Genomic DNA, 57,671 nt, shown 5'->3' on the forward strand with positions numbered 1-57,671 from the left:
CCGGCGCCGACCCCAACCTGGGATCGCACAGGGGCCGTGAGACGCCGCTGATGCGCGCGGCCAAGGCGGGCAACACCGAACTGGTGCAAGTGCTGCTGGCCGGTGGCGCCGAGCCGCGCCTACGAGATGCGGGCGGCCGCGATGCCGAAACGCTGGCGCGCGACGCCGGCCAAGAGCCTGTCGCGGCGCTGCTGGCCGAGACACGCCGCACCCACCCGTCCAGCGCCCTGGTGACGGCCGGCAAGGACAGCGAGGGCATGTCCCTGACCGGATTCCGCTATCGCCTGCTGCAGGATTACGGGCAACAGCCGTTCGGCGCGCGCAAGGGCGGCGAAGCAACGTTCAGCGGTATCGCCGACGGCAATGGCCCCGGCCGCATAACGCTGGTATTCGAACTGGGTTTCGCCCGCTCGATGAACTTCGAGCAGGCGTTCGAGGCAAATGAGCGGACCCGGGTATTCGCCATTATCGAAGACTCCTGAAGCGCTGCGCGACCGTGGACGCCCGGGCTTGCAGGTATACTTGCCGGTCGCCTGCCCCGTCCTGGGCGCAGGGCCGCATCTCAAGCCGCCATCATGTCCGAGCACCTCACCGAAACGCGGCGCCGCCGCACCTTCGCCATCATTTCGCATCCCGACGCGGGCAAGACCACGCTGACGGAAAAGCTGCTGTTGTTCGGCGGTGCCATCCAGATGGCCGGCAGCGTCAAGGGACGCAAGGCGGCACGGCATGCAACCTCGGACTGGATGGCGCTGGAAAAAGAGCGCGGCATATCGGTCACCTCGTCGGTGATGCAGTTCCCGTACGAAGGCTGCATCGTCAACCTGCTCGATACGCCAGGCCATGCGGATTTCGGCGAAGACACCTACCGCGTGCTGACCGCGGTCGACTCGGCCCTGATGGTGATCGACTGCGCCAAGGGCGTGGAAGAACGAACGATCAAGCTGATGGAAGTCTGCCGCCTGCGCGACACGCCGATCATGAGCTTCATCAACAAGCTCGACCGCGAAGGCCGCTCGCCAATCGAGCTGCTGGACGAAGTGGAATCGGTGCTGAAGATCCAGTGCGCGCCGATCACCTGGCCCATCGGCATGGGTTCGCGCCTCAAGGGCGTCTATCACCTGGTCAGCGGAGAAGTGCACCTGTACGAACCCGGACGCAATTTCACGCGCCAGGACTCGACCATCTTCGCCTCGCTGGACGACCCGCAACTGGAAGCACGCATCGGCAGCAACATGCTGCAGGAGCTGCGCGACGAGCTGGAACTGGTCGAAGGTGCCTCGCACCCGTTCGACCTGGACGAATACCTGGCCGGCCGGCTGGCGCCGGTGTTCTTCGGTTCGGCAGTGAACAATTTCGGTGTGCAGCCGCTGCTGGATTTCTTCATCGAGCACGCGCCCAGTCCCCGGCCGCGCGCGACCACGACGCGGGAAGTCGAGCCGGCGGAAGAGAAAATGTCGGGCTTCGTGTTCAAGATCCAGGCCAACATGGATCCCATGCACCGCGACCGCGTGGCCTTCATGCGTATCTGCTCGGGCCGCTTCGAGGCCGGCATGAAGTCGTTCCATGTGCGCAGCGGCAAGGAGATGAAGCTGGCCAATGCGCTGACCTTCATGGCGTCGGATCGCGAGATCGTGGCCGAGGCATATCCGGGCGACGTGATCGGCATCCACAACCACGGCACCATTTCCATCGGCGACACCTTCAGCGAAGGCGAAGCGCTGAGTTTCACCGGCATACCGAATTTCGCCCCGGAACTGTTCCGCCGCGCGCGCCTGAAAGATCCACTGAAAATGAAGCAGCTGCAGAAAGGTCTGGCGCAGCTGTCCGAAGAAGGCGCCACGCAGTTCTTCAAGCCGCTGATGTCCAACGACCTGATTCTTGGCGCCGTCGGCATATTGCAGTTCGACGTAGTCGCCTACCGACTCAAGGACGAGTACGGCGTGGAATGCGTGTTCGAGCCGATCACCGTCAGCACGGCGCGCTGGGTGCAGGTCAAGGACGCGAAGAAGCTGGAAGAGTTTCGCGACAAGGCAGCCACCCATCTGGCCATCGATGCGGCCGGGGAACTGGTCTACCTGGCGCCCAGCCGGGTCAATCTGCAGCTGACCCAGGAACGCTGGCCCGACGTGCGCTTTGCCGCCACGCGCGAGCACGCCAGCGCCGTCACCACCTGAAAAACAAAAAACCCCGCCAGAAGGCGGGGCTTTGCAGATCCGGAATCCGGTTGAGTGCGGCTCAACCGCCCGCCTGGGCACTGAACAGGCGGTCTTCCATGTCATCGTCGCTGAAGATCGCGTCGCCTGCAGACTGGTGCGCCACGCGCCGTTCCAGGCTGCCGTCGAAGATCAGGTCGCCCGCAGCCGCCGGCTGATGCGCCATCATGGCTTCGCCGACGATGGCGGGATTGTCGTGGCGCGCGATAAACAGCGCGGCGGCGGCGATGAAACTGGCAGCAACGGCACCCCATTGCCAGCCCTTTTCGCGCGTACGACGGCCGTGTGCGCCGCGGCCGGAACGTTCGCGCCCTTCGTGTACGGCAGCGCCATGGGCGAGGCCATGTGCCAGTTCGGCCGAGGCCGGCTCCAGCGCACGCAGGAAGCGGACCAGATCGGCGTGGGCGGAAGAGCCTTCCAATGCCGCCACCACTTCATTGCGCTCGTGCGGCACGATGCGGCCGTTGGCGGCGCGAAGCGCGGTATCCGCATCGACCAGGGCCCGCGCGCTTAGCGTCTGCGCCGCGGTAGCCGACTGAAAAAGCTGGGAAAGACTGGGTCTATTCATCGAATTCTCCGGCTCCAAGCTCGCGCAGACGGTCTTTCAGTTCGTCCATCCCACGCGATACCAATTTCCGCGCTGCCTCGGCCGAGGTACCGATCAGGTCGGCAATTTCCTGCAGGGCAAAGCCTTGCAGATGCAGACTGATCGGCTGGCGCCGGCGCTCCGGCAGCGCGGCGAGGCAGGCCTTAAGCTGCTCGACATGCTGACGATTCCTGGCGCGGTCCTCAGGCCCTTGGTTTCCGTCGGGAAAGGGATTGAACCCGTCCTCGGAATCCTCTGGCAGCGGCTCGGTTGCCCGGACCTGTGCCCGTCTCAGGGCGTCGATCACGGTGCTGGCAACCACTCGCTGGATATAAGACGCATGAAAGGCCGCAGACCGGTCACGCTCGATCGCACGCCATAGCCGGATGCGCACTTCCTGCTCTACATCGTCCGCATCGATGCCGTGCCGGGCCAGGCCATGGGCGGCCACCAGCGCACGCAACTTGCTGCCGTAGTCGGCCAGAAGTCGTTCCAGGCGCTCATGATTCGGGTCGTTGATGCGGCCCACGACTGTCCGGCGAAGCAGGGAAAGGGGCGCATCCTCCGCGAAAGCGCCGAGGCTGGCAATTGCTACCTCATGGCCGGACCGAATCTAACCGGCGATATAGCGCTGCAGCTGCGCCAACTCCTCGGCCTGTTCGCCGATCACGGCCTTGACCAGGTCGCCGATGGAGACTACGCCGACCACCCGCCGCTGCTCGTCGACCACGGGCAGATGACGGATGCGCCGCTGCGTGCAAAGACGCATGCAGTCTTCGATGCGATGCTCTGGGGTGACGGTCTCGACCGGCGTCGACATGATCTGCCATACCGGTGTTTCCGCCGAAGAACGGCCGAGCAGGATGACTTTGCGCGCGTAATCGCGTTCGGAAACGATGCCGACAAGCTCGCTGCCGCGCATGACCAGCAATGCACCGACATGATGGTCGGCCATGGCCTGGATCGCCTGCAGCACGGGCTGTTCGGGCTCGACCGCAAACACCTGGTCGCCCTTGCCTTGCAATAGATGTTTGACCTGACGCATGCGACCTCCGCTAGCGACCAGCCTGCGCGGCAGTCTAGCAGGCTGGCAGTGCAAGGGCTGCTGTCGTTTTTCGTTGCCGCGCCATGGCGCCTGTCGCGCCCTGTTTGCGGGTCGCGACAGGCAGCATCTGTGGGGCTACGGCGTTTCGAAGCCGTTGCCGAAGATGCGGTCGCTGATCGGGCCATGCGGCAGCGGCCAGGCCCAGGCGCCGCGTGAACGGGTGAATGCCGCCAGGGTGGTCAGACCGCGATCGACCACGAGATCCCAGATCATCGAGCGCGGCAGCCCGGCGAAATACTGCCAGTCCGGGCTGGCCGCGTTGATGTTGTCGGTGAAGTACAGGCCCCAGTCGGTGCCGACGAATACCTGGCCCGGCACATGCGGGCTGACCATGATGGCATTGGCCGGGATATTCGGCAGATTGCCGGTCTTGTCTTCCCAGGTGAACGTCGCGCAGTTCGCCGTACAGGTGACGCGGAAGACATGGCCAGGTGTAGCCGGCGTGTTTTCATTGAAGCCGGCGATGGCCGCATAGCCGACCAGCGGATTGAGCGCGTCGATCACTACGTCCTGCACCGGCCGGTTCGGCAACACGGCGTTGGCGCCGGTGACGTTCACGGCGGTGGCGTTGTTGGTGCCTGCCACGCCGAGGTTGAACAGGTACTGCACGTTGCCGTCATTGGTGCCCACGATGGCGACAGTCGGATCGGTGAAAGCGTAGGTGAGCTGGTTGATGTACGAGCGGTTGTCGGTGCCGAAGATCAGGTTGTTCTTGGTCAGGTCGCCTGTCTTGGCCTGCCAGCTCGACGTCGGCACCGCGCCGGTCAGGGTTTCCCAGACGCGCTGCGTGCCGGCCAGCATGCGGCCGCAACCGTTCACGCCGGTGGCGCAGCCGGAATTGGGTACTGCGGGATCGCCGTGCTTGTACACCTCGATCGGCATCAGGAAGCTTTTGCGATCGCTGGCCCAGCCGCTGCTGGTGGCGTTGACCGTAGTGCCGAACGGCCCGGTTGTGGAAACGCGGATATTTCCATTTTGCGACTGGTAGTACCAGCGCTGTCCGTTGAGCGGCTCGATGCGGGTATAGGTGCCGTCGCCGCTGTTGGTCGTGCGCCACATCATCACGCCGGGATTGGCGCCGAACTGCGCTGCAGAACTGCCATTGTCCTGCGCGCCGCCGCTGGCGCCGGGACTGGCCGAGGTGGCGAAGTTGGCGGTGATGTCGCCGGAGTAGAACTCGATCGTGTTCAGACTGTCGTTGATCGGCGTGATGGTCGGCGTGGTCGCCGTGGCATTGCCGCTGAAATAGATGCCGCCGTCGGAACCGATCAGCAGCTGGTCGGGATTGTTGCCGACATAGGCGCGGGCGTGATGATCGACATGGGTAGTGCCGCCGGCATAGCCGCAGCTGAGGTTATTGAACGAGGTACCACCGTCAGTGGAGCGGAACAGGTCCACGGCACTGGCGAACACCACGTTGGGGTCGGTCGGCGAAACGGTGAGCCCGGCGTCGTACCACATCTGTGTGCCGGCGTTGCCGCAACCGGCAAAACCGGAGGGGCCCGTGGTCTGGGTCCAGCTGGCGCCTGCGTCGCTGCTGCGCCAGACCGAATTGACGTTGCGCGTGGTCACGTCGGCGACCATGGCGTAGATGATCTGGCTGTTGCTCGGCGCAACAGCGAGTTCGATGCGTCCCAGCGTGGTGGTCGGCGTGCCATTGCCGGTGCCGGCAGGCCAACCGCTGTTGAGCAGGCTCCAGTCCGAATCGGCCGGACAGCCTGCGGCCGGCATGGTCGCCTTGTACACGCCATTGGCGCCGTTCTTGCCCAGGTCAGGCTGGACCGGCGTGGGATTGCCGCGCGTGCCGACGGCGGCGTACAGCGCCGTGGTCGTGCCCAGGTCGACGGCAATCAGCCCGGTCATATCCTGGCGCTGGGCCGTGGCGCCGCTGGTGAAGGCATTGGTGAAGCAGGGGCCGCTCCAGCTGCTGCCGGCGTTGTAGGAAAAATACAGGCCGGTCTTGGTGCCTACCGCCAGTGTATTGGAGTTGTTGGGATCGACAACTACCTTGCCGATCGCCTGGTACTGCGGAAAGCCGCCGGCCGAGGGCGCGTACAGCGGACCGAATTCGGTTTCGCCCAGCACGTTCCAGCTGGCGCCGGCATCGGTACTCTTGAGCAGTCCGGCCGAGCCGAACGAAAACGAGCCGTAGCGCAGATCGCCGGTACCGGCATAGACGGTGTTGTGGTTGTTCGGGTCAATGACAATGTCGCCGATCGCCGCATTCACTATGTTCGGCAGATCGGTGGTCAGGCTCCAGGTGGTGCCGGCCGAACAGCAATTGGTGGTCTTCCATACGCCGCCGCCGTCGGAACCGAGATAGGCGATGGTGGTATCGACCGGATCGACGGCGATCACGTTGACGCGGCCCGATACATGGCCGAAGCCGAACTGGCGTTCGTCCAGCGGCTGCGGGCCCAGCGAGGTGAACTGGTTCGGATCCAGCGCCAGCGGCGATTGCGACGATCGCTGGTAGGACTTGGCACCGGCAGGAACGCCGGCCTTGAGTTTCTTTTCCTGCTTGGCCGCTTCCACCAGCCACTGCTGGCGGAATTCGCCGGTCGGGTAGGCGGCGCGCTGCGCCCAGTAGTCGCCCTTGGGCGGTGTGGCGGCCTCGTGGGCTTCGTCTTCGCGCTCGCCGGGTTCGGCTGCAAGCTGGCGGGTGGATACTGTCTGACAAGCGCTGGTAGACAAGGCCGCAAGACTCAGGGCCAACCAAAGCCGGTGACGCGACAGGGACAGGACGAGCATGCGCAAACTCCGCAAATGCCGGTGGACGCACGCATCCTGCATGCCGGTCGAAGACCGCCGCCGACGAATCTTATGACCGGTCGCCACTCCCCTGCGCCGGTGCCGGGCCGCCGCGGAGACTCCGTCGACGACAACCGCGCCAGCATGCCTCAGCCCGAAGACCTGCGTCTACAGACTGATCAAATGCAGAGGCCATGCATTGCTACGGACTGAAAGATTTATCCAGCATCCGGACCGGAAGGCGGATTGATCCGGTCGACGAAGTACAGCGGCCGCTGCTTGGATTCCATGTAGATACGGCCCAGGTACTCGCCGATCATGCCCAGCGCCATGAGCTGGGCACCGCCGAGAAACAGCACCACCACCATCAGCGACGGATAGCCACGCACCGGATCGCCGTAGAACAGCGCCTTGACGAATACGGTGAGGCCGAACACGAAGGCGATCAGCGCAGCGACGAACCCGACGTAGGTCGCCAGGCGCAGCGGGAAGGTGGAGAACGAGGTGATGCCTTCCAGCGCAAAATTCCACAACTTCCAATAGTTCCACTTACTGTCGCCGGCAAAGCGCGCATCGCGGTCATAGACGATGGCGGTCTGGCGGAAGCCGACGAAGGTGAAAAGCCCCTTCATGAAGCGCTGGCGCTCGCGCAGGCCGCGCAGCGCGTCGACCACGCGCCGGCTCATCAGTCGGAAATCGCCGGTGTCGCGCGGCAGCGGCAGATCGGTCATTTTCTCCATCACGCGGTAGAACGCGGCCGAGGTCAATTTCTTCACTGCCGTCTCGCCGGCGCGGTTGGAACGCGTGCCGTAGACGACGTCAAAGCCTTCGCGCCAGCGCGCGACGAATTCGGGGATCAATTCGGGCTGATCCTGCAGGTCGGCATCGATGACTACGACGGCATCTGCATCGGCATGATCCAGGCCGGCGGTCAGTGCTGTTTCCTTGCCGAAATTGCGGCTGAGCTTGAGAGTGGCTACACGCGCATCGGCGGCGCGCAGGGATTCCATCACCTGCCAGGTATCGTCGCGGCTGCCATCGTCGATATAGAGCACGCTGCAGCGCAGGTCGAGGCCGTCGAATACCAGGCCGAGACGGCGCTGGAATTCGCGCAGTCCTTCGCTTTCGTTATAGGCAGGTACGACAACGGCAAGAGTTTGCATGGCGGTGACAGGCGGAGGAAACCGACCGATGCTAGCCGAGGATTGTTACACGGGGAATGAAGGTGCCGCTTGGCCGCGCGATACCGCCGGCTTCAAGGTTGTTCCAGATAGGCCGCTCCGCCCAGCTGGCGCGCCTGCCGCTCTATCCAGGCCGCACGGCGCTGTACATAGGCCGAGGGCTTGTCCACGCGCAAACGGCGCGGATTGGGCAGCACGGCGGCAAGCAGCGCGGATTCGCGCGCCGTCAATGCACCGGGCGTCTTGTGGAAATACACCTCGCTGGCGGCTGCCGCGCCGTAGATGCCATTGCCGAACTCAGCCACGTTCAGATACACCTCGAGGATGCGCTGCTTGGACCAGCACAGCTCGATCAGCACGGTGAAATAGGCTTCCAGCCCTTTGCGCACGAAGCTACGACCGTTCCACAGGAACAGGTTTTTCGCCGTCTGCTGGCTGATGGTGCTGGCACCGCGCAGGCGCTCGCCGTCTTCAGCGTCCTCGATCGCTTCACGGATGGCGGCAACGTCGAAGCCGTGATGCAGCGGAAATTTCTGGTCCTCCGCCGCGACCAGGGCGATGGGCAGCTCGCGCGAGACCTGGGCATACGGCAGCCAGCGCTGGCGCAGGCGAAAATCGCGCTCGCCGTCGGTCCAGGCCGAAAGCTGGCGCTGCAGCATGAACCCCGAATACGGCACCGGTACGAAGCGCAGCAACAGTACCAGTGCGATGGAACCGACCAGCCAGGCCAGCGCCAGGCGCCAGCTCCAGCGCCAGACGAAAGTAATCAGGCGGCGCTGTTTCGCTCGTGTGGCCACGCGGTCGCAAACCTCCGCAAGTCGTAACCCAGCTTGTGCATTTCGGAAGCCCCACGGGCCAAGGGCCAAACGCGGCATGTGCGTGGCAGAACGGCGGGACGAGCAACCGGCACAGGCAGCATGCTGCGGATCGCTGCCCGTACTTTTGCAGCAGCGAACCTTGCCTGGCCCTGACGCAGGGTCGCAGAAAAACAACGGGCGCGGCAAGCCGCGCCCGTCATGGAATAGCTGTACCGGCTAGCGCTCGACAGGCCGCCTGCGCCGCGACCCGGAAAGGGCCGCCGCAAGCCGGTCGCGAGCGACCGGCTTGCGTTTACGCACTTAGTTGCTGCAATTGAACTGACTGTTGGACTCGAAGCTGTCGATGAACAGCGCGTCGAGGGCGTTGCCATTCAGATCGATCTCGTCGACGAACGCGCCGCTGAACTCCGCGCCACCGTCGGTGCTGAGCCGCCAGCGGAGGCGCACGTTCTGGCCCGCGTAGGCCGACAGATCGCGAGTGAACGGCTTGAACACTGCCGCTGCCGAGCCGTTGTTCGGATCGGCATTGGAGGCGGCCGTCGTGACACCGGTGAACGCGCCGTGCGTTGCGGGATAGCCGCAGCCGTTGCCCTGCGTGGCGGCCAGCGTGTTCGGGTAACCGCCGTCCGGCGGCAGGTCGGACCAGGTCAAGCCGTCGTCGGTGGAGATTTCCGTCACCATGCCGTCCCACTGGTACTCGATGTCGTACTTGGCCTTGAAGCGCAGCGTCGCACCCGCCTGAACCAGCAGCTTGGGGGTAGTCAGCGAAGCGCAGACATTGGCCGGGTAGGTGACATTGTCGTAACCCGAGTGGTAGCTGAGCGTGCCAGCGCTGGCGGCGGTGTTGGTCACGCGCCACGGCGCATCCATCGCGACGAAGATGTTGTTGTCGCCGTCGTCGCGGTAGGTGGCGCCACGCACGCCGGACGGACCGATCGCCGTGCCATTGGCGATGATGCTGGGCGGTGCGGAATTGCCGAGCGAGTCGGTCGCCGTAACACGGTAGAAGTAGGGTTTGGCGAACAGCGCGGAGAAATCGTCGTAGCTGTTGCTTGCGTGGGCGGGAGCCAGCGTGCTCGGCGCGGTGAAATACGGCGTGCTGTCGCGTTCAACCTTGTAGGTCACGCCGGTTGCCGTGGCGCAGTTGGCCGGTGCCGCAGCCCAGCCCATGCCGATCTTGCAGGTCGTGCCCTGGGTGGAATTCACCGCCAGGCTCTCGTGCTGGAATTCCGGCTGCAGCGTGCAGGCGGCGCTGGCGGTGACTTCGACGCAGTTGGACGCGTCGCCTTCGATGTCGCCGGAAACACCGCGCACCTTGTAGGCATACGTCTGACCGTTGCGCGGCGTGGTGTCGCTGAGCGGGCTGGCCGCGCCGGTGCCGACCAGGCGGAAGTCGCCCGCAGCGGCCGCTGCGCAGGTGCCGTTGGCGCGATAGAGCTGGAAGCCCTGGGCGCCGCCGGCTGCCGTGAAGGCCACATCGACGTTGTTGCCGTTGTTGGCCGCCGTCGTCGCCACCGGAGCGGCGAAAGCCGCGCCCGCCGGAAGTCCGAAGGCACCGGACACTGCCAGCGCGTAGCCCTGGCGATTGCTGTTCGGCCGCGAACCGCCCGGAACGCTGGTGCCCTTGACGCGGAAGGTGTAGCTGCCCGCAGTCGGCGCCGTCAGACGGAACTGCTCCACCGAGTTGCGCGAATCGGCGGTGCCGCCGGTGGTCGATACGCCGCTGGTGAACACATTGCCCAGGTAAGTGCCGCCCGGGCCGACCACTTCGAGGTCGAGATTGTTGACGATGGACAGCACGCTGCCCTGCTGCGCTTCCACGTCATACCAGGTCAAGGTGGCACGCAGATCCTGCCCCGCAGCCACGTTGGCGATGGTGTACTCGTGCTGCTGTCCGGTCGCCAGACCGGAAGCCTGGGTGCGTTCGAACAGGCGCAGGCGGCGGCTGTCGTCACCGCCGGTCAGCGTATTGGCGAACCACAGGTTGGAATCCAGCCACATGCGGCCCCAGCCAAAGTTGTTGGAATTGAAGGCCGTGGCGCTGATCGGGTTGGTGCCGTTGAGGATCACCGCCTTCATCGCCATGCCGCTGGGGTTGTACTTGTCGGCAGCGGTGGCGGTACCGCGCGGATAGAAGCCGTCGGCGAAGTATTGGCGCAGCAGTGCCGCGTTGCCGGCGATGGTGGGCGCCGACATCGAGGTGCCGCTCAGCGCCTTGGAAACCGGCGCTTCCGGCGTGGCATTGGTAGTGGCGTCGCCGGACGCGGATACGGTGCTGGTACCCGGCGCCATCACGTCAGGCTTGCGGCGGCCGTCGGCGGTCGGGCCACGGCTGGAGAAGCTGATGATGGCGGTGCTGCCGGCATGATTGAGTGCGCCGACGGTGATCGCGTTCTTGGCATTGCCCGGCGAACCGGTGGTCGTCGCGCCCGGGCCTTCGTTGCCGGCCGAGACCACGAAGATCATGTCCTCGGCCGAGCTGTTGAGCACGTAGTCAGCTTCGAAGTCGTTGCCCGAATAGACGCCGGCGCTGGGAGCGCCCCAGCTGGCACTGTGGATGCGCGCGCCGCCGGCGAAGCCCTGCTTCAAGGTGCCGGTCAGGTCGGTGATGGACAGGCAGCCCGAAGTGTCGTTGCCGATATCCAGGAACAGCAGCTGGGCGTTCGGCGCCATGCCGTCAGCCAGTTCATGGTTTGCGGCAGTCGGCGTGGACGCCAGATACGTGGTGGCGCCGAAGGTGCCGGCAGCGTCGCCGGCAACGGTACCGGTGGTATGCGTGCCGTGGAAACTGGTCGGCGAACCGCCCGGGCAGGTGGCGTTGTTGTCGTAGGACGTGGCGCCCGGCTGCACCCAGTAACCGATGACTTTCTGCGTCGGAGCCAGCGTGCCGGCAGTCGGCGGAGCCGGCGACTGCGGCGTGGCCACGGCGGTGACGGGGCCGCTGCCCTTGTCCAGCGTCGTGAACCAGGCTTCGTTGGCGTCCATGCCCGAGTCGGACACGGCGACGATCTGGTTGCTGCCGAAGATGCCGTGATCCCATAGCGGCGTGCGATTGGCTTCAACCGGGCCGCTGCCGGCGGTGCCGGTGGCGACGCTGTTGCCCTGGATCACGCCGATTGCCGCAGCGTTGTCGAACTTGGGCTGGCGATACCAGGATACCCAGGCCACGCCTTCCTGCGCCGTGGCGGCACGGACCAGTGCATCGAGGCTGGACACATTCACATTGACGCGCACATACGGATTTTCATCGCGTGCATTGATCACGCTGACGTCGACGCCGGACACCTTGAGCAGCGCCTCGGCCAGCTGGTTGGCCGACTCGCCCGAGAAAGCGAACACTTCGATGTCATAGCCGCCGTGCACGGGCGATGCGATCAGGCCGCCACGATTGGCCGAATACAGCAGCGGATCGAGCTTCATGCCCGGCTGGTACAGACCAGACCAGCGCACCTTGCCGTCACGGTTGAGGCTGGCGAGCGAATTGCTGTCGTCCAGGCGCACGATATAGGCGTTGTTCGGCACATAGCCGAGAATGCGCACGCCCTGTTTTTCCAGGCGCGCACGCGCCGTGGTATCGCCTTCGACAAACTGGACCACGCCGTAGCGCGCAATCGCCGTCGCCGGCGCCGCGCCGGTGGCAGAGTAGTCCACCGCTTCCTGGGTGGGATCGAACATGCCTGCGCGGGTAAGCAGCAGGCGGCTATCGGCAATGCGCGCATCGGTCAGTTGTTCCGGCGAAACGCCCTGCGGAGCAACCAGACGGGAACCTTGCGCGGATACCGCGCCGGCGACAATAAGCAACGAAATTGCCGCAGCGAGGCGGTGACGTTTCATAGGAACGATCTCCCTGGAAAGACGTAGACGTGGGACACACGGGTGCAACAGCCGCCGAGTATGCGAGGGCTGAATTTGGCGTGAATCATTCCCAGGGACTAGCGTATGGGTCATCCTGAAGACGGACCCGTCTGTAAGTCCGCATTACCAATACATACGGAGCCGAATTCGTGTCCGGACAAGCACGCAGAAGTTGCGATTGATTGCCAAACTGAAGGCAGAAACTGCGCCGGACGCATGACTTTCGTCAGGGTAAAAGCGCTGGCCGAACGCTTGTTTGCGCTTGCAATATGGACCGGCCGGCCCTACCTGCTCCCGCTTTCCCGAGGATTCCATTCGTGCATAGCCCTAGCGACCAGCTGCATCGTTTTCTGCTTGAACGCGCCGGCGTCAGCGGCGTGCTGGTGCAGTTGCAGGACGCCTGGCAGGAAGTCGCCAGCCGCAGCGACTATCCCGCCACGGTAGCCAGCCTGCTCGGCCAGGCCCTGGCCGCGACCGCGGCGCTGGCCGGCACCATCAAGCTCAGCGGCGCCCTGTCGCTGCAACTGCGCAGCAACGACGCATTGAGCCTGCTGTATACCGAATGCAACGACGGCGGCCGCCTGCGTGGCCTGGCCCAGTGGCGCGAGGACATCGCCGAGCGCATCGATCTGGCCGACCTGGACCAGCCGCTGCTGGCCATCACCATCGACAACTCCGCCACCGGCCAGCGCCACCAAGGCCTGGTCCCGGTGGAGCACGGCTCGCTGTCACATTTGCTCGAAAGCTATTTCGAGCGCTCCGAGCAATTGCCCAGCCGCATTCAGCTGGCCTGCGCCGGCGGCCGCGCCGCGGCATTGATCCTGCAGCCACTGGCCCAGGCCGGCGGCAACGGCGAAACCGATCCGGACGGCTGGAATCGCGTGCGCCACCTGGCCGCCACGCTGAGCGAAGCCGAGCTGCTGCAGCTGACACCGGAACAGGTGCTGCTGCGCCTGTTCCACGAAGAGAACGTGCAAATCACCGGCCAGCGCGAACTGCACTTCGGCTGCCAATGCAGCCGGGAACGCGTGGCTGCCGTGCTGCGCAATCTCGGCCGGGTCGAAAGCGAGGCGGCGGTGCAGCCCGACGGACGCATCGAAGTCACCTGCGAGTTCTGCAATACGCGCTACCACTTCGACCGCATCGACCTGGAACAGGTATTGCGCGATCTACCCGAAGCGCCAGGGTCGGAAAGTACGCATTGAGCTGGCCCGCGCCGGCATCGAACGTGAGGGCTGCAGCGCCGGCAACGACGGGTCTCAGTCGAGCGTGCTGCCCAGCCAATGTTCGGCAGGCTGCGGCCGGCCAAACAGGAAACCCTGGCCGAACTCGCAGCCCAGTGCTTCCAACGCCTGCTGCTGTTCTTCGGTTTCTATGCCTTCGGCAATGACCTGCATGCCGAGCGATCCGGCCATGGCCAGGATCGCCCGGACAACGGCGCTGGAGCTGCCGTCGTCGTAGGGCCGCATCTGAGCGACGAAGGAACGGTCGATCTTCAAGGCCTGCAACGGATACTGGTGCAGATAACTCAGGCTGGAATAACCGGTACCGAAATCGTCCAGCGCCACGCTGATGCCGCGGCGACGCAGGCCGTCGAGGATCTGCATCACCTGGGCCGGGTTTTCCAGCAGCGCACGCTCGGTCACCTCGATGCGGATGCGGCTGGGCATCACGCCGTTGTTGTCGAGGATGGCGAACAGTTCGCGATCCAGCTCGTTCATGCGGAAATGCCGCGCGGTCAGATTGATGCTGATGAATCCGCCCTGGGCAGTGAGCGCCGGCGCGATGGCGCAGACGCGCTCGAACATCTGCCAGTCGATCTGCTCGGCAGAACCGCTGTCTTCGGCCACCGGCAGGAACTCGCTGGGCAGCAATACGCCGCGTTCCGGATGACGCCAGCGCACCAGGGCTTCGTAGCCGACCAGGCTGCGGTCGGACAAACGCACGATGGGCTGGAAGTACGGCTCGAGCTCACCGCGCGCAATGGCTCGGCGCAGGTCGTTTTCCACTTCCAGCAGGCGTAGCGCCTCCTGGTGCAGGCGTTCGTCGAACAGTGCGTAGCGATGCCGCCCTTCGGCCTTGGCCCGGTACATGGCGACGTCGGCGTCGCGCAGCAGTTCCTCCGCCTTGGAGTAGCGCGGCGATGCCTGTGCGATGCCGATCGAGGTCGAGGTGAACACTTCCTTGGCGCCAAGGCGAATCGGCGCATTCAACGAATCGATGATGCGCGCGGCGAAATGGATAGCGCGCTCGGGTTCGGACACGTCCTGCAACAGGATGGCGAACTCGTCGCCGCCGAGGCGCGCGGCGACATCACCGGTTTCCAGACAGCCGGCGATGCGGCCGCCCACTTCGTACAACAGGTCGTCGCCGACCAGATGACCGACCGAATCGTTGATCACCTTGAAACGGTCCAGGTCGAGGAACAGGACGGCGAAAGGTTGTCGCGGATCGCGCCGGTAGCGATCCAGCGCCAGCTCCAGCCGTTCCAGGAACAAGGTGCGATTGGGCAGTCCAGTCAGCGAATCGTGCAGGGTTTCGTGCTTGAGCTGGCGCTCTATGCTCTCGCGATAGGCCATCTGCTCGCGCAGATCGCGATTGGCCGCTGCCAACTCGGCGGTGCGCTCCGTCACACGCTGCTCCAGCTCGGCATAGGCCGACTTGAGCGACTCGGCATTGCGCTTTCGCTCCAGCGCATTGGCGATGTGATAGGACACGAAGGTCAGCAGTTCCTGGTCACGCAGCGTATAGCCGTAGTCCTCGGAATAGCTCTGTACGGCAAGTACACCGACGGCCTTGTCGGCACAGATCAGTGGCACGCCCAGCCAGCAGGTGGAATGCGTGCCGATGCTGGTGACATCACCGCTCGTGGTCAGCCGCTCGATTCCGCTGCGATCAACCAGCAAGGCAGTACCGCGATTGAGTACGAACTCGGTCAGTCCACGGCCCGGCGTGCGTGTGCGCCGCTCGTGGTCGAATTCGTCGACCGAATACGGGAAACGCAGCTCGCCCAGGTCGTCGGAAGCCAGCGCAATATAGAAGTTGCGCGCGTTGAGCAGGCCGCCGATGACCCGGTGCAGCGCCGCATAGAACTCTTCAAGGCTGTCGGTCGCGTTGGCCAGCTCGGCGATGCGGAACAAGGCCGCCTGCAGGCGCTCGCCACGCTGCCGTTCCAGCACCTGCTGCTGCAGTACCCGATTGGCTTCCCGCAACGCGTCGGTGCGTTCAGCTACGCGCTGTTCCAGCTCCTCGTGAGCGCGCCGGCGCTCCAGCGCAGTCAGTATGTGCTGCGCGACGTAGGTGAGCAGAGCCTGATCCTGTTCGGTCAGGCGCTCGGATTCGCGATAACTCTGCACCACGATGCCGCCGACCACCTGGTTGCCGCGCAGCAACGGAACGCCGAGCCAGTCGACGCAATCAGGCCCCATTTCGACGATAGGCCCTTCGACCTGTTTGCCGATGATCTCGGCCGAGCCGCGCAATGCCTTGCCGCCGGTGATCAGGTGCCAGGTCATGCTGCGGTAAAGCTCCTGCAGCGAGAACTCGCGTGCCGGATCGGGCACGTCGGCATCGGCGACGTCGACAAAATACGGAAAACGCACGATCTGTCGCGAGGGCTCGTACAGCGCGATATAGAAATTCTCCGCATACATCAGGCTGCCGACGATGCGATGCAGAGTCGCCATTACCTCCGACATGTCCCGGTCGGTATTGGCCTGGTCGGCAATGGCGAACAGGGCGCGCTGAAGGCGTTCGGCACGTTCCAGCCGGATTACCGCCTGCTGCAGGCTGTCGGCGGCACGCACACTGACCAGCTTGGCATCCAGCAGAGCCAGTGCCCGCGACCAGTTATCCTGCCAGTCGGCACTGGACCAGGCCTCAGCCGATACGTAGGCATCGAGCAGGCCGGTAGTTGCCTCCGGCACACCCAGCGGTTGCAATACCCGCACCTGGCGTGCGTCGGCATCGACCAGCACGATAGGCGGAACCCGCAGACCCACGCCAACACGATCGCCGCGCACGCCCAGGTGCCGGGCCAGCAAAACGCCGGCAGCAGCGCTATCGACGAGGCGAAACTGCCCGGCGCCAAGCAACGCCGTACAGAATGCGACGCCTGCCAGCCCTACGTCGTCCCACCCCACGGCCTGCAGCAGGCGCTGCAGCGCGGAATCGATCGCATCGGAGCCGCCGGCCTTGGCCGCTGCTCCATTGCCGATGGAAAGGGGACTGGACATGCGCGATACGACCTCGATACTGCCTCGGCTGGGCTGCCGCAGTTTAACGATATTGCCGGGATGCGCGGAATTCACGCCGATCAGTGACGCAAGACAAGCATTCGACGTTACTTTTTTGTAAACTCGGCGTGTATCCATGCTCGCTGAACGCGGAACTTCCGTTTCGCCGCCCAGTCCGATTGCAACCCGGCCCGAAGCTCACATGCTCAAGTTCCTTTCCGCCATTGCGTTCACTGCCCTGATGCCGCTTGCGGCTTCGGCGCAGTACGTCGTCGCGGATACGGCACAAGCCGACCAGAAAGCCGTACTCGATCGCCTGCTGGCGCTGGGCTCGGCCAACGATGCCAGTCGCCTGGTGCCCATGTGGAGTACGCCCGACGGCCGGTTGCTGGTTGCTGTCGCCCAGTCCAGCCCGCCGCTGTCTCCGATCGCACCGGCTTCGCCACAAGTAGGCAGCGCGCTCGACTGGCGCCTTATCGATGCAACGTCAATGCTCGATGGCCGTATCGGCGTACGCCTGAGCGACCATGTCGGCCTGCGTGGCGGCCTCTCCCTGGCGCCACTGGCATTGGCGGAACCGACCCTGGCGCTGGACTGCCTGGCCAATAGCTATCTCGATATCGCCAATCCTGACTGCAGCGCATCGCATAGAAACGCCCGCCGCGACAGCTGGTTCGGCGGCAATCTCGGCGCGAGCTGGAGCGGCTCGAATTTCGGCATTGACCTCGGCCTGGCCCTGAGCTGGCTGGAACCAGCCTTGCCACGCAGCCTGGTACCCGCATTGAACTCTGCTTTGCCGGCCGTGGCCGCACCTGGCACCATCAGCTTGCCGCAGCTGGTAATTCCCAGCCACAGCCTCGGCCGTTTCAGCGACTCCACCCAATTGGGCGCTCGTGGTAGCTGGTATTTCAGCCCCAACCAAAGCCTGGATCTCGGTGCCAGCATAGGCCGCATCCGCCTCAATCCGGACCCGATCGGCACGCGCCCCCTGTGGCAGCAAACCGCCCTCAGCCTCGGCGTCGGCGGCAACGTGCTTAGCGCCAACATCACTGGCCGCTATCACAATCCGCTGCGCGGGCTTGGCAACGACGCGCAGAGCTGGACCGGTATCGACCTCGGCGTCACTTGGCACACGCCCTGGCGAGCAGAACTCAGTATCGGTGCACAGAACCTGCTGAGCAGCCCCCCGCTTAGTGGCAGCGAAGCCAATAGCCAGGCGCGTACGCCGTACGTGCAGTACCAGCAGGATCTCTGACGCGTCGTTGCGTGAGCTTTAGCGTTAGCCCCCGTCCGAATCCGTCAGCCGGCACAGCACCGGACAAACCCCGCGACGACTGACAGACGCAAAGTTGCTGTCTTGGGCCCTGACAACTAAAGACGCAGCCATTTCGCCAAACCTGTCGCGGACAATTCCACCGAAGGCAAGCAGGCGTCCCTGCCATAGGCAGTGACCGCGTACATACGGCCACGCCCGAGGGGCCAACCCTGCAGCCCATTCGTGCACTGCGTACATCGAAAGCCGCCGGTCTCCGCCACCACCAAGGCGAGCGCACTTCAGCCGCCGCGCCTGGAAGCCCGCTACGCAAGTTCGCGCTTCCTACACCGCACTTTTGTCGACAAGCGAAGCCCTCGTCCCGGCAATTCACAATATCGACAAATAATCAAGATACCGCCCGTAAGCTCGGCCAGCCCATGCGGACCGACAGAGTGAAACGCCCCATCAAAGAACAATAGAGACATAAAAGACCCTATCCATTCGTGGCGAAGTTAAGAAAAACGGACGGTACCGTCCTGTTATCGCCCCGGCTCGTGATATTCCCGTTAACCCCGAATTTAACGTTTTCGTCCAGACAATCTGCATCGGCGCAACGCGCGCGCGCAATTTCCGCATTCGAAAAGTCGCTTTCAACCCCCTCAAAAGGATACTTTGAAACCACTTTTTCTTTTTTAATATCAGCTAGATAAGCAGAGGCTGCAACACCCCCACCACAGCAATGTTGCAAATAAGCTACAGGGATTCCCACTCGTTGCGAATGTTGTTAGTATCGGCCGCTGCCGAGGCTTAGGCAGGTTATTCCTTGGCCTTTTCCAGGAAGGAAAGTACTAGTCCCGATCTGTGTCACAACTCTGACGTTGGAGAGTGTAATGAGACAAAACCGCAACGAGCTTCTGCGCGCCGTGCGCTACGCCCTTTATGTGGGCACCGCGGCCGCTGTAGGCCTCACCGCCGCCCCGGCCTTCGCTCAGGATGAAGGTGGCGACAAGGGCGAAACGCTGGAGACGATCGTCGTCACCGGTTCGCGCATTCGCCGCGTCGACCTCGAAACCTCGAGCCCGGTCTTCGTCATTGACAAGTCCGCCATCGAAAAGACCGGCAAGCTCACCATTGGTGACCTGCTGCAGGAAGCTCCGTCGATTGCCGGCGCAGCAACCAACCCGTCCGTGAACAACGGCGGCGGCAGCGGCGCTTCCACCGTTTCTCTGCGTGGCCTGGGCTCTGCCCGCACGCTGCTGCTGGTCAATGGCCAGCGCGTGTTCTACAACGACGTCAACTCGATCCCCATCAACATGGTCGAGCGCATCGAAATCCTGAAGGACGGCGCTTCGGCTGTGTACGGTTCCGACGCCATCGGTGGCGTGGTGAACTTCATCACCCGTCGCGACTTCCAGGGTATGGAAGCGACGTTCGACTACGGCGTGTCCGATCGTGACGACGGCGAGCGCAAGGGTGGTTCGCTCACCATCGGTCATTCCAGCGACCGTGGCAGCCTCGTTGTCGGCGTGACCTACAACCGTCAGGATGCCGTCAGCGCCGGTGACCGTGATTTCTCGAATCCGGCCCTGGCCAACAACGGCGAATCGATCTACGCCCTCGGCTCGGGAACGATCCCGAACGGTCGTTTCGTGGTGGGTCGCGCAGCCCTGCTCGCTGCCGGCATTGACTGCGGCGGCACCGGCGCTGGCCAGATCACGCGTATTGCCGGTCGTCCGGGCAACAGTGCCAGCGATTTCCGCTGCTACGTGCCGTCCGGCCCGGGCAACGACACTTACGACTACTCGCCGTTCAACCTCGAACTGACTCCGTCGGAACGCGCCGGCATGTTCGCTGCGGGCAACTACCGCATCTCGGACAACGTCGAAGCCTACTTCGAAGCGTTCACCAACAAGACCCGTTCGAACTACCAGCTCGCTCCGCTGCCGCTGATCCTCGGCGCTTCGCAGTCGGGCGTGGTCATTGCAGCGAACAGCATCTACAACCCGTTCGGCGTTGCAATCAACTCCGGCGGTATCCGCATGTCGGTCGCGGGCAACCGCATCGGCAACTTCAGCACCCAGGCCGACCAGCTCAACACCGGTCTGCGTGGCAACTTCGGCGACACCTGGAACTGGGACGCCGGCATCAGCTGGGCGCGCACCAACCAGAAGTCGAGCCTGACCGGCTACTACCGCAAGCGCGAAGTGGCTGACGCTTCGGGCCCGTCCTTCATCGACGCCGACGGCATCGCCCGTTGCGGTACCCAGGGCGCCATCATCGCCGGTTGTACGCCGATCAACTTCCTCGGCCTCGACGCCAGCACCCCGGCTGGCCGCGCCAACCTGGCGGCTCTGCAGGCTCTGGCTGTGAATCCGTCCAACCAGGACTATTCGAACGAAAAGATCGCCCGTTTCAACCTGACTGGCGAAATCGTCGAACTGCCGGCCGGCGCCCTCAGCGTCGCGTTCGGTGGCGAATACCGCAAGGACTACCAGTACTCGCAGCCGGACGCGTCCTCGCTGATTACCGACGATATCGGTAACTGCCTGACCGCCCGTGACGCCTGCGCCGCCGCCAGCTCGGGCGAGCTGAGCGTTCGCGAGTTCTACGTCGAATTCTTCATCCCGGTCCTGAAGGACGTGTTCCTGGCGAAGTCGCTGAACTTCACCCTGGGTTCGCGTTACTCCGACTATTCGGCGTTCGGTGATACCACCAACTCGAAGATCGGTATTGAATGGCGTCCGCTCGACGACCTGCTGGTACGCGGCACCGTCGCCGAAGTGTTCCGTTCGCCGACCATCTCGGATCTGTTCTCGGGCGTTGCGCCGAATGCGGCGACCTACAACGATCCTTGCGATGGCCTGACTCCGAACGACCCGCGTCGCTCCAATCCGGCTTGCGCCGGCATCCCGGGCGGCACGTTCGTACAGACCACGCAGCAGACCAGCGCGCTGTCCGGCTCCAACGACAAGCTGCTTCCGGAAGAAGGCAAGTCCTTCACCTGGGGCGTTGTGTATGACCCGAGCTGGCTGGAAGGATTCTCGACCTCCGTCGACGTATGGCGCATCTACCTGAAGAACACCATCGGTGCTCTGGGTACGCAGACCATCCTGAACCAGTGCTTCAACACCGGCCGCTTCTGCGACCTGTTCTCCCGCGACACCCTGACCGGTGGCCTGGGCGACGTAGAGTTCGTCAACGACCGTCTGGCCAACATCGGTCGTGTCGACACCTCCGGCATCGACGTCAGCTTCAAGTACCGTCTGCCGGAAACGGCGTACGGCAACTTCCGCGCGGCGTTGGACTTCACCTACCTGCAGAAGTACAACACCACGCGCGTTGAAGGCGTGCCCAGCACCGGCTTCACCGGCGCCGGTTCGTACTACAGCTCGGCTTCGGGCGGCGACGGTAACTACGCTCGCCTCCGCGGTATCGCTACCCTGGCGTGGAACATGGGTAACTTCGATGCTTCGTGGCGCGCTCGCTACATCGGCCCGACCCGCTTCGGCGAAGAAGTGGCGACCAGCGACTCCCCGGATGCGGGCACCACCATTGCCCCGACCGCGGCGCTGGGTGGCTACCGTACGGGTGCCTACACGTACCACAACCTGCAGTTCGGCTATAACATCGAGCCGATCCACACGACTCTCGAAGTCGGCGTCGACAACGTGTTCGACAAGCAGGCTCCGGTGCTGTGGCAGTACGGCTTCAACGGCAACACCGACGAGCGCACCTATGACACCATGGGTCGCTACTACTGGATGCGTGCTGGTGTGAAGTTCTAATCGGCGCAAGCTGATGCAAAACAAAAGCCGCGCGGCGCAAGCCGCGCGGCTTTTTTTGTGCCTGCGATAAGAGGGAATTGCGGCGTATCGCCACGCCTCTAACGGGCGCATCGCCACCGCAGCCATTCGGGCAGATGCGCGAGCACAATCCACTACCAGCCGCGGCAGGCGCTACGACAAGCTCTCCCCCTAGTCCGCAAACCGGACTTACTGTCCCGCCACAGCGTGTATCGGCATGGACCGCGTGACCGCGCACCTAGTGATCTTCGCCCTGGGCAGCGAACCAGTGATGCTCCCCGTCCACATGCCTGCCCCGCCAGCATTCGCGACGCGATACGGCAGCCGCAAAGAAAAAGACCGCCCTGAGGCGGCCTTTTGTATACAAAAACAGTTATCGGATCTTGCAACCCACTGAACGTTGGGATTCAGCTTCTATCTCACCCGTTCTGTACGAAAGGACTGCCTGCCCTTGCCGGCCAATAGCCCGTCCGCTTAGGGAAGCAAGCAGTCGAGTACAAGGAGCTAAGCACTCCCCTTAGTGACCACCACCCGAATCGATGGCCTTCAGCTCCGCAATCAGGCGATTGGCGGCTTCCTGCCCATCGGCATACAGCATGCGGCAGTTTTCCGCGTAGAACAGCGCATTCTCGATACCGGCAAAGCCTGCTCCCTTGCCGCGCTTGATCACAATCACCTGTCGCGCATTGATCACGTCGAGAATCGGCATACCGTAGATCGGCGACGATTTGTCGGTCTTTGCCACCGGATTCACCACATCGTTCGCGCCAATCACGATGGCCACGTCGCAGGTGGAAAACTCTGGATTGATGTCTTCCATATCGGCAATCAGGTCATAGGGCACGCCCGCTTCGGCCAGCAACACATTCATATGGCCGGGCATGCGGCCCGCTACCGGATGGATGGCAAACTTGACCTGCTTGTCGCGTTTGATCAGCTGCTGCGACAGTTCCCAGATCTTGTGCTGCGCCTGGGCCACGGCCATGCCGTAGCCCGGCACGATGATGACCTTCTCCGCCATGTACAGCATCGATGCCGCATCGGATGCTTCCACCGCTTTCTGCGAACCGGCGATCTCCGTACTGCCGCCACCGCCTCCGCCGAAATTGGAGAACAGCACATTGCTGATCGAGCGGTTCATGGCCTTGGCCATCAGGCGCGTAAGCAGGGTGCCCGCCGCACCGACTACCGTACCGGCGATGATCAGCGCCACATTGCCCTGTACATAACCTTCGAAAGCGACAGCCAGGCCGGTAAAAGCGTTGTAGAGCGAAATGACCACGGGCATGTCGGCGCCGCCGATCGGCAACGTCATCAGCACACCGAACAACAGCGACACGGCGAAAAAGCCGATCACGACGCTGGTATTGAGCTGGAATACCAGCGACAGCCCCAAGCCCAGCGCGCTGAGGAAGAACAGGCCGTTGACCAGCTGTTGCCCGCTGAAGCGGAAGGTCTTGTCCATCCAGCCCTGCAGCTTGGCGAAAGCGATCAGCGAGCCGGTAAACGAGATGGAACCGATCAGCGCTCCGATCACGGCCAGCGCGATCTGCGCCTTGCTCAGTACGTGCAGGCCCGTGCCGGTGGAGGCACCGATCAGCGCCGCGGCACCGATCGCCGCCGCCGAGCCACCACCCATGCCGTTGTACAGCGCCACCATCTGCGGCATGTCGGTCATCGCGACCTTCTTGCCGGAAACCCAGGCGAATACCGTGCTGATGCCGATCGCCAGCACCATCAGCAGCACATTGGCAATGTTGCCGTGGAAGAACGTCGCCACCGTCGCCACCAGCATGCCGATGCCGGCCCACTGGATGCCGCTTCGCGCCGTCACCGGCGACGACATGCGCTTGATGCCGAGGATGAACAGCACCGCCGCGGCGAAATAGCTTGCCTGGACCAGGTAATGCAGGAGCGTAGCCTTGTCCATTATTTCGCCCCTTCCTTCTTGCTCGATTTGAACATTTCCAGCATGCGCTCGGTCACGACATAGCCGCCTGCGGCATTGCCGGCGCCGAGGAACACGCCGATGAAGCCGATCACCTGCTGTACCGGCGTGGTCGCCTCCCCCAGCGCGATCATCGCGCCGACCAGCACGATGCCGTGGACGAAGTTGGAGCCGGACATCAGCGGCGTATGCAGAATCACCGGCACGCGGCTGATGATCTCGTGCCCGGTGAAGGCGGCGAGCATGAAGAGATAGAGGGCGATTTCACCGCTGATCATGTCCATTCCCCAGATACGCGTTGCAGGTGTTTCCGGACCAGGCCGGGAAGCGTCATTGCGAGGGCGCCGCAGCGCCTTGGCCGCTGCTTCATGAACCGTCCACCAGGGTGCGGGTCGGTTCGTGGCGGATCTCGCCCGCATGAGTGAGGCACGTCTTGGCAATCAGCTCGTCGTCCCAGTCCAGGTTCAGCGCGCCGTCCTTGAGGCTCAGCTCAAGGAAGTTGAACAGGTTGCGCGAATACATTTCGCTGGCGTGGATGGGCGCGCTCGACGCCAGATTCACCGGACCGATGACGCTGACGCCGTTTTTCGACACGACGGTCCTGCCCGCTTCGGACAATTCCACATTGCCGCCCGTTTCCGCGGCAATGTCGACGATGACGGCGCCGGGCTTCATGCCTTCGACCATCGCGGTGGAGATGATGCGCGGCGCCTTTCGCCCCGGCACGGCCGCCGTGGTGACGATGACGTCGATGCCTTTGAGGTGCTCGGCCAGGGCACGCTGCTGCTGTTCGCGCTCCTCGGCGGTCAGCTCGCGGGCGTAGCCGCCGCTGCCGGCGGCACTGACCCCCAGATCGAGGAATTTCGCGCCCAGCGACTCGATCTGTTCCTTGGTTTCCGGACGTACGTCGAAGCCTTCCACCTGGGCGCCAAGACGGCGCGCCGTCGCGATGGCCTGCAGGCCGGCCACGCCGGCACCGACGATCAGCACCTTGGAGGGACGTATCGTGCCCGCCGCCGTTGTGAGCATGGGAAAGAACTTGGGCGAGGCCTCGGCTGCGATCAGCACCGCCTTGTAGCCGGCTACGCCGGCCTGGGACGACAGCACGTCCATGGCCTGCGCGCGCGTGGTGCGCGGCAGCAGCTCCATGGCGAACGCGGTGATCTTGCGGTCGCGCAGCGCGCGGATGCGTTCGGGCGCCAGATGCGGCTGCAGCAGGCCGATCACCACGCTGCCTTCGCGCAATTGCGCAATTTCTTCCAGGCTGGGCGGCTGCACCTTGAGCAATACATCGGCGCGGCCCAGCGTGGCCGCGGCATCGCCGGCGACTTCGGCATCTTTGTAGGCCGCATCGGGAAAGCTGGCAGGATCGCCGGCGCCCTGCTCGATCAGCACGCTCGCGCCCTTGCCTTTGAGCTTTTTCGCTACTTCCGGCGTCAGGGCTACCCGGCGCTCGTTGGAACTCGTCTCGCGAACTACCGCGACGTTCACTGCCATGTGCCACTCCCCAGTACCAAGCCCCCTGATCCTAGCCCATGCCGGTAGCGGAGGTAAGTCGGCACTTATGCCATGAGCGCGAATGCGCCGCCGCCCTGCCCCGAGGGCGCCGCCATCGGCCGCCGCCATTTGCCACAAATCCGCGGGAACGCGTCCGATTCGCCGCATCCCGGCGCCGCGGCAGCGGCGAAGGCGCGCGTAGCGGCCTGCTAAACTGCCGCATTCTTATGGCGAATCCCCCTATGTCACTGCTCAAACTGCTCAACGAACGACGTTCGGTGCCTTCGCGCCAGCTGGGCGAACCTGGCCCTACGCCGGTCGAGCTGGACGCCCTGCTCGAAGCCGCCGTGCGCGTGCCTGACCACGGCAAGCTGGTGCCGTTCCGCTTCATCCTGATTCGCGGCGAGGCGCGCCTGCACCTGGGCAACCTGCTTGCCCGCACCACGCTGGCGCGCAACCCGGATACGGCACCGGCCCTGGTGGAGAAGGACCGCGACCGTTTCAGCTTCGCCCCACTGATCGTCGCCGTGGTGTTCAGTCCCGACGACCAGCAATCCAAAGTGCCGGCGCAGGAGCAGTTGCTCACTGCCGGCTGCGTCGCCTACAACCTGCTGCTAGCCGCCCAGGGCCTGGGCTATAGCGCGCAATGGCTGACCGGCTGGGCCGCCTACGACGCGGAAATCCTCACGGCGCTGGGCCTGAAGAACAACGAACGCCTGGCTGCATTCGTGCATATCGGCAGCGCCAAGGAAGCGGCGCCGGAGCGCCTGCGACCGGATCACCGCAGCCTCATCAGCGAATGGCAGGGCTAGATGAGCCAGGCCACCATCCACCTGGTCGATGCCAGCCTATACGTTTTCCGCGCCTGGCACTCAGTGCCGCCGGAATTCTTCGACGTCGATGGCCGGCCGGTGAACGCGGTCTACGGCTTCACCCGCTTCCTGCTCGAGTTCATCGAAAAGACGCGGCCCTCGCACGTGGCGGTCGCGTTCGACGAATCGCTGACCAGTTCCTTCCGCAACGCGATCTACCCCGAATACAAGGCCAATCGCGAACTGCCGCCGGAAGAACTGAAATTCCAGTTCGCTTATTGCAAACGCATCGCTGCCGCGCTGGGCATGTGCGTGCTCAGCGACGTGTTCTACGAAGCCGACGATCTGATCGGCAGCGTAGTCCATGCCCTGCGTCCGCAGCAGTTTCGCGCCGTCATCGTGTCGGCCGACAAGGATTTCGGCCAGCTCATCGCAGACAACGACGAACTTTGGGATTTTTCCAAGAACATACGTTGGAACATGCAGGGTGTAAAAGAGCGCCTGGGCGTGCATCCGCACCAGGTTGCCGACTACCTCGCCCTGACCGGCGATGCGGTCGACAACATTCCCGGCGTTGCCGGCATCGGCGCCAAGACCGCCGCCACCCTGCTCGCGCATTTCGGCAGCCTTGACGCAATCTACGCGCGCATCGAGGAAATTCCGTTTCTGCGTTTCCGCGGTGCGGCGGCAGCCCATGCGAAGCTCAAAGCCGGCGCAGCGGCCGCGCACCTCAGCCGCAGCCTTACCGGCATCGCCTGCGACTGTCCGGTCCCGGCCAAAGCGGACAGCTTCGCCCGCAACGCCCCCGACCTGGCCGATGCGGAACACCTGCTGGAACAGCTGCGCTTCGGCCCGCTGACGCGCTCGCGCATCCGCCAGCTGGCCTGATCCGCAAACAGGAACGGCCGCCTGAAGGCGGCCGTTCTGCGTAGCGATCGGGCGGTTCCGGTTTATTTGTCCGTCGGCTTCTTGTCGCTTTCAACCTTCTTGTCCGCGCCCGGGGCCTGGTAAATCATCTTCGAATCGGGACCGGTCGGAATCGGTTTCGCGCCGGCCGAAATGCCGGGCATGTCCCAGGCAAAGCGCAGGCTGGTCTTGTAGACCTTGGTCGGCTGCAACATCTTTTCGTCGGCCAGCACGCCGTGGCTGTCGTACAGATCGCGCTGGCTGTTGGTAACGAAATAGAAATCGTCACCGGCCACGGCACCGTTGCCGAGCAGGTCGAAATCCGGCTTGGCGGCTTCCAGCGGCATTGCCGCGGTCACATTGCGGCCGTCCTTGTCCAGCTTCAGTCGCATCACGCGCTGCGGCATCATGTTGTCCTGCACCAGTATCAGGCAGCCGTCATACCAGAACAGCGAAGACACGCCGCCGACGACCAGCGTTTCCGGCGAATGGTTGACACCGAAAGGCTTGCCGGTGGACAGGTCGATGCCGAACAGACCCAGGGCCGGATCGGCGAAATACAGATTGCGGCCATCGCCGGATACGGCCAGGCCGCTGATGCCGGTAAGGCTGGGGTTGCTCGTGACCAGGGCAAGCTTGTCGCCGTCGAGCTTGTAGATTTCGCGCCGCGCCGGATCGGCCACATAGACGCGGCCGTCGCCGGCTACGCTGACGTAGGCAAACAGATGTCCGGCCTTGTCGCCGATCGCGTACTTGCCCAGCTGCTTGCCGCTGGAAAGGCTGTACTTGAGCAGGTAGGACTTGTCGACCATGTCGGCGGTATACGACTTGTAGACCGGCGCGCCGTAGCTGGCGACCCAGAGCACGTCGTTGGCGGCATCGACCTTGAGGTCGAGCACGCTGTAAAGACCGTTGGCCACATCGGGCTTGATGAACTCGCTGAGCTTGCCGTCGCTGCCGGCACGGTAGATCGCACCGTCACGGGCGCTACCGACCAGCAGCTGCTTGCGCTTGGCATCCCAGGCGAGGGCTTCGAGCAAGGTATCGCCCTTGGGCAGCTGCATCGCGACCTTGCCTTCGCCGAAGGGCTTGGCGTTGGCATCGAGGTTGGCGACCACGTAGTCCCATACCTTGGTGCCGTGCACCTTGGCAAATACCGGGTCGTTGCCCACCGGATAGGCAAAGCCGAGGTTCTGCATTTTCAGCAAGGCGTCGTAGGTGCGGCTCTTGTCGCCCTGGCCGGCATAGACCTGGGCCAGTTGCAGGCGCAAGGCGCCGGAATTCGGGTAAAGCTCGACCAGGCGTTCCATAGCCCAGATGAAGCGCGGCAGGTCGCGGCCGTTGTAGAACTGGGCCAGCTTGGTCAGCGCTTCGCGGTTACTGGTGGATTTGATCTGCTGTTCACTGAGATTCTCCGCAGCGCGCTGGCGCGCCGCATCCGGCGATTCGGCTGCCGCCGGCGCCTTGTTCGCGGCGGTGGGCTTGGCGGCAGGCTGCTGCGCCTGGGCGGCGGCGGCCGCGCACAGGCTCAGCACGGCATAGGCAAGGGCTTGAAGTTTCATGCGGAAAGTCCGGAAGATCGAAGAAAGGCGGGCCACAGACCGCAGGTGCCGGGAATAGGTTCCGGGCCGGCAGGACGCGCAGGAACAGGCAACGATGGACGAAACCGAGGTACTTTTCAACGGACGCTGGCTAAGGCTGTGCAAGCGCGGCAAGTGGGAATACGCCGAGCGCACCAATCCGGGCGGCGCGGTCATCCTTATCGCCTGCACGCCGGAAGACAAGGTCATCTTCGTCGAGCAATGGCGAGAGCCGCTGCGCCAGCTGGCGATTGAACTGCCCGCCGGCCTGGTCGGCGACGAGCCTGGCAATGGCGAAGAGCACCTGCTGGAAGCCGCGCGGCGCGAACTGCTGGAGGAAACCGGCTACCGCTGCGGCCGCCTCGAACACTATTTCACTGGTCCCAGTTCGTCGGGCATGAGTACCGAGACGGTCGCCGTGGTACATGCCTTCGATCTGGTGCGCGAACACGCCGGTGGCGGCGTGGCGGGCGAAAACATTACCGTGCACGAAATTCCGCGCCACGAGGCAGCACGCTGGCTGCTCGACAAGGCAGCCAGCGGCTATGCGGTAGACCCGAAAGTATTTGCCGGCCTGTATTTCCTCGAACACCCGGGCGGCTGAGTCCGCCAGTATTCGAACGCTGCCGGCGGCGCTTCAGCCACCGGCAATCCATACCGAGCTTGCGTCGATCTGCAATTCCTGCGGCTTCGGCTTGCTGCCTTCGCTGGCAAGGTGCTGCATTTCCTTTTCGTCCAGCTTCTTAACGCTGAGCTTGCCGTAGACCACAGCTGTGCTGCGCGCATCCTTGGGGACGCTGAAACTGTGTCCGCTCATGAACACGCGGGCGAAGGATCCGCCGTCTTCCAGCACCATCCAGCAGCCCTGTTTCTGGCACACCTCGGTGATGCGGCCCTGGAAAGCCTGGGGCGCGGCACTGTGCTGTTCCGGCTGCGCTGCCGCCTTGGAAATCATCACCGGCTCGCCGGTTGGCATGATGGTGCCGTAGTAGGCGCCGCCCTTGCCCGTGGCGACCGGAGTCGGCCTCTGTGCGGGTGCCTGTGCATGCCCGCCGTGGGCACCTTCGTGCGCCTGCACCGCGCCGGCCGCAAGCGCAATCGCCAAACCACAAATCCACTTGTTCATGACTACTGCCTCGATTGGAATGGACCACAGCGAAAACTAGTTCACGCCGCCAGCGCGGTCAATTCGGCCAGTTCGTCAGCGGTGCCGAATTTTCCCTTGTCGTCGCGCACCACACGCGCCAGCGCGCATTCCGCATCGTGGGTGAAGAACAGACGCACGCCACGCGCCAGCTTGTCTTCGAGAAAGCGGCGCTTCTCGTCGATCAGCATTTCCGGATAGCGGTCATAGCCCATGGTCACCGGCAGATGTACCCAGGGCCGGCCCGGAATCAGGTCGGCACAGAACACCACGCCGCCGTCGCCACCGATCTGCGCCAGCATCAGGCCCGGAGTATGGCCGTCGCTGTATTCGAAGCGTACCGAGCGGCCCAGCGCCTGCGAATACTCGCCATCGACGATTTCCAGCCGGCCGGACGCTTCCAGCAAGGGCTGCAACTCTGCAATGAACGAAGCGCGGTCGCGCGGGTGCGGCGATCGTGCACGCTCCCAGCATTCGCGGCTGACCAGGTAGGTCGCGTCAGGAAACAGCAGCCGCGGCGGCTGGCCCGGCTCATGTGCGGCAAGCAGGCCACCGGCATGGTCGAAATGCAGATGCGACAGCACGACGACATCGATGTCGGCATCGCCGAAACCCGCGGCCTGCAGCGAATCCAGCAGCACATGGCGCGACTCGACCACGCCAAAGCGCTCGCGCAGTCTGGGTTCGAAAAACGCGCCTATGCCGGTTTCGAACAACACGCGCTTGCCGTCCAGCCCATCCACCAGCAGGCAGCGGCAGGCCAGCGGGATGCGGTTGTCGGCATCGGGCTTTATCCACTTTTCCCACATGGGACGCGGCACGTTGCCAAACATGGCGCCGCCGTCGAGTTTCTGCGAATTGCCCAGCAGGGACCACAGTTTCATTGCCTGACTCCGAATGCTGGGCGCGCCGCGGCAGCGCCTGGCTTATTTGACCAGCGCCGTACCCGATACGCCGCGCGAGTCGCTGCCGCCGCGCAGTTCGCCGCTCTGCCGGTTCCAGTCGACCGCATTCATGAAGCCCCAGGGACGCTCGCCTTCGCTCAAGGTATGGCCCATCTGCTGCAGCTGCTTGCGCTCGTCCAGGCTGAAGGTGTCTTTCTCGATGGAAATGACGTCGGGCAGGAACTGGTGGTGATAGCGCTTGTTGTCCACCAGCTTCTGCGGCGCATCGCCGTCGAACCAGGCCAGGATGCCTTCCAGCACCATGGTGATGATGCGGCTGCCGCCGGGCGTGCCGATGACCAGCGTTCGCTCTGGACCCACGACAAAAGTCGGCGTCATCGACGACAGCGGCCGCCGGTACGGCCTGGGCGCATTCGCGTCGCCGCCGACCAGGCCGTAGGCGTTGGGCACGCCGGCCTTGAGCGCGAAATCGTCCATCTCGTTGTTGAGCAGGAAACCCGTGCCCGGCACCACCACAGCGGCGCCGTAGGGCAGATTCACCGTCTGCGTCGCGGCAACCAGATTGCCATCCGCATCAATGATGGAGAAATGCGTGGTGTCGGTGCCCTGCGCCGGTGCCATGAAGCCGGGCAGGCTGTCGCTGGGCGTGGCTTTCTTCGGATGGATCGAAGCTCGCAGGCCGGCGGCATACAGCGGACTGATCAGCTCAGCCACGGGCATTTTCACGAAATCCGGATCGCCCAGGTATTCGGCGCGGTCGCGATAGGCACGGCGCATGGCCTCGACCACCAGATGCGTGCGTTCCACGCCGCGTATTTTGGAAAGATCGTAGCCTTGCAGAATGTTCAACATTTCCGCCAGCGCAATGCCGCCCGACGACGGCGGCGGCGCAGTAACCACCTGGTGGCCGCGGTACTGGAACACGATGGGCTCGCGCTCCTTGACCTGGTAGCGGGCCAGATCGTCCAGGCTCCAGTTGCCGCCGATTTTCTTTACGCCGTCGACCAGCTTCGTCGCGTACTCGCCGCTGTAGAAACCTGCATGGCCCTTGTCGGCGATAATCTCCAGAGTCTTGGCCAGGTCCGGATTCTTCAGCACCCAGCCCTGCACCGGCACCGTCCCCTTGGGCAGGAACAGCGCGCTCGCGCCCGGATCGCGCGCAATGACGTCCTTGCGCAGCCCGAGAAACATCAGGCTGCGGGCATCCGGCGCGAAACCGTTCCGGGCCAGGCGTATCGCCGGCGCCAGCGATTTCTTCAGCGGCAGCTTGCCGTAGTGTTCAGCCATCCAGACCAGCGCCGCGGGTTCGCCCGGAATACCGGCCGCCAGCGGGCCGTTCACCGATTTGTCCCGGTCCAGCTCGCCCTTGGCGTCGAGGTATTGTCTGGCGTCGGTTGCACCCGGCGCCATCTCGCGCGCATCCAGCATCACCTGCCGTCCGTCGGACACGCGATGCAGCAGGAAGAACGCACCGCCGCCTATGCCCGAGCTCTGCGGCTCGACCACCGACAGCGCAGCACTGACGGCAACTGCCGCGTCGAAGGCGTTGCCGCCCATGCCCAGCACTTCGAAACCGGCCTCGGTGGCGAGCTTGTGCGCGCTGGCGATGGCCGCCTTGCCCGGCTTCTCGGCCGCGTGGACGGGCAGGGCCAGAACCAGCACACAGGCCAGGAAATAGCGGCGCAATTGCATCATGCGGTCTTCTCCGGTTGAGTCAGCTCCGCATATTTGTGCAGAAGTTCATCGCGCGACTCGGTATGCGCGGGATCTACCAGGATGCACTCCACCGGGCAGACTTCTATGCATTGCGGTACTTCGTAGTGGCCGACGCATTCGGTGCAGCGCGACGGCGCGATCTCGTAGATCTCCGGCCCCATCGCGATCGCCTTGTTCGGGCAGACCGGTTCGCAGACGTCGCAGTTGACGCAGAGTTCGGTAATTTTAAGGGCCATTCGGCAACAAGTGGCGCCGGGCAGGCGGCTATCAAGCTGCCCGCCCGGCGCCCGCTTGCTCGCTTATTTCATTTCAACGAAGCGGAAGGTTGCGCCCGACGCCGCAACGGCTTCCTGCACCCGGGGCTGGTCGGCGGCGGCGCCGATGAACAGCACGATCACGTCCTTGAACGCGCCGGCCTTGGCATCCTTGAACGCGTCGATGATCAGGTCGCCGGTCAGCTTCGAATCCGGACCGCCGAACGCCATCATGTTGCCCGGCAGCACGGTGCGCGCCACAACGGTGCGCACGTTTTCCAGCTGGTTGATGCGCTCGTCCTGCAGCGCCTGCTCTTCGCCGCCCGGCACGAAGTACATGTACGGACGGCCCGAGGTCACACCGCTCATGTTGCGCTTGACCACGTCGACCAGATACGCCTTCCAGGCCGGGCGATCGGTGCTGGTGGTGGGCATTTTCACTTCGACCGCGACCGGCGCCGGCGCTTCGGCTTCCTTCTTGTCGCAGGCGGCCAGGGCGAGGGTGGAAACGATGCCGATCAGGGCAGCTTGCAGAAACTTGCGCATGGGAATCACCTGCATGGGAAGGGGAAAAACCTGGAACGTCAATTGCTGCGCCAACGCTGGCGCAATGCCTGCTGCACGGCCGGATGCACGAACCCGGAAACGTCGCCGCCCAGGCGGGCGATTTCGCGTACCAGCGAAGAAGAAATGAAGCTGTACTGCTCCGCAGGAGTAAGGAACAAGGTTTCCGCCTCGGGAATCAGATGCCGGTTCATGCTGGCGAGCTGAAATTCATACTCGAAATCCGACACCGCCCGGAGTCCGCGCAGAATCACACCGGCACCGATCTCGCGCACGAAATCGGCCAGCAGCACGGAGAATCCGCGGACTTCCACATTCGGCATGCCGGCCAGGGCGAGGCGCGCCAGGGCTATGCGCTCGTCCAGGGTGAAGCACGGCCCCTTGCTGGTGCTGTCGGCGACGCCGACGACGACGCGTTCGAACAGTGGCGCCGCCCGACTGACCAGGTCGATATGACCATTCGTGATCGGATCGAATGTGCCGGGATAAACCGCGATACGGGCCATTGGCAATAACAACCGTGGGCTGGGAACTTAACCGTCCAAGCTTAAGCCAAGGCCGCGCCGCGGCGATAGAGCACATGCCTGACCTCGCCGCTGCGTCCCTGCCGGTGCAACAGCCAGTCGGCCGGCAACGGCGGCTCGATGTCGGCCGGAGATTCCACATAGATCAGCGCCGCCGGCGCGAGCAAGCCGCGCTGCTGCAACAGATTCGCAGCCTCGGCCCATAGCCCGGCCGCAAATGGCGGATCGAGGAAGACCAGGTCGAAGGTAGACGTTTCACGCCGCAGCCAGCCCAGCGCATCGTCGTTGGCCACGCGGCCGCGCGCCTGCTTCAGCCGCAGCAGGTTGTCGCGCAGTGCCGCAGCCGCGCCGGCATCGCGCTCGACGAAAACCACTTCGGCCGCGCCGCGGGACAGCGCTTCCATGCCCAGTGCGCCGGTGCCGGCGAACAGATCCAGGCAACGCGCACCGCCCACATAGGCATTCAGCCAATTGAACAAGGTCTCGCGCACGCGCTCGGGCGTCGGCCGCAGCCCGGGCAGATCGGGCACGGCCAGGCGCGAATTGCGCAAATGGCCGCCGATGATGCGGATCTTGCCGGGCGCTGCGGCAGCTTTGGCTGGCGCGCGTGCAGGCCGGACGGAGGTGCGGCGGGTCGGTGGTAGCATGGCGCGATATTCTCGATGAATTTCCCGCCTAATGTTCAAGTTCTGGAAGAAGAAGCCCAAGCCGGAAGAGACGCCGGTGCCGGCTACGCTCGCCACGCAAACCAGTCTGGCCGAAGCGTTATCCGCAGCTGCCGACAACGCCCAACTGAGCGAAATTGCAACATTGCCCGAAGCCGGTGCCGTCGCCAGTGCACCGGCCGAATTCGCCGCCGTGGAGCCGGCAGCGCCGGCCGCCGTCGAACCGGTGCCCGCCGCCGTCACGCCGCCGCCGTTGCCGCCGCTGGAAGAAGAAACCCCGCCTGCTGCTGAGACCAGTGCGCCGGCCAGGCGCAGCTGGCGCGAACGCCTGTCGGGCAGCGCGTTCGCGCGCAGCCTCGGCACGCTGTTCTCGCGCAAGCCCAAGCTCGACGAAGACCTGCTGGAAGAGCTGGAAACCGCACTCATCACGGCCGACGTCGGCATCAGCGCCAGCACCGAATTGGTCGAATCCCTGCGCAAGCGCCTGAACCGGCGCGAATTCGCCGATGCCGACCAGCTGCTGGCCGCGCTGCGCCAGGCGCTGATCGCCCTGGTACAGCCCATCGCCCAGCCGCTGGTCATGGCGACGCAGCACAAGCCGTTCGTCGTCCTGATGGTCGGCGTCAACGGCGTCGGCAAGACCACGACCATCGGCAAGCTGGCCCGGCGCTACCAGCAGCAGGGCCTGGACGTGATGCTCGCCGCTGGCGACACCTTCCGTGCCGCGGCCGTGGAACAGCTCAAGACCTGGGGCGAACGCAACCGTGTGCCGGTGGTTTCGCAGGGATCGGGCTCGGACGCCGCCAGCGTGATCTTCGACGCCTTGCAGTCGGCGCGATCGAAAAACCTCGACCTGCTGATTGCCGATACCGCCGGGCGCCTGCATACCCAGACCGGTCTCATGGATGAGCTGGGCAAGATCCGTCGCGTACTCGGCAAGATCGACGCCGGGGCGCCGCACGAAGTGCTGCTGGTCATCGACGGCACCACGGGCCAGAACGCGATCAACCAGGTACGCCAGTTCCGCGCCGCAATCGGCGTGACCGGCCTGGTGGTGACCAAGCTCGACGGCACCGCCAAGGGCGGCGTGATCTTCGCCCTGGCCAAGGAATTCGGTCTGCCGGTGCGCTTCGTCGGCCTGGGCGAAAGCCTGGACGACCTGCGCGAATTCGACGCGACCGCCTTCGTCGACGGCCTGCTGCCGGGCGCGATCGGCGCGTGAGCACAGTGCAGAAATGGGAAAGTACAAAAGGTGGACGTGGCGGCGATTGCTCGCCGCCACGTCCGCTCACGCTTTCCGCCAGGGGGGCCAGCTTGGGCGCGAGTAGCGCCGTCGGACGCTCCATCCTGGATAGTCGTGACGGCCTGCGCATTATGCATGGCCGTTGAATATCCATCAATCCACTTTTTGGCATCCATGCGCTGGCGTCGGCTTCTGAAGTTTGCAGCTTTGTTGCTGTTGTTGCTTGCCGTAGGCCTGGCCATCGCGATCCAGTATCTGGCCCAGCCCGAACGCGTCGCTGCGCTGCTGGCCGAGCAGGCGCGCAGCCGCCTGGGCCTGGAACTCGCCTTTTCCGGCACGCCGCGCTATCGCGTATGGCCTCGCCTGCATCTGCAGCTGCTGGACGTGCAGCTGAAGCTGCCCGGCGATACGCAAGCGCTGCTGGGCGCGCAACAGCTCGACGTCAGCCTGCCCTGGAGCAGCCTGCGCGATTCCCGCCTGGTCATCGAACAATTGCAATTGGTACAACCACGGCTGGAACTGGCCGCATTGCGGCGCTGGCTGGACCAGCCCGGCGAAGCCGCCATGCCCGACCTTTCCCTGCACCTGCTGCTGCGCGGTGCCGAAATCCTGCGTGACGGAAAACCCGTAGCCAGCGGACTGGATTTCGACGGCGCGATCGACCTGCACCAGCTGCGGCGCTGGTGGACCGCGCTGGCCGCAGCCGACAGCGACGCGCTGGTGTTGCCGCCGCTCCCCGGCAACCTGCGCCTGCAACGCCTGCAGCTCGACGGCGTCAGCATCGAAGGTCTGCGCATCGACAGCGCCACGCCGCCATGAGCACCGCCGGCAACCCGCTCGCGCCGCGGCTGCTGCACTGGTTCGACCATCACGGCCGCAAGCACCTGCCCTGGCAGACACCGCGCACGCCTTACCGCGTCTGGCTATCGGAAATCATGTTGCAACAGACCCAGGTCGCCACCGTCGTGGGCTATTTCGAGCGCTTCGTCGCCGCCCTGCCGGATCTGTCCGCGCTGGCCGCCGCGCCGCAGGACCAGGTGCTGGGACTGTGGTCGGGCCTGGGCTATTACAGCCGTGCGCGCAATCTGCACAAAGCAGCAAAACTGTGCATGTCACGGCACGACGGCGAGCTGCCACAGGATCTCGACGCCCTGGCCGCCCTGCCCGGCATAGGCCGCTCCACCGCTGGCGCCATCATGGCCCAGGCCTGGGGACTGCGTTGCGCCATCCTCGACGGCAACGTCAAGCGCGTGCTCAGCCGCTACCACGGTGTCGAAGGCTGGCCGGGCAGCACAGCGACCGCACGCACGCTATGGCAGCACGCGGAAACCAATACACCGCAACAGCGTGTCGCCGACTACACCCAGGCCATCATGGACCTGGGAGCAACCGTCTGCGTGCGCAGCCGGCCACGCTGCGGCGTATGCCCCCTGCGCGACGACTGCGTTGCCCTGCGCGACAACCTCACCACGCAGCTGCCGCAGCGCAAGCCGGCCAAGGCCGTGCCTACGCGCCAGACCTGCCTGCTGATCCTGCGCGACGACAGTGGGCGCGTGCTGCTGCAGCGCAGGCCCGCCAGTGGCGTCTGGGCCGAACTGTGGAGCCTGCCTGAAGCAGCCGACAGTACCGAGGCGCTGCGCGTCGCCCAGAACCTGGGCGCAGCGAGCGAAAACCTGCGCGCACTGACACCCTTCACCCATGTATTCAGCCACTACCGCCTCGATATAACGCCACTACTCGCCACGACCCGACCACTGCCGCGCGTAGCCGACCGCGACGACCTGCGCTGGTGCGGCCGCGCCGACTACGTCGACCTGGGCCTGCCCGCCCCGGTGCGGCGCCTGCTGCTGGCCCTGCCCGACTGAACCTGCCCGACCGAAACGAAGGCGCACTGCGCCAGGAGCCCCCGATGAGCCGCACCGTCCATTGCATCAAGCTGCAGCGCGAAGCCGAAGGGCTGTCCTTCGCCCCCTGGCCCGGCGAGCTGGGCAAGCGCATCTTCGAATCCGTGTCCAAGGAAGCCTGGAGCAGCTGGCTGGCACACCAGACCATGCTGATCAACGAAAACCGCCTGTCTCCGCTGGACCCGAAACACCGCGCCTTCCTGGCCGCAGAAGTGGAAAAGTATTTCTTTGGAGAAGGTTCGGCCGCTCCGGCCGGCTACGTTGCGCCGGACGCCTGAGCCAGGCCGCCACCGCACTCAGCGCGGCAGCGAATCGTAGATCGAGCCGACGATCTGCGCCGGCTTGACCCAGCCCTGGCCCCAGCGCGCATCCAGATCCTTGCTCGGCTGTGCCGCGACAACCTCGTCGCGGCTGCGCCCCTCGCGCTTGAGCACGGCAACGCGATCGCGCAGCTGCGCCAGCATGTCCCGCGCCGCCTGCAGCTCGACCTGGCCACCGACAGGCCCGTGCCCGGCAACGATCTTCATGCCGGGATTGCTCAAGGCCAGGCCGCGATCCAGGGCGGCGAGCATGCCATCGACCGTGCCGCCGGTGCCCGTGTCGATGATCGGATACAGGCCGTTGAAAAAGCAGTCGCCCATATGCAGCACGTTGGCTGCAGGCAAATGCACCAGCAGGTCGCCGTCGGTATGCGCGCGCGGAATGTGGATCAGCTGCACCGGCTGGCCGCCCAGGCGCAAGGTGCCGTCACCCTTGAACGCAATCGCCGGCAGCGCCGCGGCAGGCATCGCCGGCATCATCTTGTCCAGATGCTTGAGATAGGTGTCTTCGCCCATGCGCCGCCCCGCATTCACATGCGCCACGATCAGGCTGCCGCGCGCGGCCAGCGCTTCGTTGTTGCCGCTGTGATCGAGGTGCCAATGCGTATTCACCACATAACGCGGCGCTTCCTTGCTGACAGCGTCCAAGGCCTGCAGCAGCGCATCGCGCGTCTTCGGCAATTCGCTTTCCACCAGCAGCGAACCGGCCGAGGTCTGCAGCAGCAACACCGTCGTGGCCGGCCCGCTGAAACTCAGTACGCCCGGCACCAGTTCGGAGAAACCAGGCTTTTGCGCGGATTGTTGCGGTGCTGGCTCCGCCGCGGTCGCCGCGGTCGAACCAATGCCGCAGGCCAGGCAGAACAGTAGGCTACGCAGATACATGAATGACTCCGGCAATCTCGGGCAGGTAAGCGGCCTGATAGCTAGGCTGCGTCGTTTGCGGCGCTCAGCCGAGGCAGCGCGGCCGCCGTCTCCGGCAGCGCGGCCACCGGCACCGAACGCAACAGCCCGCACTTTACCCCGGCCAGCACCTTGAGCATTTCCCCGCGCAGCAGCGGCGCACGACCCAGCGGCCCAAACGCCAGGTCGCGCAGACGGCCGGCCCAGTCGCGCTCGGACTGGAACAGCGGCGTCAGCCAGCGGCTGAGGAACTGGTAGATCCAGATATGCCGGCGCCGCTCGCGATCGTAGACCTGCAGCGCCGTTCCCAGATCGGCCTGGCTGGCCAAGGCCCGCGCCAACGCCGCTGCATCGAGCAAGGCCATGTTGGCGCCCTGCCCCAGCTGCGGACTCATCGCATGTGCCGCATCGCCCAGCCAGGCCACGCGGCCGAGGTGGAAGCGGCGCAGGATCGCGTCGCGATAGATCGCCGGCGCCAGCTGCTGCGTATCGACGATGCTGTGCAGCAGCGGCTGCACTTGCGGCCAGTAGCCACCGACTTCCTCGCGCCAGGCTGCCACGCCACGCTGCAGCACCGCCTGCAGCTGCGCCGCGGGCAGGCTCCAGAAAAAGCCGACCTGGTTGGCTGCCGCAGCCTGGCCCGGCAATACGCCGACCGGCAACAGCCCGGCCATGCGCCGCGTGCCGGCGTAACGCTGCAGCAAGGCGCCGTTGAAACGCTGCTCCGGATCGGCACACAGGCACCACAGCGCGCCCCATGCGTAAACACGGTCGCGCCGGGTCAAGGCCGCGTCGCGCAGGCTCGACGCCGCGCCGCCGGTCACCAGCACAAGATCGTAAGGACCGTGGCGCTGCCCGCTTTCGTCGCGCAGCTCGCCCTTGTGCGCATCGACCGAAGCAATCGCCACGCCGCTGCGCAGGCGGGTTTCCAGCTGTTCGTCGCGCAGAATCTGGAACAGCGCACCGCGCTGGATGCCCAGGCCGAACCAGCGCGGATCCAGCCCCGCATAGTCCATATCGATGACGCGGCGTCCGCTGGTCGTATCGCCGCGCAACTGGCGCACCGGCTGGCCGCAAGCCAGCGCCGCATCGAACAGGCCCAGCTCGGCCAGCACGCACAGGCCCGTCGGCTGCAGCAACAGGCCGGCACCGACCGGCCGCGGCTGCGGCGCGCGCTCGAACACTTCCAGGCGATGACCTTGCCGCGCCAGCAGGCGTGCCGCTGCCTGCCCTGCCGTGCCATAGCCGATCACGGCAATATCCATTGTCTTGGCCACGCCCGCGCCCTCCGTCCCTGGTCGCTACGGTAACCAAAGCGCAGCGCGGCGGCGCGCTTGCGACAACGCGCCGCAAGGAAAAACTATTTGCTCTTGTCGGTGTTCTTGCCGGCAGCCCTTTCCGCACTGGCCGCCTTGCGCTCGGCGCGCATGGCCTTGTAATCGACCGGCTGTATCGAGGCGATATTGCAGCGATCACCGCCTGCGATGACATGGTCGAAACGCGCGTTGACCTTGTGCAGCGTGGAACTCAGGCCAACGGCCTTGGCCCAGGGCAGGTCCGTACAGGGTGGCAACACCTTGATCAGCCAGGCCGTATTGATGGCCGTCCACACCACCACCGCTTCGGTGCCCAGCGCCTCGTAGCTCTGCAGGCGCCAGAACGGCATCGACTCCACGGGTGCGCCGGCAAAGCGCTCGAACTCCGCCAGGCGTGCGGCCTCGCGCTCGGACAGGGCCTGCGCCGGCAGCGCTGTCGCCAGCGCCAACAGCAGCAGCGTTCGGGTCATGCAGGAACGGATAGACATGAGCTTGCTCCGGAATTCGCGTCGTCACCGAGATGATGACGAAACGAGACCGCAGCAGGGTCGCACAGGCGGCGATGAAATTTCATTCATGCCGCCGCGGCGGCAACGATGAGCCCACACCCAGTACCGCTCAACCGCGGACCAGGCCGGCCGCCTCTTCCGCCTGTTCGCGTTCGAACTTCGACAGCTTGGCCGCCACGTCCATATAGCGCTGGCGCACCGCCGCGTCGTCCGGCATCTGACGGGCCAGTTCGACCAGCACTTCGCGACATTCGAAATCCGACCCGATGCCCGCCGCCGCATCCAGCACCGCCAGTGCGCCGTCGTGCTTGAGCGAACCTTTGCGCAGCAAGGCCAGCAGCGCTTCGCGCCGCTCGTAGTCCGAACCTATCCTGGCCACCGCCTTGGCGTAATGCGGTGCGAGCTTCTCCACATCGTCGGCTTTTTCCGCCACACCGATGAGCAAGCTGCGCTGCTCGTAGTCCGAACCGATACGGCCGCCGGCAGCGAGAATTTCCAGCAAGGCCGCATCGTCGCCGCGCGTGCGGTCGAGCAAGGCTTCCAGGCTGCGCCGGCGCTCGTAATCCGAACCGATACCGTCGACCACGTCCAGCCATACCCGGCGCAGCTGTGCATCGCGGCCGATGCGCCCGGCACACTGCACCAGCAATTCCGCCCGCTCGTAATCCGACCCGATGCTGCCCGCACTCTGCAACACCTTGGTCAACTGCGGCGCAGCCACCTGCTGATTGGCCAGCGTCGCCGACAGCACTTGGCGGCGCTCGTAGTCCGAACCGATCTTGCCGACTTCGGCCAGCGCCAGATCCAGCTCGGCTGCAGTCAGCTCGTGCTTTTTCAGCAGCTCGCCCAGGTGCCGGCCGCGCGAATAGTCCGACTTGATCTGCGCCACTTCCTGCAGCACTGCGGTCGCACCGCCGCGCTTGTACAGACGGGCCACGCGCTCGGCCACATTCACCGCCGATTCGCGCAACAGCTGCGGCACGATCGCCGCCACCCATGCCTTGGCCTCCGCATCGAAGGCCTGCTCCTTGCCGTCGCGCCAGTAGCGGCTGCTCACGCTGTCGCCGGCACCGACATACTCGACCTTGCGCGTCACACCGCCGGCGCTCTCCTCGAACGACACCTTGGCGCCGGCCGACAGCGATTCGATCGCCGTCTCGGTCTCGTTGAACGACACCTCGCCAGTCGACTGGAACTCCAGCTTGTGCCCGGCCGAGCGAATGCTGATACGCGTGTTTCCATTGATCGTTTGTGCAGAAGTACAACTTCCGCTCGATGTGTCGCAGCCTGTGTTCTGCGAATCGGAACGGCTGATGCGCACCGAATCGGCCGATACCGCGGTGGAAATAACGAACGCCGGCACCGCCAGTGCCGCCACGATCACGGCCGCCAGCGGCAACAGGCGGCTACCCAGGGAAATTGGAAACGCAGACATCGGAACTCCTTCGAGCAGACGCTCGGCTCGTTGCAACAGGGGCGAACGCGGCGCAGCCATGGCCACGGCGAACGCGGGAAATTGAGGATTGAGGCGCTGCTCCAGACACCGCGCCAGGCATTCGGCCAGCGGCCGGCCGTCGCCGAGTACGCGCGCCGCGGCGGCATCGCATTCCAGTTCCGCCAGCGTATCCAGGCGCTGCAGGGCAACTGCACTCAACGGCAATGGCCACAGCAGCCCACGCCACAAGGCCAGGCCAAAACGCCACAGAGGATCCAGGCGCACCAGATGCGACAGTTCGTGCGCCAACAGCGCACGGCGCTGCTCGCGCGGCAGCGGCAAGGCCCAGACCGGCAGCAGGATCAGCCCCGACCAGGTCGCCATCGGACTGGCGATCTCGGTACTGATGCGCAGCGACGGCACCGCAACAGCGAACGCCCGCGCCACCTGCGCGGCATCGTCCTGCCATTCGCTCGCTTCGAGTTCCAAGGCATTGCGCTGCAGCCGCCGCAATGCCACTGCGGCAAGCAGCAGGCGCAGCCCGCACCACAAGGCATAGACCAGCCAGACTGCCAGCAGCCACGGCAGGCTGCGCGCAACCAGCGCCGGCAACGCAGCCGGTATCGTCAGTGCCGCTGGCGCTGACTTACCGTCCGCCCGCAGTGCCAATGCGGCGGGCGAATGGGCTTGCACCGTTTCCGGATCGCGCACGGTGCTGACCTTGGCCCACGCCGCGGGCGTAGTCCGCGTGGACAGCGCACGTGTTGCCTCCGATGGCGGCACCGGCGCGCTGCCCAGCGTCGCAGGCGAGTCTGCTGCCGGCATCGGCACCTGCAGCAGCGGCGCCAGCAGCGGGCCGCCCTGTGTGGCCGCCAGCCCCAGCTGCAGCAGCGCGCTGGCAACACTACCCAGCACCGCGCTGCGCCAGAGAAATTCCCGCGCCGCTACACGCCGCACCCAGCCCAACCGTTCCAGCGCCCAGGCCACGGCGAGAAACAGCGTCGCGTGCAGCAACAACGTCAGCAGCACGATGCCGATGCGCTCACTCATGTTCGCGCCCTCCCCGGGCCAGCTTCTTGCGCAGCTTTTCCAGATCGCCGGGCGCAATCTCTGCCTCGTCCACCAGATGCGATACCAGCGCCTTGGCGTCACCGCCGAACAGACTGCCCAGCAATTCACTGACCATCGATCGCCGCACTTCCGACTCGCTTACCCGCGCCACGTAATAAACCTGGCGCGCATCGCGCCGCAGCGCCACCACGCCGCGCTTCTCCAGCCGCGTCAGCATCGTCGCCACGGTGGTGTGCTTGATCCCCCGCTCCTGCGCCAGCACCTCGGCCACCTCTGCCGTGCTGCATTCCCCGCGTAACCACAGCACGCGCATCAGCGCAATCTGCAGATCGCTCAACACCACATCCGGCGCATTCGCCATAGCCACTCTCTACACCTGTCGTACTACAGTTGTAGTAGATGGGTGATGCGGTTGCAATTGGCCGGAAGTCATGGCCGCGCCGGCGCTGTCGTCCCTGCGTGTCTGCTCGCCCACGTGCCCGCCCGCCCCCAGCGCAGGCCAGTACGAGGAGTCTGCCCCGCCTGCTCCGGCGCGCGGAGTAACCAGGGCAGCCCCCACACCTGCTGAGGCGAAAATCGCCGCACTGCGCGCTTGTTTCCGCGCAAAAGGCGCATCCTGCAAACGACCTGGCCAACGGCAGCGGCTGGTCAATTCTTAAGCAATCGAAATCCGCGCTTGACTCCGCAACCCTGCCCCGATTTAATACGCGGCCTTCCCGCTGCGACCGCTCTGGTCGCACGCAGCAACACTCAGGCCGGGTAGCTCAGTTGGTAGAGCAGGGGATTGAAAATCCCCGTGTCGGCGGTTCGATTCCGTCCCCGGCCACCATTTAATCAAGCACTTACGTCACGCGTCGTCACGAACCCACGGGCTATGGCTCCCTTGTGGCTCCCTGGCGAACCGAATGATGCCGCCGGCCGATCCGTTGCGGTAGGCTTTGTTCCATGACGAGCCTTTTGTCCACAGATCCACTTTTGTCGGCGGTTGCGGCGTTCCCGCGGCCGCTGCTTTTGACGGAGAAGGACGTCGCCGCACTGCTGCGGTGTTCGACGCGGCTGCTGCAGCAATGGCGCGCCGATGGCGTATCGCCGCCGGCGTGGATGGCGCTGGGTCCGAAGCTCGTTCGTTATCCGGCGGCGGCGCTCATCGCTTGGATCGACGGCGGCGCCGGCACGTCGAAAGCACCGCGGTCGATCGCTGCTACGACGGTAGCCCCCGTGACGGACGGTTTGTTCGCACCCGATTGGGCCGGCGCCGGCTTCGACGAGCCGCCGTTCCGCGGCGGGCGGCGACCTAAGGTCCGCCGCACGTCGTTCATGGGCCTGCTCAGCACCGGCCTGCCCGACGAGGAATGGCTGTTCGTCGTCAGAAGCGCCTCCGGCCGCCCGATTGAGTTCGTCGAATCGCTGCAGCACGACCGCAGCGACGACGACGAGGTGGTGTGGCTTCGGCTGGATGAATACCTTGAGGCGAGCGCGCGCGCAGCCGCGCACGCGGCCGCATCGTCCTTTCAAACCGTTTTGGAAGAATCCATGCCAGATGCTGAACCTAACCGCTATCGACGTGAACCGCTCTGACCGAGCGGCGCCAAGGAGACCGTGCTAGAACCGAAGCACGGTCATAAAGCCAAGCCGCAGTCCTCGGGATTCGACGATCGGGGCAGCAGGAGCGGGTTGGAAGGTCGCCGGGGTCGCTCGCCGGACGGCCCTCCGCAATGCACCGCAGCCAGCGCGATCCGTCACGGTCAGGCCGAGCACAAGAAGCTGACGTGGAATCCAGACAAGCGCAGCAACGACCGCGCTCGCTGGGCCGCACTACTTGGCCGGGAAGCCGAGCGTGTGCTGCTTGAGACGAAAAGATCCGCTTTAGCGCCTGGATGATTGGGCACTGGAGCGGCAGTGGGTCTGGCAACGTCAGGGTGGCACGCCGCTCAGGGCAGTTCACCACTCCGCCCCTCACTCACTTGCTCGCTATCCTTTCGATGTGCGCTTAAGCTCGGCTAAGCGACCACAAAGGAAGAATGCGACATGCGCCCCGAATGTTCCGGAAATGCGATTTTTAGGGTCATAGCAACCGACAAACAGGTCAAGATCCCGTCCGATGAGTTGGAGTGGCAAGACGAGGTCGAGGAAGGTAGTGAATCCAGCATGGGGCCTCGCAGAACCCACTACGCTGAGGCCGAAGTCGGCGACGAGGGGCATACGGTCGTTTGGAACCTATGGGAATACCCTCTTGGCGCCCCAGAGGACTCGCAGACGGAATACAACAAAGAGGTCCTTGAGCTCGTTCAGGACTTCGATTATCGGCTGGTGCATGATCCGGAGGACAGGAGGGAGCCGGAGGAACCGGAGGAGTAACGTACGCACTGCTTGGTGCCTATGCTAGCCCGTGGATACCTACGCTTTCTTTGAGATGGGCGCCGGTGAAAGGCCCGCCGTAACTGCACCTCGTCCGAGCTGAAGTCCGCGATCATGAGCGGCGTAAAAGGATACCTCGACTGAGGAAAATCCTAGGTATCGACCCTCTGCCAACCTATTGAATCTGCACGTAAAGATGAAAAACCGGCAAAAGAATAGCGGGCGATGGGATGGATGTACACCCCATCGTAAGCGACTGATCCGCTGAGGGAGTCAGCGCGCTAACGGCTCGAAAAAGGATAGCCCGAGGGATACCTGGGCTCGGCGGCGAACGTAGCAAACCCGCGGTTTTGAAGTCGAGAGAAACGCTGCCCCAGGTTCTGCGGGGGGGGCTGCACCATCTCTGCTCCTGCGTCTGGCCCTGAGGGACGGTTCCCCCAGGGCCAGGACTCATCCGGCTCAGTCTTCGTCCGGCGCGAGGATCGTGGCGACGCATTCGCCCTGGTCGCCCGGTCCAAGTACCAGGGCGAGCCTCGTCAGCTGCGGGTGGCGTCCGCCGCGTGGCACCACCCGGACATCAAACTCGACCCGCCCGGTGTCGCCGCGGCGGGCAGCAGCTCGTGCCGCAAGCGACGCCATCCAGACAACGTCCCACAGCCGGCCGTCCTCGTCCTGCGGCGTCCTTTCATCCGGGCTCCAGCTGACGCACGTTGCCCAGACCTGGGCCGTCAGCGCCACGGGCACCTTGAAGCCGGCTTCCTGCGCCATCGCCCCGGCGTCCATCAGCACGCCATCGTCGAGGGCCTCGCGGCGGGTGTACGTATGGATGACGTCGTCGTTGGTGAACATGCGCTGCTCCTTCCTTCGTGGTCCGGTCCCCGGGCATCGGGGTTCCGATGCCCGGAATGGGCGAACCCCCGCCCGGAGGGAGGCGCGGTCAGGGGAGCGGCGGCGGAACGCCGGCGCAGGACCACGGCTGGTGCGGGCTGGAGCGATCGAAGGGAGCGACGACTCGGGCCGGGGGCCGGCCCTTGACCGGAGAAGCCGAACGCGAGGGCTGCTTTAGCTCCGTTTTCCGCTTGTCCTGTGAGAGGAGTCGTCGCTGTACGGCAGTGGTGGAAGGTTGTCCACGCCTACGCACCGTTCGGCCGTCCGATTTCGCTGGTCCTCGGACGGTCAACCCGCGTTGACCGACCCATCCGGTGAGGGTTCAACCGCCTGCTGACCGGCAGCGGATCCTGACCGGCTTGTTTTCCTCTTTCAGCAGGTTTTCCTATGGCTTACGTTTACTTGATCGCCGAAGAACCACACCCCGGCGAGACCAGCGGTCCGTGGACCAAGATCGGTTTCTCGAACAACCCACCTGAATGGCGGCTCGGCGCGAACCTGAAGCGCGGCAACTCCCGCGCGTTGTCCGTGGCGGCCGCTTTCAAATACCCCACCGAGGCCGACGCGCTGGCGGCCGAACGGCTCGCGCAACAGCAGTTCTCGAGTACCTGCGTGGGGAAAGAGTGGTTCCGCGTAGGTTGGCAGGACGTGGCCCGGTGGTTCGGCAGCGTTGGCGCCATCGCCCGCACGGCTGAGGACATCGCCGCAGACAAGTTGAGGTAACCGATGAACGATTCCAGCAACCCGATCCAGGCCGTCACGGACGACCAGATTCGCACCGCGATCGAACGGCTGCGGCGCAACAAGCAGCTTTTCAGCACGGTGGACGTGATCCGCGCCATCCTCGGCTTCTACCACCGGGATGTCGGCGTCCGCGGCGCATCGCCCAACGGCATGTTCGGCAAGCGCCTCATGAAGTACGCGCATGAGTTCGGCATCGCCCGAGTGCCGCCGGACCAGCCGGTGGACGACGGCGAGGGAGGCACGACGACAGCCGCGATGTGGCGGCCGGCACCGTAGCGTCGGATCGTCGGGCCGTCAGTCGCGAACAATTTTCATGAGAGTTTTTTTCCTATTGCGGCAGAAGTTGCATAGACCAAACCGCCGCCGGGAATCTCCATGAAAAGATACGATGGTATCCAAGCGCTTATCTGCTCCGCCGTGCTTGGCATGACGGTTACGCCGCTGGGCGCGAATCCTGCGGGAGCCGACGTCGAGCCATCGCCCGCGCAGCAGATCCTGAGTCCGTCGAACGAAGCCGGCGCAGTATTCGGCAGCCATTTGTCGCTGTCGGGAGACCGGGTTGCGATCGGCGCGGTTACCGCCAACACCAACGGCATCGAAGATGCCGGAGCCGTCCACATCTTCGAGCGCGTGGGCAGCCAGTGGCAGCATGCGTCGCAGCCCATACCGTCCGATCCCGGCATCTCCAGCAATCTGGGCACCGTCGCCTTGCAGGGTACGCGCCTGCTTGCCGGCGCCAGCGGACAAGCCTCAGGGATTGGCGCGGCGTATATATTTGAACGGAACCCGGCAGGCGACTGGATACAGCAGAGGAAGTTCGTCCCGGACAATCCGACGACGAGCTGCGTCCTGACGAACGGCTGCCATCGTTTCGGTATCGCAGTCGCGCTCGACGGCGATACCGCCGTGGTCGGTGCCAGCCGCGAAAACGATCGGAAGGGTGCGGTCTACGTATTTGTACGCGATGCCCTGGGCAACTGGGCGAAACAACAGCGGCTGGTCGCCAACGATTCGAGCACCTACCCTCATTTCGGCGCCGCGGTTGCGCTGCAGGGCGATACGCTGTTGATCGGCGCCGAGTTTCAGGACGTCAGCGGCGTGACATATCGCGGCGCCACGTATGTATTCACTCGCACTGTGGGTACCTGGACGCAGCGCGCGCGCCTGAGCGCCGCCGATGGCGAAGCGCGTGACAACTTCGGCAGCACCCTGGCGCTGGATGGCGATACGGCACTGATCGGCTCCCGGCTGGCCAACCTGGCCGGCCAGAACAATCGCGGCGCCGTCTATGCGTTCGTCCGGAGCGCTCCTGCCGTCTGGAATCTGCAGGCGCGCCTGAATGCTTCCGACGGCGTCGGCGAAGGTCCAGCCGACCATCACACGGGCGACCAGTTCGGTCTCGCGATAGCCCTGCGCGGCGATACAGCCTGGATAGGCAAATCCCCTGGAAACCTCACGACTCCCCTGCCCGACCGTTATGGTTCGGTCTATCAGTTCGTGCGCACGGCGGGCTTGTGGAACGAGATGCAGCGCTTCACGCCCGCGACGGGTTCGCCCGGCGACGGCTTCGGCGCGTCCATCGCGTTCGACGCAAAATCCCTGCTCGTCGGCGCGCCCTACGAAGGTACGTCGCCCGGCGAACCCGCCGAGCGCGGGATGGTATACGCGTATACCCTGCCACAGGCGGACTTGATCTTCGCGGACGACTTCGAATCGTAGGGAACGGCGCTGGCGATCTGTGTCGCGTCAAATGCAGAGCGGCGTGGACCTGATCGCGCTCCATGGCATGGGCGGCTTGCGTCGTACAGCAATCGCAGACGGACACGCAGACGTCGGGGCCGAGCACGATCGGCGCTCGGCCCGCGTCGCGCTTCCCTGCACATCGTCCGGACCGCAACGACGCGGCGTTGCGATACGGGCGACGCGCTGTCATCGTCGCCAGTTCGCAAGAACCGTTCGTCTCCACTAACCCCGACTACTTGGCCCGTTCAATCTTCGCTTGGCGCGAGGATAGTACCGACCGACTCGCGCCGCCTCCGGCCCAACGTGCAAATCCAGTTGGATTCGGACCAGCCCCCCTCCCCTCGCCGGACCACGAAGAGCTCAAAGGTGATGCGATTCCCGTTCACCGCGCCGCGGTCCGGGCGGCCAACGCCCGCCGCCTGGAATACCAGATCCCACAGCCTTCCGCTCTCGTCCTGGATCGGGCTTGGCTTCCGGCCATTCCACGCAGTCGGCCCAAGCCGCAGCGGTGACCGAAACCGGGATCCGGAATCCGGCTTCGTGGGCATGTTCGGTGACTTCGATCAGCGCGCCGTCGCCGATGGCGCCGGCACGGGTGTAGGAAAAAACGAGGTGGGCGGATGGGGCGCCCCCTGGGTCATAGCTCGGCCCCCGGCCGAGACGACTGGCTGAAAAGGAAGCACTGACGTAAAGAACGGTTCCGCTCACTTGAAAGCGCTATAACCATGTCCCCGGAAACCGTTATTGCATCACTATCTGCGTTCTCAAACTACATCGGCAGCACGCTCGGAAGGTCGCCGCACACTGTCAGAGCGTATGCCTCTGATGTTCGCTGTCTTGCGCGATTTTTAACTCGATGTCCTACCTCCAATACGCCGGCTACCAGCGCCAGATCGGATTTCGCGGCAGAGTTCGTGACTTGGCTGCGCATCGACGAACGAAATAGCCCCGCGACAGCAAAGCGAAAGATGGCCGCGCTTTGCACCTACTTTGCGTGGCTTGTCAAGAATGGAAGTATTAGTCAATCGCCGATCAAAGACTCAAACGTAGAAATTCGGCTGCCAAAACGTCTGCCAAGAGCAGTCCCACGCCAGGATGTCGCTCGTTTGTTTAAGGGCTATCACGTTGAGGAAAGGAACAATGCCTCGACCCAACTCGCAGTTCGCATGCTTGTCGCGACAGGTGTTCGCATCAGTGAACTTTGCGCGATCAATGTCGGAGACATTTCACCTGATGGGGCTTCGATCAGGATATGGGGAAAGGGGAATCGCGAGCGAACGGTCTTCGTATCTAGCTTGGATTTGCAGGGCAAACTGATCCGAGCTCTCGATGGAAGAACCACCGCCACGAGTATCAGCGAGCCGCTATTTGTTACTCGAAGAAACATGCGGCTAACCCCACAGGCCTTCCGGCTACGCCTGCATCGACTTCGCACTTCCTGCGATGTCGCTATGCGCGTAACGCCGCATTGTCTGCGTCATACGGCCGCCACACTGCTCTTGGAGTCCGGCGTTGACATCCGCTTCGTGCAACGCCTGCTTGGCCACGCAAGCATCTCGACGACCGAGGTATACACACGCGTAGTGGACGAAAGCCTACGAAATGCACTCCTAAGAGCCGATCCGTTGCGAGGCATGTAGCGATAACTAGGATTTATGCATGTATCTCGACATTGGCAATGAGCATCTCGTGCGTGAGGCAGCTCTCAGCGGTCGGCGAGCAGCATCAGAAACAGCAATCATTCTAGTCATCTGCGTGAAGGGCCTCACGCGCGTGCGCCGTGACTACAGCCGCTACTCGATCACGACCAGCTTCTTTAGCGCTCAGGAATTGGACGATCTGATCGTTGCGTTGCGCAGCCTAGGCTTCTACGTCCAGCACTTTCATGACGAAGTAGAGTTCATTAACTGGGCTGCTGAGGGAGGGCTAGATGCCCTTCGGCAGATCAATAAACTTGTCTACGCCGGTTCGATCAACGGAACCGGGCCTGGACGCCGTTGCCTCATCCCATCCTTCTGCGCACTTGAGGGTATTGAGACGCTGAATTCGGACGCTTACAGCTCCGCAATCAATAGGCACAAGTTCCATTGGACCAAACTACTCGGTTCATTCGGCCTAAGGGTTCCAACGAGTTGGTTGTTTGAACCGGGCAAGAGCTGGCTCGCAGGAAGCACGCCAAGCCCCGGCGAGCGAGTCATCGCCAAGGCGCTTCATGAGGACAGCAGTATTGGTGTGTCGGCCGAAGGTGTTGGGGAATGGTCGCCAAAAATAGCGCAGCATGTCGTGGAGCTCGCATCAGATCTCAACCAAGCGATCATGGTGCAGAGTTTCATTGCAGGAATGGAGGTCGAGGTTCCGGTGCTTGAGTTGGGTGCCGTCCGTTTCGCCGCCCCCACGGTGCTATTGAACAACAGCGGCGCGAGCGATGCAGCGGACTTCCTAACCTACGATCTGGTCTGGGATGATCGCTACCGATACGGCGCGCATGAAATGCTTACGCCTATGCATCAGACACGACTGCGTGCCGCTGCGATTCAAGCCTGCGAGCTCTTGAACTTCCGCTTCTTTAGCCGGGTTGACTTCCGACTCGATGCCGCCGGCAACGAGTACATCATCGACATATCGACAACGCCCCACCTGACGCGCCAAAGCTCGTACGCCCATCTATTCGCGACACTTGGCCTGGAATATGCCGATGTGCTTGCAGCGTTGGTCGGCGCCAAGTTAGCTGCGGCAAGACCTCAGTCTTCGGCCCAATACTGAAGGTCCGAAAGCAAATAGCCTCGACCGAAGTGCTGCCAGCCAGGCCCCACTTCGGAAATGTTTCCGAAGTGACCGATGTAGTCCTCCCAATCCGACACTGTCCCCGGAGTATTACGATCGAGGCATGCGGTTTGTATGGCGTGCCTGCGATCAAGATAAGGCCTGATCGGCATCTCGATACGTTTGAGAGCTTCTGTTGCTCGCCCCCAGGACTTACGAGCATCCTGATCGCTGCCGAGAGCGTACTGAACCCCAGTCAGGTTGGCGAATATGAAATATGTATAGTAGGCGTCGTAATCAGGCGCGATAGAAACAACTGCGGTCATCTCTTCGAGGATGGGCAGGGCCTCTGCTGGCCGACCGTCGAGCGTGATGAGGACGGCTTGATTACTTCTCAGTAGTGTGGTGTCGGTGGATTTCGGGCCAGACGCAATGGCCTGTCCTACTGCTGCTGCAGCGGCAGCTGCGGTTAAGATGCCAGCACGAAACCCCGCTACAATCAGATTGTTGGCCAGCATATCAACCCGCGGAAATAGATAATGCTGACCTTTTGCCTGTAGCTCGGCCAAGAATCGCTCGCCGTCCTGCGCTGTAGCGAAGGCAGACTGGAACGAGCCATTCAGAATCTGGTTTGCTGAGAGATTTGTCAGCCCAACAAAATAGTTTATTGGATCACTCACGTCAGGCTGCCGTTCGCGCGGGCCGAATAGATCAAGTGCTTCGCAAATCATTGCTGCAGCGACTTCCGGCACGTAGAGCATGTCGGCTTTTAGTTTGAGGCGCGTTAAAGTCCTGCTTGCCTCACGATCGAACTTTTCGCGCGGACTGAGCTTTGCCGCCAGCTCGTGTGCCACAGACTTGGCGCCATCGACATCACCGTCGTAGTACATGACGATGATTTGAGTGAGCATTAGGCGACTCCAGACCTCGATCTCCGAATCTATCGCCTTGGCCCAGCGCTGCAGAACATTGCGTGCAGCCCGCCAATGGTCCTTAGTCAGTCCATTGACATAGCAGCGTGCCATCAGGCAATCGCGTTCGGCGAGCAGCGATGAGGGCAGTGTCTCATCGATGTGCTTTCCAACCTCAATGGCTGCGTCATACCGACCACTATCGTAGTGATCCCAGGCTTCCCACATCGTTTTGACAAACCGTCCACAGCTACCCTGCAACCCGTAGCCAACGACACACGAGCTGCGATCTGCGACGCCCGTCCTTCTTTCGGCCAACGCTTGGTGAGCACGCGCAATGGATGCAAGGTCGCCTTGATCGGCGAGGGAGTGATGGTGCCACCGCGAGCGATAGTCCCCGGGACGCAGCAGTTGTAAACATTCCGCGAAACGGCGGTGAACGTCGGGGTCCCGCTCCTTGCTTACCTGGGAAAAGTAGCGCTGGATGATTTCGTGTGAGAAGACGAGACGATCGCTGTCTGACGACAGCAGATCCAATCGCCGTGCATCATCTAAGCAAGCGGAGATTTCTGGAGACAGATCTTTTGCAAGGCAACGAACTTCGCTGTCGGTGAATGACAACCCGATTGCTGCCGCCTGACACAGGAGGCTCGCCATTTTCACGCCCCGAGCACCGAGTAAGGTGATTCGTTCCTCCAAAAGCTCGCGGCAAAGCGCATCAATGTCGGAGACGGCAGGCGACGATATAGAGGCAGTAGGCGTGTCGAGTCGCTGCGCCAACCGCTGGGCCATCGCTAAGTGACCCCGTGACGCACGATACAGGGCGGCCAGCGTGTCACCATCGGGCAATTGTCGGGCACCGAGCGCCATCAGAAGCTTGCCAAAAAGCGCCTCCAGACAAGGCTCCAGTTTGACCGTCGCTCCACCAAGCAACTGGCGAATCTTGGCAAGTTTGTCTGGGTGCGTTGTGTTCTGGTCTGGCGTCAATACCGCAAGAAACTTGGTCCGCGTCAGGAATGGAAAAACACCGTCGAGCTTGTTGGTCAAGATCAGAGTTAAAAGGTCGAGCGACTGCCCATCCCACCAGTGCAGGTTTTCGAGGACGATCAGAACGTCGTTTTCTTCTGCTCGTCGCTCGATTTCAATTAGCAATTCACGCTCAGCCTGAGGCAAGAATGGCGTTTGGTGTGTCTGTGCGATTTCGCGATAGTTGAGCAGCATGTTCACGGAGAACTGAATGAAGCTACCCGCCATAGGAACGCCCCGGCCCGCCTCGGAAGCTGCGGTCTTGGCGAGACGCCGCAATCTGGGCGCCCGAGACAAGGCAATTGCAAGGGGAAGAAGCTGACGATTGCCGTTAAAGGGGTCCCCCTCCGCGACCAGCACCACCCGACGATCACCGCTAAGAAGGCGGGTGATCTCCTTGACCACCCATGATTTCCCACTGCCCGACGGCCCTTCGAGGGTCAGCCTCGGGTGCACATCTTTCGCTCCGACCCATTCCCTAATCGTACTCAGTGCCGCATCTTGACCGGTCAGGCTCGAAGCAGTCATAAATCCTAGTTATCGCTAGTTAGTGGCAAGCCGAGGACGCTGATCATGAGGTGTATCGGGGCAATAGGGGGCGATGCGCGCGCGATGTCCGTGCGCGAAAGATACGGAAGTCATTCCATCTTCTCGAATACGCCCGTAATGCCGGGAGACACCATACTTTGCATTGAAAATGTGTCGCGACCTGGCTGCCTTGATAAGTTCAAAAGGAAATCTTGGCAATTTTGACGTCACTGTATCAGCTTAATCCATACCCTTATGCATGCCTAGCCTGACCTGCAATCGTAGGTTTTCCTAAACTGTCGTGCGCAAAGCCTTCAACCCCGCCGTCCAGCCACCGTCAAACCGCGAAAAATTGTATTGAGGACATGTACAGCTCCACGCACGCGCGGATCTATGTCTACCAGCATTCCCACTTCCCCATCGAACGACACGATTGTTGGCCAAGGCAGCATTGCTCCTGTCCCAACAAGTACTTGTCGAGTTCGCACCGGCACCTCGCCTCCTCGTGGGACCACGAAGAACTCGAGGTCGTCCGCCCCCTTTTCGCACCGCCGCCGCTGCCGCCAGGAACAGCATGTTCCGCAGCCGTCCGCTCTCGCTCTGGATCGCCGGCTTAGTTTCCGGCCATTCCACGCAGTCGGCCCAGGCTGCGGCGCCGACGGCGACCGGGATCCCCAAGCCGGCTTCCTTTGGTGACGTCGATCAGCTCGCCGTCGCGGAGGGCATCCGCGCGGGTGTAGGAAAAGATGAGGTCGTCGGGGGTGAACATGGCTGCGCTCCTTGGGTCGTGGCTCGGTCTCCGGGCATCGGGGTTCCGATGACGCGGATGGGAACCACCCGCCCGGAGGGAGGCGCGGTCAGGGGAGCGGCGGCGGAACGCCGGCGCAGGGCCACGGCTGGCGCGGGCTGGAGTAACCGAAGGGAGCGACGACTCGGGGCGAGGGCCGGCCCTTGACCGGGGAAGCCGAGCGTGAGGGTTGCTCGTCGCTTTTCCGCTTCGCACTGGGAGGAAAGCCCGCCGGAAGGACAGATGGCTAAGGGGGCGCCGTCACCATCGTGGCGAACGAAGGTACGGTAACCAAACCCGCGTGATCCCTCGTCTCCACCGCCCGCCTCTGCCCAGGTTGCCCATGGCTCTCGAAACGCGATACCCCTTAAAGCAGCCCAGCTGAGACATACAATTCCCGGTGGCCACGGCCGCCCTCGATTTGTTGCCTAGACACCAGCAAGTTTGCCGGGTCAGCCGTGCGCCACCCACTCAGTTGGGCGAAGAACCAGAAAATAGCCCTTGGGCGGCGGCCGCTACCGAGCAAGAATCACTGCTTGTTTACACTGAACTTGTAGCGGCTGCTTCCGTTGATGATCCCTTCGAGCCTGGTTCGACTTGCTGAAAGCGTGCCGACATGGCGCCGGGCCGGACCTTCGCCGCTTGCATCCCACTGTCAAACTCATAGAGATCCCGACGGAGAGGTTCTTCACCGAAGGCCGATCGCCGAACAACGGAACCACAAAAAAACCCCGCTTTCGCGGGGTTTTTCTTCATCAGGCAAGCGTTCGGAGCCTACTCTTTGCGAACACCCTTCCAGGGTTCGCCATCGTCTTTCACCGGCATAAACTGACCGGTTTCTTTGTCGCGCTTCTGCCAGTTGCCGTCCTGACGTTCGAACTGCGAACGATCGCGAACAGCTCCAATTCGATGCCCATCCCCTTTCGGCGGATTCGTGGCCATATCTGTGACTCCAGTTTGTGGATTGAGTGATGAAGCCCGCAACCACACTCGTGCACACGGCGTTTCGAAGAGGGGGGCGGCGTTCACCGCCCCCTCCACCGGATCACTGATCCGGTACTTCAAAAGCCCAAGCTGACCGCCCGTACTGTCGGGCATAAAGCCTCTTGCCGTTCTTCAGGGTAATGAAGGGGCGAAAGATGAGGCGGTAGCCAGGGCGCGCGGTGCCATTCGATGTCATGGCCGCAAGCTCCGTGGTTAAGACTCGACCACTAAACTTTCGCAGAGCTTGTCAACATAGTTGTTGACCGCCATAGTATGAGGACTGTTGCTACAGCAGTTCCCTCAGACGCTACGGAAGACCCACAGACCGAATCGGTGCGCTGTGGGTTTTTTGTCGTCCGAGGGGGAGTATTGGAGAAGGGCCGTTAGCGCGGCCCTTTTTCTTTTCGTCCTGCTCGGTATCCGCGGTTGCTCGCGGGGACCCTTCTCCCGATTAGTAGTGGCGAAGACCCCAAGCGGGCCATAGCTATTGTGTTTTTGACCTTAGCACTCACCTTGCCCGAGTGCTGCCAGAATTCGGCCAGACGAGCCCCAAGCCCACCTAACATTTGCCGCCGATGGTACTCCCCATCCCGAAACATGTATAGTCGCGCCGTGCCCTCCGTCTAGCCGATTTCCTACCGCACTTGTCCGCGAGTGTTGGCGTCGTCGCACTTCGCAGGGGGAACATCGCGCTACGGACTTCCAGTTGAGTACGCCACGGGGAATCATGAACAAATCGCCGGCCACATTGGTCCAGGGGACGGACGGCAATGCAACACCGAGACGGAGTCCGCCTTCGATTGGTGCCGGAGTTGAAATCAAGCAAGACATTGCGTGTGCGCTCAATAAGGTGCTGGACGACCTGCGAATCAGTCAGACGGCGATCGCGCACCGCCTAGGCATCCGACAGCCCCATGTTTCGGCTATCCGAAACTATAAATTGGAAGGGTTTTCGTCGGAGCGTCTTTTGGAATTGTTGTCGAAGCTCGGCGCTTCCGTCACCATCGCGATTGCACCGCCCCGAAGTTCAGCCTCGACACGGATCACCGTCAAGTCGGTGGGAATGATTCCGTCCGAAGAGTTCGTTTTTAACATTGGGATTTTTTCAAGCCCGCCTGAGATTCCTCAGGCGTGGAGCATGACCTGGCCAAGCAGCGAAAGTTCGTTTGTGCATTTTGAACAGGGCTCGTTCGCGCATTTGAGCAGCTCGTGCGCAGCGGTGGCCGCTTCGACGGCGGCCTGCACGAATTGGTTTAGGACTTGCCAAATGTTCGATGCGGAAACACCGGCGGAGCGCGCGCCTTCCCAGGTTAGTGAGTTCCCGCCAAGCTGCCAATGGAAGCTGGCCGTTCGCTAAAATAACGCCTACCAGCACAGCCGAGGGTCCGGGGCAACGCTCCCGCGCACGCCACCGCCACCAGGCGGTGGGCAAACCCAGAGGGTTTGCGTAAGTGTGCCCTTGCCTGTCTTCGGTCCGCTTGTGCGGGCACGCTTTCATGCTCGTCAATGACGGTTTGCCGTAGAAGGAATTTCGGGCGTCCATCGACAACGACAAATCCTTCTGCGCCGCTGGATTGTGGCCACCTGTTTCTCAGGCGAAGTTGAGGGCGACTTCTCACTGGACACCCTCATGCCCCTGCCCATCACTCCCGAATCGCACGAAGCCCTTCATTCCCTCAACGTTGAGGTCGCGTCGCTCCCTGGCTTCGACCGGCGCGCCGTCTGGTCGCCCGGACGGCGGCCCATGCCGAGCGTGGACCACTACCTTGGGCTGTTCGAACTCACCGATCGAGCATCGGCGGTGCTCCGTGCCGCGCTGGCACCCGATTCTTCGGGTGCTGGTGCAGCAGCGGCACTGGCGTCCATGGCGCCAAAGTCCGAAAAGCACCATCCGCGGACAATCTTCCGCCGGAACGCACCG

The 57,671-nt window shown here is 63.7% G+C and carries 48 protein-coding genes and 1 tRNA gene (1 of these 49 cut by a window edge); 21 read left to right on the top strand and 28 right to left on the bottom strand.

Going from position 1 to position 57,671, the window contains the following annotated elements; translation table 11 throughout:
- Both DFR29_RS19860 and DFR29_RS19865 read left to right on the top strand, forming a co-directional pair.
- On the top strand, positions 1-482 hold the 3' portion of the coding sequence (locus DFR29_RS19860) for an ankyrin repeat domain-containing protein (RefSeq protein ID WP_208113661.1). Its footprint begins 364 nt before the window's first position; only the last 482 of its 846 coding nucleotides appear in the window; its start codon lies beyond the left edge, outside the window; the stop codon is at positions 480-482.
- A 93-nt stretch (positions 483-575) separates the two neighbouring features.
- Complete coding sequence (locus tag DFR29_RS19865) at positions 576-2,177, top strand: peptide chain release factor 3 (protein ID WP_133820381.1); 1,602 nt, start codon at positions 576-578, stop codon at positions 2,175-2,177.
- 61 nt (positions 2,178-2,238) lie between these two features.
- Here the strand turns inward: DFR29_RS19865 and DFR29_RS19870 are convergent, their stop codons facing one another.
- From DFR29_RS19870 to DFR29_RS19900, 7 genes are all read right to left on the bottom strand, one after another.
- Positions 2,239-2,784 (bottom strand): hypothetical protein, encoded by a 546-nt coding sequence (locus tag DFR29_RS19870; RefSeq protein WP_133820382.1) that lies wholly within the window; start codon positions 2,782-2,784, stop codon positions 2,239-2,241.
- Complete coding sequence (locus DFR29_RS19875) at positions 2,777-3,331, bottom strand: RNA polymerase sigma factor (protein WP_166654222.1); 555 nt, start codon at positions 3,329-3,331, stop codon at positions 2,777-2,779. The genes DFR29_RS19870 and DFR29_RS19875 overlap by 8 nt, the downstream gene beginning before the upstream one ends.
- Positions 3,332-3,415: 84 nt before the next feature.
- The gene (locus DFR29_RS19880; RefSeq protein ID WP_133820384.1) at positions 3,416-3,847 is read right to left on the bottom strand and encodes a CBS domain-containing protein; all 432 of its coding nucleotides are present in this window, start codon (positions 3,845-3,847) and stop codon (positions 3,416-3,418) included.
- A 135-nt stretch (positions 3,848-3,982) separates the two neighbouring features.
- Positions 3,983-6,658, bottom strand: a complete 2,676-nt coding sequence (locus DFR29_RS19885) for a beta propeller repeat protein (protein WP_133820385.1) — start codon at positions 6,656-6,658, stop codon at positions 3,983-3,985.
- 218 nt (positions 6,659-6,876) lie between these two features.
- Positions 6,877-7,821: a glycosyltransferase family 2 protein gene (locus DFR29_RS19890; RefSeq protein ID WP_133820386.1), complete on the bottom strand. Its 945-nt coding sequence runs from the start codon at positions 7,819-7,821 to the stop codon at positions 6,877-6,879.
- 92 nt (positions 7,822-7,913) lie between these two features.
- Complete coding sequence (gene mtgA, locus DFR29_RS19895; RefSeq protein ID WP_425598862.1) at positions 7,914-8,636, bottom strand: monofunctional biosynthetic peptidoglycan transglycosylase; 723 nt, start codon at positions 8,634-8,636, stop codon at positions 7,914-7,916.
- A 321-nt stretch (positions 8,637-8,957) separates the two neighbouring features.
- Positions 8,958-12,491: a S8 family serine peptidase gene (locus tag DFR29_RS19900; protein ID WP_166654223.1), complete on the bottom strand. Its 3,534-nt coding sequence runs from the start codon at positions 12,489-12,491 to the stop codon at positions 8,958-8,960.
- Positions 12,492-12,829: 338 nt separating this feature from the next.
- Here DFR29_RS19900 and hslO point away from each other — a divergent pair, with 338 nt between their 5' ends.
- Entirely contained in the window at positions 12,830-13,717 is an 888-nt protein-coding gene (gene hslO / locus DFR29_RS19905; protein WP_243746121.1) for an Hsp33 family molecular chaperone HslO, read from the top strand.
- 54 nt (positions 13,718-13,771) lie between these two features.
- On the opposite strand, the gene DFR29_RS19910 is transcribed toward hslO, so the two are convergent.
- Entirely contained in the window at positions 13,772-16,747 is a 2,976-nt protein-coding gene (locus DFR29_RS19910) for a bifunctional diguanylate cyclase/phosphodiesterase (protein WP_133820390.1), read from the bottom strand.
- Positions 16,748-16,949: 202 nt separating this feature from the next.
- On the opposite strand from DFR29_RS19910, the gene DFR29_RS19915 reads away from it, so the two are divergent.
- Positions 16,950-18,002, top strand: coding sequence for a hypothetical protein (locus tag DFR29_RS19915; RefSeq protein WP_133820391.1), 1,053 nt, complete (start codon positions 16,950-16,952; stop codon positions 18,000-18,002).
- A gap of 890 nt (positions 18,003-18,892) precedes the next feature.
- Entirely contained in the window at positions 18,893-21,787 is a 2,895-nt protein-coding gene (locus tag DFR29_RS19920; RefSeq protein WP_133820392.1) for a TonB-dependent receptor plug domain-containing protein, read from the top strand.
- Positions 21,788-22,322: 535 nt separating this feature from the next.
- On the opposite strand, the gene DFR29_RS19925 is transcribed toward DFR29_RS19920, so the two are convergent.
- The 3 genes from DFR29_RS19925 to DFR29_RS19935 form a co-directional block, all read right to left on the bottom strand.
- A complete protein-coding gene (locus DFR29_RS19925; RefSeq protein ID WP_133820393.1) occupies positions 22,323-23,735 on the bottom strand; it encodes an NAD(P)(+) transhydrogenase (Re/Si-specific) subunit beta in 1,413 nt (470 codons plus the stop codon).
- Positions 23,735-24,031, bottom strand: a complete 297-nt coding sequence (locus tag DFR29_RS19930) for an NAD(P) transhydrogenase subunit alpha part 2 (protein WP_133820394.1) — start codon at positions 24,029-24,031, stop codon at positions 23,735-23,737. Before DFR29_RS19930 ends, DFR29_RS19925 begins: the two co-directional genes overlap by 1 nt.
- An 88-nt stretch (positions 24,032-24,119) precedes the next feature.
- Positions 24,120-25,250, bottom strand: coding sequence for a Re/Si-specific NAD(P)(+) transhydrogenase subunit alpha (locus tag DFR29_RS19935; RefSeq protein WP_133820395.1), 1,131 nt, complete (start codon positions 25,248-25,250; stop codon positions 24,120-24,122).
- A gap of 242 nt (positions 25,251-25,492) precedes the next feature.
- Here DFR29_RS19935 and DFR29_RS19940 point away from each other — a divergent pair, with 242 nt between their 5' ends.
- Complete coding sequence (locus DFR29_RS19940) at positions 25,493-26,062, top strand: nitroreductase family protein (RefSeq protein ID WP_243746122.1); 570 nt, start codon at positions 25,493-25,495, stop codon at positions 26,060-26,062.
- Positions 26,063-26,950: a 5'-3' exonuclease gene (locus DFR29_RS19945; RefSeq protein ID WP_133820397.1), complete on the top strand. Its 888-nt coding sequence runs from the start codon at positions 26,063-26,065 to the stop codon at positions 26,948-26,950.
- Positions 26,951-27,012: 62 nt separating this feature from the next.
- On the opposite strand, the gene DFR29_RS19950 is transcribed toward DFR29_RS19945, so the two are convergent.
- Complete coding sequence (locus DFR29_RS19950) at positions 27,013-28,530, bottom strand: SMP-30/gluconolactonase/LRE family protein (protein ID WP_133820398.1); 1,518 nt, start codon at positions 28,528-28,530, stop codon at positions 27,013-27,015.
- A 94-nt stretch (positions 28,531-28,624) separates the two neighbouring features.
- Here DFR29_RS19950 and DFR29_RS19955 point away from each other — a divergent pair, with 94 nt between their 5' ends.
- Positions 28,625-29,152: an NUDIX hydrolase gene (locus tag DFR29_RS19955; RefSeq protein WP_133820399.1), complete on the top strand. Its 528-nt coding sequence runs from the start codon at positions 28,625-28,627 to the stop codon at positions 29,150-29,152.
- 33 nt (positions 29,153-29,185) lie between these two features.
- Here DFR29_RS19955 and DFR29_RS19960 read toward each other — a convergent pair whose 3' ends face one another.
- From DFR29_RS19960 to rsmD, 7 genes are all read right to left on the bottom strand, one after another.
- Positions 29,186-29,674 (bottom strand): DUF4920 domain-containing protein, encoded by a 489-nt coding sequence (locus DFR29_RS19960; protein ID WP_133820400.1) that lies wholly within the window; start codon positions 29,672-29,674, stop codon positions 29,186-29,188.
- Between the two features lie 41 nt (positions 29,675-29,715).
- The gene (locus DFR29_RS19965) at positions 29,716-30,576 is read right to left on the bottom strand and encodes an MBL fold metallo-hydrolase (RefSeq protein ID WP_133820401.1); all 861 of its coding nucleotides are present in this window, start codon (positions 30,574-30,576) and stop codon (positions 29,716-29,718) included.
- Positions 30,577-30,618: 42 nt separating this feature from the next.
- Positions 30,619-32,289 (bottom strand): gamma-glutamyltransferase, encoded by a 1,671-nt coding sequence (gene ggt, locus DFR29_RS19970; RefSeq protein WP_425598866.1) that lies wholly within the window; start codon positions 32,287-32,289, stop codon positions 30,619-30,621.
- Positions 32,289-32,549 (bottom strand): YfhL family 4Fe-4S dicluster ferredoxin, encoded by a 261-nt coding sequence (locus DFR29_RS19975; protein WP_133820403.1) that lies wholly within the window; start codon positions 32,547-32,549, stop codon positions 32,289-32,291. The genes ggt and DFR29_RS19975 overlap by 1 nt, the downstream gene beginning before the upstream one ends.
- A 63-nt stretch (positions 32,550-32,612) precedes the next feature.
- A complete protein-coding gene (locus tag DFR29_RS19980) occupies positions 32,613-33,113 on the bottom strand; it encodes a hypothetical protein (protein WP_133820404.1) in 501 nt (166 codons plus the stop codon).
- Positions 33,114-33,151: 38 nt separating this feature from the next.
- Complete coding sequence (gene coaD, locus DFR29_RS19985) at positions 33,152-33,649, bottom strand: pantetheine-phosphate adenylyltransferase (RefSeq protein ID WP_133820405.1); 498 nt, start codon at positions 33,647-33,649, stop codon at positions 33,152-33,154.
- A gap of 29 nt (positions 33,650-33,678) precedes the next feature.
- Entirely contained in the window at positions 33,679-34,302 is a 624-nt protein-coding gene (rsmD, locus tag DFR29_RS19990; protein WP_133820406.1) for a 16S rRNA (guanine(966)-N(2))-methyltransferase RsmD, read from the bottom strand.
- Positions 34,303-34,333: 31 nt separating this feature from the next.
- On the opposite strand from rsmD, the gene ftsY reads away from it, so the two are divergent.
- The 4 genes from ftsY (at position 34,334) to DFR29_RS20010 (ending at position 37,745) form a co-directional block, all read left to right on the top strand.
- Entirely contained in the window at positions 34,334-35,542 is a 1,209-nt protein-coding gene (ftsY, locus tag DFR29_RS19995) for a signal recognition particle-docking protein FtsY (protein WP_133820407.1), read from the top strand.
- A 231-nt stretch (positions 35,543-35,773) separates the two neighbouring features.
- Positions 35,774-36,382 (top strand): AsmA family protein, encoded by a 609-nt coding sequence (locus DFR29_RS20000; RefSeq protein WP_208113662.1) that lies wholly within the window; start codon positions 35,774-35,776, stop codon positions 36,380-36,382.
- Positions 36,379-37,428, top strand: a complete 1,050-nt coding sequence (gene mutY / locus DFR29_RS20005; protein ID WP_133820409.1) for an A/G-specific adenine glycosylase — start codon at positions 36,379-36,381, stop codon at positions 37,426-37,428. Before DFR29_RS20000 ends, mutY begins: the two co-directional genes overlap by 4 nt.
- 44 nt (positions 37,429-37,472) lie before the next feature.
- On the top strand, positions 37,473-37,745 hold the full coding sequence (locus DFR29_RS20010; protein ID WP_133820410.1) for an oxidative damage protection protein: 273 nt from the start codon (positions 37,473-37,475) through the stop codon (positions 37,743-37,745).
- A gap of 18 nt (positions 37,746-37,763) precedes the next feature.
- Here the strand turns inward: DFR29_RS20010 and DFR29_RS20015 are convergent, their stop codons facing one another.
- From DFR29_RS20015 to DFR29_RS20035, 5 genes are all read right to left on the bottom strand, one after another.
- Positions 37,764-38,669 (bottom strand): MBL fold metallo-hydrolase, encoded by a 906-nt coding sequence (locus DFR29_RS20015; RefSeq protein WP_133820411.1) that lies wholly within the window; start codon positions 38,667-38,669, stop codon positions 37,764-37,766.
- A gap of 41 nt (positions 38,670-38,710) precedes the next feature.
- A complete protein-coding gene (locus tag DFR29_RS20020; protein WP_133820412.1) occupies positions 38,711-39,964 on the bottom strand; it encodes an FAD-dependent oxidoreductase in 1,254 nt (417 codons plus the stop codon).
- An 83-nt stretch (positions 39,965-40,047) separates the two neighbouring features.
- Complete coding sequence (locus DFR29_RS20025; protein ID WP_133820413.1) at positions 40,048-40,491, bottom strand: DUF6491 family protein; 444 nt, start codon at positions 40,489-40,491, stop codon at positions 40,048-40,050.
- Between the two features lie 130 nt (positions 40,492-40,621).
- Entirely contained in the window at positions 40,622-42,997 is a 2,376-nt protein-coding gene (locus DFR29_RS20030; protein ID WP_133820414.1) for a M56 family metallopeptidase, read from the bottom strand.
- Entirely contained in the window at positions 42,990-43,379 is a 390-nt protein-coding gene (locus tag DFR29_RS20035) for a BlaI/MecI/CopY family transcriptional regulator (protein WP_133820415.1), read from the bottom strand. The genes DFR29_RS20030 and DFR29_RS20035 overlap by 8 nt, the downstream gene beginning before the upstream one ends.
- A 392-nt stretch (positions 43,380-43,771) precedes the next feature.
- Here DFR29_RS20035 and DFR29_RS20040 point away from each other — a divergent pair.
- The 3 genes from DFR29_RS20040 (at position 43,772) to DFR29_RS20050 (ending at position 45,376) form a co-directional block, all read left to right on the top strand.
- A tRNA-Phe gene (locus DFR29_RS20040) sits at positions 43,772-43,847 on the top strand.
- A gap of 116 nt (positions 43,848-43,963) precedes the next feature.
- Positions 43,964-44,596, top strand: coding sequence for a helix-turn-helix transcriptional regulator (locus DFR29_RS20045; protein WP_133820416.1), 633 nt, complete (start codon positions 43,964-43,966; stop codon positions 44,594-44,596).
- 450 nt (positions 44,597-45,046) lie between these two features.
- The gene (locus tag DFR29_RS20050; RefSeq protein WP_133820417.1) at positions 45,047-45,376 is read left to right on the top strand and encodes a hypothetical protein; all 330 of its coding nucleotides are present in this window, start codon (positions 45,047-45,049) and stop codon (positions 45,374-45,376) included.
- Positions 45,377-45,835: 459 nt separating this feature from the next.
- Here the strand turns inward: DFR29_RS20050 and DFR29_RS20055 are convergent, their stop codons facing one another.
- The gene (locus tag DFR29_RS20055) at positions 45,836-46,225 is read right to left on the bottom strand and encodes a DUF6573 family protein (protein WP_133820418.1); all 390 of its coding nucleotides are present in this window, start codon (positions 46,223-46,225) and stop codon (positions 45,836-45,838) included.
- Between the two features lie 441 nt (positions 46,226-46,666).
- On the opposite strand from DFR29_RS20055, the gene DFR29_RS20060 reads away from it, so the two are divergent.
- The 5 genes from DFR29_RS20060 to DFR29_RS20080 all read left to right on the top strand — a co-directional run bounded on the left by DFR29_RS20060 (position 46,667) and on the right by DFR29_RS20080 (position 51,514).
- Positions 46,667-46,987 (top strand): GIY-YIG nuclease family protein, encoded by a 321-nt coding sequence (locus tag DFR29_RS20060; RefSeq protein WP_166654225.1) that lies wholly within the window; start codon positions 46,667-46,669, stop codon positions 46,985-46,987.
- 3 nt (positions 46,988-46,990) lie between these two features.
- Entirely contained in the window at positions 46,991-47,284 is a 294-nt protein-coding gene (locus tag DFR29_RS20065) for a hypothetical protein (protein ID WP_133820420.1), read from the top strand.
- Positions 47,285-47,383: 99 nt separating this feature from the next.
- The gene (locus tag DFR29_RS20070; protein WP_133820421.1) at positions 47,384-48,727 is read left to right on the top strand and encodes a hypothetical protein; all 1,344 of its coding nucleotides are present in this window, start codon (positions 47,384-47,386) and stop codon (positions 48,725-48,727) included.
- A 749-nt stretch (positions 48,728-49,476) separates the two neighbouring features.
- Positions 49,477-50,391: a tyrosine-type recombinase/integrase gene (locus DFR29_RS30550; RefSeq protein ID WP_133820422.1), complete on the top strand. Its 915-nt coding sequence runs from the start codon at positions 49,477-49,479 to the stop codon at positions 50,389-50,391.
- A 19-nt stretch (positions 50,392-50,410) separates the two neighbouring features.
- On the top strand, positions 50,411-51,514 hold the full coding sequence (locus tag DFR29_RS20080; RefSeq protein WP_133820423.1) for a D-alanine--D-alanine ligase family protein: 1,104 nt from the start codon (positions 50,411-50,413) through the stop codon (positions 51,512-51,514).
- Here DFR29_RS20080 and DFR29_RS20085 read toward each other — a convergent pair.
- From DFR29_RS20085 to DFR29_RS29335, 3 genes are all read right to left on the bottom strand, one after another.
- Positions 51,493-53,979, bottom strand: coding sequence for an AAA family ATPase (locus tag DFR29_RS20085; protein WP_133820424.1), 2,487 nt, complete (start codon positions 53,977-53,979; stop codon positions 51,493-51,495). The genes DFR29_RS20080 and DFR29_RS20085 overlap by 22 nt on opposite strands.
- 613 nt (positions 53,980-54,592) lie before the next feature.
- Positions 54,593-54,748: a hypothetical protein gene (locus tag DFR29_RS29330; RefSeq protein ID WP_166654226.1), complete on the bottom strand. Its 156-nt coding sequence runs from the start codon at positions 54,746-54,748 to the stop codon at positions 54,593-54,595.
- 792 nt (positions 54,749-55,540) lie between these two features.
- The gene (locus DFR29_RS29335; protein ID WP_166654209.1) at positions 55,541-55,864 is read right to left on the bottom strand and encodes a hypothetical protein; all 324 of its coding nucleotides are present in this window, start codon (positions 55,862-55,864) and stop codon (positions 55,541-55,543) included.
- A gap of 613 nt (positions 55,865-56,477) precedes the next feature.
- Here DFR29_RS29335 and DFR29_RS20090 point away from each other — a divergent pair.
- Positions 56,478-57,107 (top strand): helix-turn-helix domain-containing protein, encoded by a 630-nt coding sequence (locus DFR29_RS20090; protein WP_133820425.1) that lies wholly within the window; start codon positions 56,478-56,480, stop codon positions 57,105-57,107.
- The last annotated feature ends 564 nt before the right edge of the window (positions 57,108-57,671 follow it).

It is taken from the genome of Tahibacter aquaticus (assembly GCF_004363655.1).
Classification (GTDB): Bacteria; Pseudomonadota; Gammaproteobacteria; order Xanthomonadales; family Rhodanobacteraceae; genus Tahibacter; species Tahibacter aquaticus.

Bases quoted from the DNA above. Each gene is read 5' to 3' on its own strand.
- rsmD (WP_133820406.1), bottom strand. From the start codon at position 34,302: ATGCTACCACCGACCCGCCGCACCTCCGTCCGGCCTGCACGCGCGCCA.
- DFR29_RS20045 (WP_133820416.1), top strand. From the start codon at position 43,964: ATGACGAGCCTTTTGTCCACAGATCCACTTTTGTCGGCGGTTGCGGCG.
- DFR29_RS20055 (WP_133820418.1), bottom strand. From the start codon at position 46,225: ATGTTCACCAACGACGACGTCATCCATACGTACACCCGCCGCGAGGCC.
- DFR29_RS30550 (WP_133820422.1), top strand. From the start codon at position 49,477: ATGTCCCCGGAAACCGTTATTGCATCACTATCTGCGTTCTCAAACTAC.
- DFR29_RS19940 (WP_243746122.1), top strand. From the start codon at position 25,493: ATGTCACTGCTCAAACTGCTCAACGAACGACGTTCGGTGCCTTCGCGC.
- DFR29_RS29335 (WP_166654209.1), bottom strand. From the start codon at position 55,864: ATGCCCGACAGTACGGGCGGTCAGCTTGGGCTTTTGAAGTACCGGATC.
- ggt (WP_425598866.1), bottom strand. From the start codon at position 32,289: ATGCAATTGCGCCGCTATTTCCTGGCCTGTGTGCTGGTTCTGGCCCTG.
- DFR29_RS20015 (WP_133820411.1), bottom strand. From the start codon at position 38,669: ATGTATCTGCGTAGCCTACTGTTCTGCCTGGCCTGCGGCATTGGTTCG.
- DFR29_RS20035 (WP_133820415.1), bottom strand. From the start codon at position 43,379: ATGGCGAATGCGCCGGATGTGGTGTTGAGCGATCTGCAGATTGCGCTG.
- DFR29_RS19930 (WP_133820394.1), bottom strand. From the start codon at position 24,031: ATGATCAGCGGTGAAATCGCCCTCTATCTCTTCATGCTCGCCGCCTTC.
- DFR29_RS19950 (WP_133820398.1), bottom strand. From the start codon at position 28,530: ATGAAACTTCAAGCCCTTGCCTATGCCGTGCTGAGCCTGTGCGCGGCC.
- DFR29_RS19980 (WP_133820404.1), bottom strand. From the start codon at position 33,113: ATGCGCAAGTTTCTGCAAGCTGCCCTGATCGGCATCGTTTCCACCCTC.
- DFR29_RS19945 (WP_133820397.1), top strand. From the start codon at position 26,063: ATGAGCCAGGCCACCATCCACCTGGTCGATGCCAGCCTATACGTTTTC.
- DFR29_RS19925 (WP_133820393.1), bottom strand. From the start codon at position 23,735: ATGGACAAGGCTACGCTCCTGCATTACCTGGTCCAGGCAAGCTATTTC.
- DFR29_RS19900 (WP_166654223.1), bottom strand. From the start codon at position 12,491: ATGAAACGTCACCGCCTCGCTGCGGCAATTTCGTTGCTTATTGTCGCC.
- DFR29_RS19880 (WP_133820384.1), bottom strand. From the start codon at position 3,847: ATGCGTCAGGTCAAACATCTATTGCAAGGCAAGGGCGACCAGGTGTTT.
- DFR29_RS20090 (WP_133820425.1), top strand. From the start codon at position 56,478: ATGAACAAATCGCCGGCCACATTGGTCCAGGGGACGGACGGCAATGCA.
- mutY (WP_133820409.1), top strand. From the start codon at position 36,379: ATGAGCACCGCCGGCAACCCGCTCGCGCCGCGGCTGCTGCACTGGTTC.
- DFR29_RS20050 (WP_133820417.1), top strand. From the start codon at position 45,047: ATGCGCCCCGAATGTTCCGGAAATGCGATTTTTAGGGTCATAGCAACC.
- DFR29_RS19935 (WP_133820395.1), bottom strand. From the start codon at position 25,250: ATGGCAGTGAACGTCGCGGTAGTTCGCGAGACGAGTTCCAACGAGCGC.
- DFR29_RS19975 (WP_133820403.1), bottom strand. From the start codon at position 32,549: ATGGCCCTTAAAATTACCGAACTCTGCGTCAACTGCGACGTCTGCGAA.
- DFR29_RS19965 (WP_133820401.1), bottom strand. From the start codon at position 30,576: ATGAAACTGTGGTCCCTGCTGGGCAATTCGCAGAAACTCGACGGCGGC.
- DFR29_RS19960 (WP_133820400.1), bottom strand. From the start codon at position 29,674: ATGAACAAGTGGATTTGTGGTTTGGCGATTGCGCTTGCGGCCGGCGCG.
- DFR29_RS20085 (WP_133820424.1), bottom strand. From the start codon at position 53,979: ATGACTGCTTCGAGCCTGACCGGTCAAGATGCGGCACTGAGTACGATT.
- DFR29_RS20025 (WP_133820413.1), bottom strand. From the start codon at position 40,491: ATGTCTATCCGTTCCTGCATGACCCGAACGCTGCTGCTGTTGGCGCTG.
- DFR29_RS20030 (WP_133820414.1), bottom strand. From the start codon at position 42,997: ATGAGTGAGCGCATCGGCATCGTGCTGCTGACGTTGTTGCTGCACGCG.
- DFR29_RS20065 (WP_133820420.1), top strand. From the start codon at position 46,991: ATGAACGATTCCAGCAACCCGATCCAGGCCGTCACGGACGACCAGATT.
- DFR29_RS20080 (WP_133820423.1), top strand. From the start codon at position 50,411: ATGTATCTCGACATTGGCAATGAGCATCTCGTGCGTGAGGCAGCTCTC.
- DFR29_RS19865 (WP_133820381.1), top strand. From the start codon at position 576: ATGTCCGAGCACCTCACCGAAACGCGGCGCCGCCGCACCTTCGCCATC.
- DFR29_RS20010 (WP_133820410.1), top strand. From the start codon at position 37,473: ATGAGCCGCACCGTCCATTGCATCAAGCTGCAGCGCGAAGCCGAAGGG.
- DFR29_RS19955 (WP_133820399.1), top strand. From the start codon at position 28,625: ATGGACGAAACCGAGGTACTTTTCAACGGACGCTGGCTAAGGCTGTGC.
- DFR29_RS29330 (WP_166654226.1), bottom strand. From the start codon at position 54,748: ATGTTCACCCCCGACGACCTCATCTTTTCCTACACCCGCGCGGATGCC.
- ftsY (WP_133820407.1), top strand. From the start codon at position 34,334: ATGTTCAAGTTCTGGAAGAAGAAGCCCAAGCCGGAAGAGACGCCGGTG.
- DFR29_RS19910 (WP_133820390.1), bottom strand. From the start codon at position 16,747: ATGTCCAGTCCCCTTTCCATCGGCAATGGAGCAGCGGCCAAGGCCGGC.
- DFR29_RS19920 (WP_133820392.1), top strand. From the start codon at position 18,893: ATGAGACAAAACCGCAACGAGCTTCTGCGCGCCGTGCGCTACGCCCTT.
- DFR29_RS19915 (WP_133820391.1), top strand. From the start codon at position 16,950: ATGCTCAAGTTCCTTTCCGCCATTGCGTTCACTGCCCTGATGCCGCTT.
- DFR29_RS19885 (WP_133820385.1), bottom strand. From the start codon at position 6,658: ATGCTCGTCCTGTCCCTGTCGCGTCACCGGCTTTGGTTGGCCCTGAGT.
- DFR29_RS19890 (WP_133820386.1), bottom strand. From the start codon at position 7,821: ATGCAAACTCTTGCCGTTGTCGTACCTGCCTATAACGAAAGCGAAGGA.
- DFR29_RS19870 (WP_133820382.1), bottom strand. From the start codon at position 2,784: ATGAATAGACCCAGTCTTTCCCAGCTTTTTCAGTCGGCTACCGCGGCG.
- DFR29_RS20070 (WP_133820421.1), top strand. From the start codon at position 47,384: ATGAAAAGATACGATGGTATCCAAGCGCTTATCTGCTCCGCCGTGCTT.